Annotated in this window: 58 protein-coding genes, 4 tRNA genes and 1 riboswitch (2 of these 63 cut by a window edge); of the genes, 37 read left to right on the top strand and 25 right to left on the bottom strand. The window is 69.8% G+C overall.

What is annotated here, in order from left to right:
• The 3 genes from AC1DYG_RS03995 to AC1DYG_RS03985 all read right to left on the bottom strand — a co-directional run.
• Positions 1-3264: the 5' portion of a response regulator gene (locus tag AC1DYG_RS03995; protein WP_477638599.1), read on the bottom strand. It extends 141 nt beyond the left edge of the window; only the first 3264 of its 3405 coding nucleotides appear in the window; it begins with the start codon at positions 3262-3264; its stop codon lies off the left edge, out of view.
• 50 nt (positions 3265-3314) lie between these two features.
• Positions 3315-5186: a sensor histidine kinase gene (locus AC1DYG_RS03990; RefSeq protein WP_477638598.1), complete on the bottom strand. Its 1872-nt coding sequence runs from the start codon at positions 5184-5186 to the stop codon at positions 3315-3317.
• 135 nt (positions 5187-5321) lie between these two features.
• Positions 5322-5398 (bottom strand) — tRNA-Phe (locus tag AC1DYG_RS03985).
• Positions 5399-5568: 170 nt separating this feature from the next.
• Between AC1DYG_RS03985 and AC1DYG_RS03980 the strand changes: the two genes are divergently transcribed.
• The 7 genes from AC1DYG_RS03980 (at position 5569) to AC1DYG_RS03950 (ending at position 12683) form a co-directional block, all read left to right on the top strand.
• Entirely contained in the window at positions 5569-6495 is a 927-nt protein-coding gene (locus AC1DYG_RS03980; protein ID WP_477638597.1) for an NADP-dependent oxidoreductase, read from the top strand.
• 167 nt (positions 6496-6662) lie between these two features.
• Positions 6663-6777: riboswitch (SAM riboswitch) on the top strand.
• 220 nt (positions 6778-6997) lie between these two features.
• The gene (ssuE, locus tag AC1DYG_RS03975; RefSeq protein ID WP_477638596.1) at positions 6998-7573 is read left to right on the top strand and encodes an NADPH-dependent FMN reductase; all 576 of its coding nucleotides are present in this window, start codon (positions 6998-7000) and stop codon (positions 7571-7573) included.
• On the top strand, positions 7573-8628 hold the full coding sequence (locus AC1DYG_RS03970) for an ABC transporter substrate-binding protein (protein ID WP_477638595.1): 1056 nt from the start codon (positions 7573-7575) through the stop codon (positions 8626-8628). Before ssuE ends, AC1DYG_RS03970 begins: the two co-directional genes overlap by 1 nt.
• Positions 8625-9470, top strand: a complete 846-nt coding sequence (locus tag AC1DYG_RS03965; RefSeq protein WP_477638594.1) for an ABC transporter ATP-binding protein — start codon at positions 8625-8627, stop codon at positions 9468-9470. The genes AC1DYG_RS03970 and AC1DYG_RS03965 overlap by 4 nt, the downstream gene beginning before the upstream one ends.
• A complete protein-coding gene (locus tag AC1DYG_RS03960) occupies positions 9470-10363 on the top strand; it encodes an ABC transporter permease (RefSeq protein ID WP_477638593.1) in 894 nt (297 codons plus the stop codon). Before AC1DYG_RS03965 ends, AC1DYG_RS03960 begins: the two co-directional genes overlap by 1 nt.
• A gap of 47 nt (positions 10364-10410) precedes the next feature.
• Entirely contained in the window at positions 10411-11784 is a 1374-nt protein-coding gene (locus tag AC1DYG_RS03955; RefSeq protein WP_477638592.1) for an LLM class flavin-dependent oxidoreductase, read from the top strand.
• Positions 11781-12683: a TauD/TfdA dioxygenase family protein gene (locus AC1DYG_RS03950; protein WP_477638591.1), complete on the top strand. Its 903-nt coding sequence runs from the start codon at positions 11781-11783 to the stop codon at positions 12681-12683. Before AC1DYG_RS03955 ends, AC1DYG_RS03950 begins: the two co-directional genes overlap by 4 nt.
• Before the next feature lie 106 nt (positions 12684-12789).
• Here the strand turns inward: AC1DYG_RS03950 and AC1DYG_RS03945 are convergent.
• The 7 genes from AC1DYG_RS03945 to AC1DYG_RS03915 all read right to left on the bottom strand — a co-directional run bounded on the left by AC1DYG_RS03945 (position 12790) and on the right by AC1DYG_RS03915 (position 16640).
• A tRNA-Asp gene (locus tag AC1DYG_RS03945) sits at positions 12790-12863 on the bottom strand.
• Between the two features lie 20 nt (positions 12864-12883).
• A tRNA-Glu gene (locus AC1DYG_RS03940) sits at positions 12884-12956 on the bottom strand.
• 131 nt (positions 12957-13087) lie between these two features.
• Entirely contained in the window at positions 13088-13462 is a 375-nt protein-coding gene (locus tag AC1DYG_RS03935) for a GntR family transcriptional regulator (RefSeq protein WP_477638590.1), read from the bottom strand.
• Complete coding sequence (locus tag AC1DYG_RS03930) at positions 13459-14526, bottom strand: PHP domain-containing protein (protein WP_477638589.1); 1068 nt, start codon at positions 14524-14526, stop codon at positions 13459-13461. Before AC1DYG_RS03930 ends, AC1DYG_RS03935 begins: the two co-directional genes overlap by 4 nt.
• A gap of 4 nt (positions 14527-14530) precedes the next feature.
• A complete protein-coding gene (locus AC1DYG_RS03925; protein WP_477638588.1) occupies positions 14531-15370 on the bottom strand; it encodes an oxidoreductase in 840 nt (279 codons plus the stop codon).
• Positions 15367-15615, bottom strand: coding sequence for a hypothetical protein (locus AC1DYG_RS03920; protein WP_477638587.1), 249 nt, complete (start codon positions 15613-15615; stop codon positions 15367-15369). The genes AC1DYG_RS03925 and AC1DYG_RS03920 overlap by 4 nt, the downstream gene beginning before the upstream one ends.
• 35 nt (positions 15616-15650) lie before the next feature.
• Positions 15651-16640, bottom strand: a complete 990-nt coding sequence (locus AC1DYG_RS03915; protein ID WP_477638586.1) for a pirin family protein — start codon at positions 16638-16640, stop codon at positions 15651-15653.
• Positions 16641-16724: 84 nt separating this feature from the next.
• Here AC1DYG_RS03915 and AC1DYG_RS03910 point away from each other — a divergent pair, with 84 nt between their 5' ends.
• The 4 genes from AC1DYG_RS03910 to AC1DYG_RS03895 all read left to right on the top strand — a co-directional run bounded on the left by AC1DYG_RS03910 (position 16725) and on the right by AC1DYG_RS03895 (position 18494).
• Entirely contained in the window at positions 16725-17630 is a 906-nt protein-coding gene (locus AC1DYG_RS03910; protein WP_477638585.1) for an aminoglycoside phosphotransferase family protein, read from the top strand.
• A 117-nt stretch (positions 17631-17747) separates the two neighbouring features.
• A complete protein-coding gene (locus AC1DYG_RS03905; protein WP_477638584.1) occupies positions 17748-18071 on the top strand; it encodes a helix-turn-helix transcriptional regulator in 324 nt (107 codons plus the stop codon).
• Positions 18068-18232, top strand: coding sequence for a hypothetical protein (locus AC1DYG_RS03900; protein WP_477638583.1), 165 nt, complete (start codon positions 18068-18070; stop codon positions 18230-18232). Before AC1DYG_RS03905 ends, AC1DYG_RS03900 begins: the two co-directional genes overlap by 4 nt.
• Before the next feature lie 46 nt (positions 18233-18278).
• Positions 18279-18494 carry a hypothetical protein gene (locus AC1DYG_RS03895; RefSeq protein ID WP_477638582.1) on the top strand — a complete coding sequence of 72 codons (216 nt, stop codon included), beginning with the start codon at positions 18279-18281 and terminating at the stop codon, positions 18492-18494.
• Between the two features lie 172 nt (positions 18495-18666).
• Here AC1DYG_RS03895 and AC1DYG_RS03890 read toward each other — a convergent pair.
• Together AC1DYG_RS03890 and AC1DYG_RS03885 are read right to left on the bottom strand one after the other, a co-directional pair.
• Positions 18667-18739 (bottom strand) — tRNA-Lys (locus AC1DYG_RS03890).
• Positions 18740-18840: 101 nt separating this feature from the next.
• Complete coding sequence (locus AC1DYG_RS03885; protein ID WP_477638874.1) at positions 18841-19227, bottom strand: hypothetical protein; 387 nt, start codon at positions 19225-19227, stop codon at positions 18841-18843.
• Here AC1DYG_RS03885 and AC1DYG_RS03880 point away from each other — a divergent pair.
• From AC1DYG_RS03880 to AC1DYG_RS03855, 6 genes are all read left to right on the top strand, one after another.
• On the top strand, positions 19121-19678 hold the full coding sequence (locus AC1DYG_RS03880; RefSeq protein ID WP_477638581.1) for a TFIIB-type zinc ribbon-containing protein: 558 nt from the start codon (positions 19121-19123) through the stop codon (positions 19676-19678). The two genes, AC1DYG_RS03885 and AC1DYG_RS03880, sit on opposite strands and share 107 nt — an antisense overlap.
• Before the next feature lie 46 nt (positions 19679-19724).
• Positions 19725-20372, top strand: coding sequence for a hypothetical protein (locus AC1DYG_RS03875; protein WP_477638580.1), 648 nt, complete (start codon positions 19725-19727; stop codon positions 20370-20372).
• Between the two features lie 565 nt (positions 20373-20937).
• Complete coding sequence (locus tag AC1DYG_RS03870) at positions 20938-21156, top strand: hypothetical protein (protein WP_477638579.1); 219 nt, start codon at positions 20938-20940, stop codon at positions 21154-21156.
• A 128-nt stretch (positions 21157-21284) separates the two neighbouring features.
• Complete coding sequence (locus tag AC1DYG_RS03865) at positions 21285-21911, top strand: DUF47 domain-containing protein (protein ID WP_477638578.1); 627 nt, start codon at positions 21285-21287, stop codon at positions 21909-21911.
• A gap of 8 nt (positions 21912-21919) precedes the next feature.
• Positions 21920-22921 carry an inorganic phosphate transporter gene (locus AC1DYG_RS03860; protein ID WP_477638577.1) on the top strand — a complete coding sequence of 334 codons (1002 nt, stop codon included), beginning with the start codon at positions 21920-21922 and terminating at the stop codon, positions 22919-22921.
• A gap of 431 nt (positions 22922-23352) precedes the next feature.
• A complete protein-coding gene (locus tag AC1DYG_RS03855) occupies positions 23353-24417 on the top strand; it encodes a type IV toxin-antitoxin system AbiEi family antitoxin domain-containing protein (protein ID WP_477638576.1) in 1065 nt (354 codons plus the stop codon).
• Between the two features lie 440 nt (positions 24418-24857).
• On the opposite strand, the gene pstB is transcribed toward AC1DYG_RS03855, so the two are convergent.
• The 7 genes from pstB to mshD all read right to left on the bottom strand — a co-directional run bounded on the left by pstB (position 24858) and on the right by mshD (position 33254).
• Positions 24858-25634 (bottom strand): phosphate ABC transporter ATP-binding protein PstB, encoded by a 777-nt coding sequence (pstB, locus tag AC1DYG_RS03850; RefSeq protein WP_477638575.1) that lies wholly within the window; start codon positions 25632-25634, stop codon positions 24858-24860.
• A gap of 74 nt (positions 25635-25708) precedes the next feature.
• On the bottom strand, positions 25709-26629 hold the full coding sequence (pstA, locus tag AC1DYG_RS03845) for a phosphate ABC transporter permease PstA (RefSeq protein WP_477638574.1): 921 nt from the start codon (positions 26627-26629) through the stop codon (positions 25709-25711).
• Entirely contained in the window at positions 26626-27639 is a 1014-nt protein-coding gene (pstC, locus tag AC1DYG_RS03840; RefSeq protein WP_477638573.1) for a phosphate ABC transporter permease subunit PstC, read from the bottom strand. Before pstC ends, pstA begins: the two co-directional genes overlap by 4 nt.
• 147 nt (positions 27640-27786) lie before the next feature.
• Positions 27787-28908, bottom strand: a complete 1122-nt coding sequence (pstS, locus tag AC1DYG_RS03835) for a phosphate ABC transporter substrate-binding protein PstS (protein WP_477638572.1) — start codon at positions 28906-28908, stop codon at positions 27787-27789.
• A 187-nt stretch (positions 28909-29095) separates the two neighbouring features.
• Entirely contained in the window at positions 29096-30064 is a 969-nt protein-coding gene (locus AC1DYG_RS03830; protein ID WP_477638571.1) for an NUDIX hydrolase, read from the bottom strand.
• The gene (locus AC1DYG_RS03825; protein ID WP_477638570.1) at positions 30061-32322 is read right to left on the bottom strand and encodes an RNA degradosome polyphosphate kinase; all 2262 of its coding nucleotides are present in this window, start codon (positions 32320-32322) and stop codon (positions 30061-30063) included. Before AC1DYG_RS03825 ends, AC1DYG_RS03830 begins: the two co-directional genes overlap by 4 nt.
• Entirely contained in the window at positions 32319-33254 is a 936-nt protein-coding gene (mshD, locus tag AC1DYG_RS03820) for a mycothiol synthase (protein WP_477638569.1), read from the bottom strand. Before mshD ends, AC1DYG_RS03825 begins: the two co-directional genes overlap by 4 nt.
• 133 nt (positions 33255-33387) lie before the next feature.
• Here mshD and AC1DYG_RS03815 point away from each other — a divergent pair, with 133 nt between their 5' ends.
• A complete protein-coding gene (locus AC1DYG_RS03815; RefSeq protein WP_477638568.1) occupies positions 33388-35298 on the top strand; it encodes a bifunctional metallophosphatase/5'-nucleotidase in 1911 nt (636 codons plus the stop codon).
• A 141-nt stretch (positions 35299-35439) separates the two neighbouring features.
• Here the strand turns inward: AC1DYG_RS03815 and AC1DYG_RS03810 are convergent, their stop codons facing one another.
• Positions 35440-36144 (bottom strand): winged helix-turn-helix transcriptional regulator, encoded by a 705-nt coding sequence (locus AC1DYG_RS03810; protein ID WP_477618400.1) that lies wholly within the window; start codon positions 36142-36144, stop codon positions 35440-35442.
• Positions 36145-36251: 107 nt separating this feature from the next.
• Here AC1DYG_RS03810 and AC1DYG_RS03805 point away from each other — a divergent pair, with 107 nt between their 5' ends.
• Both AC1DYG_RS03805 and AC1DYG_RS03800 read left to right on the top strand, forming a co-directional pair.
• Complete coding sequence (locus AC1DYG_RS03805; protein ID WP_477638567.1) at positions 36252-36527, top strand: MoaD/ThiS family protein; 276 nt, start codon at positions 36252-36254, stop codon at positions 36525-36527.
• A gap of 16 nt (positions 36528-36543) precedes the next feature.
• Positions 36544-37398 (top strand): hypothetical protein, encoded by an 855-nt coding sequence (locus AC1DYG_RS03800; protein ID WP_477638566.1) that lies wholly within the window; start codon positions 36544-36546, stop codon positions 37396-37398.
• A 183-nt stretch (positions 37399-37581) separates the two neighbouring features.
• On the opposite strand, the gene AC1DYG_RS03795 is transcribed toward AC1DYG_RS03800, so the two are convergent.
• Entirely contained in the window at positions 37582-37950 is a 369-nt protein-coding gene (locus AC1DYG_RS03795; protein ID WP_477638565.1) for a DsrE family protein, read from the bottom strand.
• Positions 37951-38072: 122 nt separating this feature from the next.
• Between AC1DYG_RS03795 and AC1DYG_RS03790 the strand changes: the two genes are divergently transcribed.
• Genes AC1DYG_RS03790 through AC1DYG_RS03780 form a run of 3 tightly spaced genes read left to right on the top strand, consistent with a single transcriptional unit; the run spans position 38073 to position 40111 of the window.
• Positions 38073-38570 carry a heme-binding beta-barrel domain-containing protein gene (locus tag AC1DYG_RS03790; protein WP_477638564.1) on the top strand — a complete coding sequence of 166 codons (498 nt, stop codon included), beginning with the start codon at positions 38073-38075 and terminating at the stop codon, positions 38568-38570.
• 9 nt (positions 38571-38579) lie between these two features.
• On the top strand, positions 38580-39167 hold the full coding sequence (locus tag AC1DYG_RS03785) for an arsenate reductase/protein-tyrosine-phosphatase family protein (RefSeq protein WP_477638563.1): 588 nt from the start codon (positions 38580-38582) through the stop codon (positions 39165-39167).
• Positions 39167-40111, top strand: coding sequence for a hypothetical protein (locus AC1DYG_RS03780; protein WP_477638562.1), 945 nt, complete (start codon positions 39167-39169; stop codon positions 40109-40111). The genes AC1DYG_RS03785 and AC1DYG_RS03780 overlap by 1 nt, the downstream gene beginning before the upstream one ends.
• An 84-nt stretch (positions 40112-40195) precedes the next feature.
• Here AC1DYG_RS03780 and AC1DYG_RS03775 read toward each other — a convergent pair whose 3' ends face one another.
• Positions 40196-41218, bottom strand: a complete 1023-nt coding sequence (locus tag AC1DYG_RS03775) for an LCP family protein (RefSeq protein WP_477638561.1) — start codon at positions 41216-41218, stop codon at positions 40196-40198.
• 98 nt (positions 41219-41316) lie between these two features.
• Here AC1DYG_RS03775 and AC1DYG_RS03770 point away from each other — a divergent pair, with 98 nt between their 5' ends.
• Positions 41317-41691: a Fur family transcriptional regulator gene (locus AC1DYG_RS03770; protein ID WP_477638560.1), complete on the top strand. Its 375-nt coding sequence runs from the start codon at positions 41317-41319 to the stop codon at positions 41689-41691.
• On the top strand, positions 41676-42734 hold the full coding sequence (gene ygfZ, locus AC1DYG_RS03765; protein ID WP_477638559.1) for a CAF17-like 4Fe-4S cluster assembly/insertion protein YgfZ: 1059 nt from the start codon (positions 41676-41678) through the stop codon (positions 42732-42734). The genes AC1DYG_RS03770 and ygfZ overlap by 16 nt, the downstream gene beginning before the upstream one ends.
• A gap of 99 nt (positions 42735-42833) precedes the next feature.
• Here the strand turns inward: ygfZ and AC1DYG_RS03760 are convergent, their stop codons facing one another.
• Positions 42834-44249: a tyrosine-protein kinase domain-containing protein gene (locus tag AC1DYG_RS03760; protein ID WP_477638558.1), complete on the bottom strand. Its 1416-nt coding sequence runs from the start codon at positions 44247-44249 to the stop codon at positions 42834-42836.
• Positions 44250-44406: 157 nt separating this feature from the next.
• Here AC1DYG_RS03760 and AC1DYG_RS03755 point away from each other — a divergent pair, with 157 nt between their 5' ends.
• The 7 genes from AC1DYG_RS03755 (at position 44407) to AC1DYG_RS03725 (ending at position 48803) form a co-directional block, all read left to right on the top strand.
• Positions 44407-45249, top strand: a complete 843-nt coding sequence (locus AC1DYG_RS03755) for a beta-keto acid cleavage family enzyme (protein ID WP_477638557.1) — start codon at positions 44407-44409, stop codon at positions 45247-45249.
• 190 nt (positions 45250-45439) lie between these two features.
• Positions 45440-45883, top strand: a complete 444-nt coding sequence (locus AC1DYG_RS03750; RefSeq protein ID WP_477638556.1) for a helix-turn-helix domain-containing protein — start codon at positions 45440-45442, stop codon at positions 45881-45883.
• A 1-nt stretch (position 45884) separates the two neighbouring features.
• Positions 45885-46589, top strand: a complete 705-nt coding sequence (locus AC1DYG_RS03745; RefSeq protein WP_477638555.1) for a hypothetical protein — start codon at positions 45885-45887, stop codon at positions 46587-46589.
• 66 nt (positions 46590-46655) lie between these two features.
• Entirely contained in the window at positions 46656-47636 is a 981-nt protein-coding gene (locus AC1DYG_RS03740; protein ID WP_477638554.1) for an asparaginase, read from the top strand.
• 6 nt (positions 47637-47642) lie between these two features.
• A complete protein-coding gene (dtd, locus tag AC1DYG_RS03735; protein ID WP_477638553.1) occupies positions 47643-48068 on the top strand; it encodes a D-aminoacyl-tRNA deacylase in 426 nt (141 codons plus the stop codon).
• A gap of 16 nt (positions 48069-48084) precedes the next feature.
• Entirely contained in the window at positions 48085-48423 is a 339-nt protein-coding gene (locus tag AC1DYG_RS03730; protein WP_477638552.1) for a DUF2516 family protein, read from the top strand.
• A complete protein-coding gene (locus tag AC1DYG_RS03725; protein WP_477638551.1) occupies positions 48420-48803 on the top strand; it encodes a phosphomannose isomerase type II C-terminal cupin domain in 384 nt (127 codons plus the stop codon). Before AC1DYG_RS03730 ends, AC1DYG_RS03725 begins: the two co-directional genes overlap by 4 nt.
• Positions 48804-48840: 37 nt before the next feature.
• Here AC1DYG_RS03725 and AC1DYG_RS03720 read toward each other — a convergent pair whose 3' ends face one another.
• Positions 48841-49629 (bottom strand): class I SAM-dependent methyltransferase, encoded by a 789-nt coding sequence (locus tag AC1DYG_RS03720; protein ID WP_477638866.1) that lies wholly within the window; start codon positions 49627-49629, stop codon positions 48841-48843.
• 45 nt (positions 49630-49674) lie between these two features.
• Here AC1DYG_RS03720 and AC1DYG_RS03715 point away from each other — a divergent pair, with 45 nt between their 5' ends.
• From AC1DYG_RS03715 to AC1DYG_RS03700, 4 genes are all read left to right on the top strand, one after another.
• Positions 49675-50445, top strand: a complete 771-nt coding sequence (locus tag AC1DYG_RS03715; protein WP_477638550.1) for a hypothetical protein — start codon at positions 49675-49677, stop codon at positions 50443-50445.
• 69 nt (positions 50446-50514) lie between these two features.
• Complete coding sequence (gene mshA / locus AC1DYG_RS03710) at positions 50515-51828, top strand: D-inositol-3-phosphate glycosyltransferase (protein WP_477638549.1); 1314 nt, start codon at positions 50515-50517, stop codon at positions 51826-51828.
• Positions 51825-52313 (top strand): YbjN domain-containing protein, encoded by a 489-nt coding sequence (locus AC1DYG_RS03705; protein WP_477638548.1) that lies wholly within the window; start codon positions 51825-51827, stop codon positions 52311-52313. Before mshA ends, AC1DYG_RS03705 begins: the two co-directional genes overlap by 4 nt.
• Positions 52314-52346: 33 nt before the next feature.
• Positions 52347-53081 (top strand): phosphoglyceromutase, encoded by a 735-nt coding sequence (locus AC1DYG_RS03700; RefSeq protein WP_477638547.1) that lies wholly within the window; start codon positions 52347-52349, stop codon positions 53079-53081.
• A gap of 150 nt (positions 53082-53231) precedes the next feature.
• Here the strand turns inward: AC1DYG_RS03700 and phoU are convergent, their stop codons facing one another.
• Positions 53232-53921 (bottom strand): phosphate signaling complex protein PhoU, encoded by a 690-nt coding sequence (phoU, locus tag AC1DYG_RS03695; protein WP_477618378.1) that lies wholly within the window; start codon positions 53919-53921, stop codon positions 53232-53234.
• A gap of 169 nt (positions 53922-54090) precedes the next feature.
• Between phoU and AC1DYG_RS03690 the strand changes: the two genes are divergently transcribed.
• Positions 54091-54728 carry the 5' portion of a sensor histidine kinase gene (locus AC1DYG_RS03690; RefSeq protein ID WP_477638546.1) on the top strand. 565 nt of this gene lie beyond the right edge of the window, so the window shows 638 of its 1203 coding nt (coding positions 1-638); it begins with the start codon at positions 54091-54093; the stop codon falls past the right edge of the window.

Genomic DNA, 54728 nt, shown 5'->3' with positions numbered 1-54728 from the left:
GGCGAGACGTTCGGCCCCGAGGTTGGCCGCGCTGCCCTTGAGGCCGTGCGCCGCGCGGCTCAGCTCGTGGGCCGCCCCCGCCTCCCGGTGCTCGCGCATGGTCGCCAGCGCGGCTCGGGCATTGGGCCCGAACCTGTCGATGAAGCGCAGCAGCATCGTCGGATCGCCCGGGTCGAGCTCGAGCAGCTCCTCGAGGCGCGAGGGGTCCAGCAGGGTGGTGTCCGCGCGGGCCGCGAGCCTGCGGCTGGCCGTGGCGTCGGTGTCGGGGCTCTGGTCGCCGTTGGCGGGAACCCACCGCTCCAGCGTCTCGCGCAGCAGCGCCACGTCGACCGGTTTGGTCAGGAAGTCGTCCATGCCCGACTCGAGGCAGCGTTCGCGCTCGCCCGCGATGGCCGCGGCCGTCATCGCGATGATGGGCGTGCGGTACTGGTCGTCCTCGAACGAGCGGATCATCCGCGTCGCGTCGTAACCGTCCATCTGGGGCATCTGGCAGTCCATCAGCACCGCGTCGTATGCGCCGTCGGCCGACTGGAACGAGTAGTAGCCGGCCAGTCCGTTCTCGGCGATGTCCACGGCATACCCGAGGCTCTCGAGGATGCCGACGGCCACCATCTGGTTCACCTCGTTGTCCTCCACGACCAGGACGCGGCCGCGTGAACCCATCGGGGCACGCAGGTCGGGACGGCCGGCCGTCGCGGGGACAGCCCCGGGCCCGCCCGCCGGGACAGCCCCGGGCCCGCCCGCCGGGACAGTCTCGGCGCGGGCGCCGGCCACGTTGGCGAGGGTGTCCAGCAGGCTGGAGGGCAACACCGGTTTGGTGAGGGAGACGTCGATGCCAGCCGCCGCCAGGACCTCCGGATCGAGGTCCATCGCCGAGGTGAGCAGGACGATCCTGGTGTCACCGAAGCGGCCGTCCCCGCGCGTCATCCGGGCGAACTGCTCACCGTTGACGCCAGGCATCAGGTAGTCGAGCAGCACCACGTCGAAGGGCAGGCCCCGCCGATGGGCGTCGTCGAGGAGCCCGAGGCCCTCGACCCCGGACGAGGCGATCGCCGCCTCGATCGACCAGCCGGCCAGCTGCTCCTCGAGGATGAACCGGTTGGTCTCGTTGTCGTCGACGACCAGGATGCGGAGCCCGGCCACCGAGGGCAGGGGCTCGGCCTTGGCGGCGCTGACGCTGGCCGGCGCGAACCGGACGGTGAACCAGAAAGTGCTCCCGAACCCGCTCTCGCTGTTGACGCCGATCTCACCACCCATCGCCTCGACGATCTGGCGACTGATGGCCAGGCCGAGGCCGGTGCCGCCGTACTCGCGAGTGGTGGAGCTGTCGCCCTGGGAGAACGCGGTGAACAACCGCTCCTTGACCTCCGGCGTCATGCCGGACCCGGTGTCACTGACCTCGATCCGCAGCACGATGCCCGCGTCGGTGGTCTCCGTGCTCGTCCCGTCACCGTTCCCGTGACCGGTCTCGAGGCCGGTCCCGTCAGCGTTCCCGTCACCGGGCTCGAGGCCGGTCTCGACGGTCGCCCGGACCACGACCTCACCGCTCGTGGTGAACTTCACGGCGTTGGCGGTCAGGTTGGAGATGACCTGCCCGAACCGCACGGGGTCACCGCACACGGCGGCCGGGACGTCCGGGTGGCAGGTCACGGCGAGCTCGAGGTCCTTGGCGCGGGCGCGCTCCGCCATCATGGTGGTGCTCTGCTCGACGATGGCACGCGGGTCGAAGTCCACCTCCTCGAGGTCGAGCCGCCCCGCCTCGATCTTGGACAGGTCGAGGATGTCGTTGACGAGGGACAGCAGGCTCCGCCCCGCGCCGTCGATGCCGTCGGTGAGCCGGCGCTGGTGGGACGTCAGCTCGGTGCGTCCCAGCAGCTCCGAAAGGCCGATCACGCCGTTGAGTGGAGTGCGGATCTCGTGGCTCATCGTCGCGAGGAACTCGGACTTGGCCATCGACGCGCTCATCGCCTTGTCGCGCGCCTGTTCGAGGCGTTCGGCGGCCAGCTCCCGCTCGGCGACCCGGGCGAAGATCGACGACGCCCTGGCCACCGTCAGCCCGTCACTGTCGGTGGGCGCGGTGGTGGCGCGAGTGTCCATGACGACGACGCAGGCGGCGTGGTCCTCGGCCACCACGGGCGCTGCGACGAGGGCGGTGCCCTCCGTCGTCACCGACGCCTGCGGGCTGAGCGACTCGGCGGCCGCCCGGGCGATCCGGGCCGCCTCGGCGAGGTCTTGCTCCGGCATGGCTCTCGTCTCCGCGGGCACGGGTTCGAGCTCGCCGTCCCGGGTCACCACCCAGGCAGCCACCGGCTGCCATCCGGTATGCCGTGCCACGTCCTGGAGGATCGTGGGGATCACCTCGGCCAGGGTGGTCGCCTCGTTGGCCGCGGTCGCCATGGAGGTGAGCAGGGCGAGTGCCTGTTCTGCGTCCTTGTTCTCGGTGATGTCCTGGGACGTGCCGCCCATGCGCAGCGGGGCACCGGTGGCCTCGTCGCGGGTCAACCGGCCCCGGCCCCGGATCCAGCGGAGCGACCCGTCGCTGTGGAAGATGCGCGCGTCGAACTCGAACTCGCCCGTCTCCTCGAGCGCGCGCCTGACGACTGCCGCCACCTCGTCGCGGTCGTCGGGGTGCATCCGGTCGAGGAACGCCTGGTAGTTCGGGACGAAGTCGGAGTCGGGCTCCACGCCGTAGATGCGGTAGAGCTCGTCCGACCAGGCCACGACGTCGCTGCCGACGTCCCATTCCCAGCTGCCGATCTTGGCGATGTGCTGTGCCTCGGCGAGCTGTGCCTCGCGCCGTTGCAGGGTGTCGATCAGCCGTCGCTGCTGGCTGTACTCGGTCACTCGATGCAACCAGCCGACGTGGCTGCCGTCGTCGTCCTTGATCGAGGTGTGGCTGACCAGTGCCCAGAACTGCTCGCCGTTCTTGCGCAGCAGACTGCACTCGAGGTTGCTGCCGGGGGCGCTGCTGCTCTGTAGTCCGCTGAGGTGTTCGGCGAACTGGACCTGGCCGGTCTCGTCCAGGGTCTCGAAGACGGACAGCCCGTCCATCTCGTCGGCGGTTCTGCCCAGCATCTGCGCGAGTCGGGCGTTGGCGAGCACCGTCCTGCCCTCGGCGTCGAAGACCCACAGGCCGTCGGGCGACGCCTCGACCAGCCAGCGGCTCAGTCGGTCGAGGTCCGCACGGGCGCCGAGCGGTCCGAGGCCGCGGATGCCTGCGGCACCTCCACGGGCGCCGGGGTCGAGGGGCTGCGGATGCTGCACTCAGTGATCTTCCTTCATCGGCCCGGAAGAAGCCCACTCAAACACACGATTCAGCCCAGATCCTGCGGGCTGGGACCCTCGATCCCGAGGGCCGGAAAGGCAACTTCGAAGGTCGTGCCGCGGCCCAGCTCGGACTCCACGCTGATCGAGCCGCCGTGGCGCGCGATGATCCGGGCGACGATGCTCAGGCCCAGGCCGGTACCGGGCACCTGGAGGGCAGCCGGATTGGTGCTGCGGAAGAACTCGGTGAACAGGGACTCCTGATCCTTGGGGGAGATGCCCAGCCCCTCGTCGGCGCACAGCAGGACGATGCTTTCGCGGTCTCGTCGGGTGCTCAGCCGCACGACGCCGTGGTCGGGGCTGAACTTCACCGCGTTGCTCACCAGGTTGTCGACGACGCGGGCAAGCTCCTCGGCGTTGCCGGCGACGACCGTGCCGCCCTCGACGAGGTCGCTGTCCAGCTGTATGCCGCGCTGTTCCGCGGCGGGCCGGAACATGTCCATCGCGTCCTGGGTCAAGCACGCGAGATCCACCTCGCTGCTGACCAGGGGGCGGTCCGGGTCGCTGACCTTCGACAGCGTGAGCAGGTCGTCGACCAGGGCCCGCAGCCGGTGGGTATTGCGTTCCATGACCCCGAGTGACCAGTCGGCGTCCGACTTCGGGTCGTTGCCCGTCGGCTCGTCGTCCGCCCTGGGGTCGTCGCGCAAGAGCTCGAGATGGCCGACGATGGACGTGAGCGGATTCTTGAGCTCGTGCGCCACTGTCGAGAACAGGGAGGTCTTCGCGCGGTCGGACTGGCGCAGCTGGTCGACCAGGCGGCGCTCGAGTTCCAGCAGGCGCGCATTGACGATGGCCCGTCCGATGTCACGTCCCATCTCCAGTGCCGACGCCGCCTCCGCATCGCTCCAGGTCGGCTCCTGGGCTGAGCGCGTGATGACGACATGGCCGAGGCATTCGCGGCCCGCTCCGATGGGGGCGAGCATCCAGGCTCCCCCGCCGAAGGCGGCTGTGAACGCGAGCATGGTGCCGACCTCCTCGTCGGTCAGCAGTCCCTGTGGGTGGGTGGACCCCGCCCGCACCAGGGCTGCGGTCCGCCGACGCCAGCATTGCTGCGCCACGCGCCGCACCAGGTTCACGACGTCCGCGGGGGCACTGTCCGCGCCGTGTCCGAAGTGGGCGACGACACCTCCATCGGCGGGATCGTTCTCGTGGCCGAACGTGCGCACCCAGATCGCCGACCCCTTCAAACCCTCCAGCACGGGTTCGACGACGGCTTCCACGGCGCGAGCGGGATCAAGGATCTCCTGCGAGATCCGGGCAACGGTGTGCACGGCGGCGGCGAGGCGTACCTGCTCGGCCAGCGCCAGCCGCTGTCGGGCACCGTTGATCGCGATGCCTGCTTGGTTGGCGAAGACCTCGAGCAGGCCCTGCTGCACCTCGTCGGGGCGCCTGCCACTGAGTGGAAGGTCGACGGTGATCATGCCCAGCCACGTGCCGGCGACGTCGTAGAAGGGCGCCAGCAACGTGTCGAGGGGGTCCCAGGAGTCGGGTTCTCCAATCGCGGAGACCTCCCACCCCTCTGCCACCCAGCCGGGCTGCGAGGTCGGCGGCAACCGGTCCGCCGGGACGAAACGCAGCGTGCCCCACTGCTCCGCGATCTCGAACTCGGCCTCGACCAGGCCGCGCGGGGTGCGTCGCCCCATCAGCTCGCGACGGGCTCCGGCGTCGCCGGCGACGGCAACGACCTCGAGGTCCCCGTCCGGCTGGACGAGGCTGATCGCGGCCACCCGAAAGCCGACCACGTCCGCTGCGCCCTCGACGATCAGGTCGAGCACGTCCTGCAGGCTCTCCTGACCACTGGCGCGGTTCATCAGCTCAGACAGGCGCCGCAACGCCTGCACTCCGGTCGAGGTCAAGACCATCGACTGCTCACCTCCGACCGATTGTTGCGGCTCCCCAGCACCGGTGCAGGCTAATCGCAACGTGCCCTCCGCCACCCCCTTTTCTCCCCACACATAAACCCCCCCGGTCAGCGTGGTGCTGACCTGCGGCTCTCGTGGTGGCCAGGGGCGGGGTCGAACCGCCGACCTTCCGATTTTCAGTCGGACGCTCGTACCAACTGAGCTACCTGGCCGTGGGTGCAGGTGTGTGGTGCCACTGCGATCCCGAACATGCGATCGCGGCGGTCTCGTGCCGAAGCCCGGGGGACCGTCGCGACTGCAGGATCATAGCCGATCCGTGCTGCCCGCTCACAACCGGCTGCAATCGCGGAATAGCCGCGTGTGCAACCAAGTTGCGTCCCCCATGAAGGCAATCACCTTCGCCGAGTACGGCGACCCCGACATCCTCCAGCTCTCCGACCTCCCCGACCCCAAGGTCGGCCCGGGTGAGGTGCTGATCCGCGTCCGCAGCGCGGCCGTGAACCCCGTCGACTGGAAGGTCCTCAAGGGCTACCTCGACGGCCTCATGGTCGTGGAGTTCCCCGCGATCCCCGGCTGGGACGTCTCCGGAGTCGTCGAGGCGGTCGGCCCAGACACCCCCGAGTGGGCCGTCGGCGACCACGTGATCGCCTACGCCCGCAAGGACTGGGTGCAGGGCGGCACCTTCGCCGAGCTCGTCACCGCGCCGGTTCGCACCGTCGCGCGCAAGCCGAAGTCGCTCGACTGGCACCAGGCGGCGGGCCTCCCGCTCGCCGGCCTCACGGCATACCAGCTGCTGGCTCGGCTGGGGATCAAGGACGGCGAGACCGTCCTCGTGCACGCCGCCGCCGGTGGCGTCGGCCTCTTCGCCGTCCAGATCGCCCGCGCCCTCGGCGCGCGCGTGATCGGCACCGCCTCCGAGGGCAACCACGAGTTCCTGCGCGGGCTGGGTGCCGAGCCCGTGACGTATGGCGCTGGGCTGGCCGAGCGCGTGCGTGATCTCTCGCCCGACGGCGTGGACGTCGTGGCCGACTTCGTGGGCGGCGTCCTGGACGTGACGCAGGCGGTCCTCGCCGACGGTGGCCGGCACGGGTCGATTGCCGACGGCACCGTCGCCGCGGCGGGTGGGCTGGCGGCCTGGGTGCGACCCGACGCGGAGGACCTGACGGCGCTGGGTGACCTGGCCGACGCCGGGAGGCTGACCGTCCCGGTGGCCGAGGTGTTCGCGCTCGCGGATGCGGCGAAGGCGTTCGAGCTCAGCCAGACCGGGCACGTCCGCGGCAAGATCGCCATCGAGGTCAGCACCGATTGAGGTTGTGTGCCTGAGGTTGAGCTCTGACTCCGCCTCAGGCACACAACTGCTCGAAAAGAGCGCCCGCGCAACGGATTCCGTGCGTGGGCGCCCTTCGTCGTCCCAGCATGCGAGAGGCATATCCTACTTATTTGATAGGTAATGAAGGAACCGCTACCTTCGACGCAGGTCATGAGTTCCAGTGACAAGCCCCGGCTCACTGGACGGCAACCCTCCCACTCGCGGTGGGGTGCTCCGGGTGAAGACCTGGCGGCAGTCGAGCGACTGTCGCAAGCGCGAGGCTCTCGAGCCTCATCCGAGGACGGAAACCCATGAAGGACAACGGATCCAGGCAGGCAGCCGCTCGCTCCTGCCGACCCGTCCTGCGCAGGCACATCGACCTGCTCAGGGTTTCCAGCGCGCTCTGTCAACACTGACGCTCCTCCTCGAAACCCATTCTCCTGCAACGGTTCTGCGCCTCGGCGCGGGACCGGCGATGCCTCTTGCCCGAAAGGATCCACCCATGGCTGTCATTGCCACGATCTCCAGCAGTCCCTCCCTCTCCTCCAAGACCGACGCCGTCCTCTCCGACATCGCCAGACAGCTCCAACGCGCCGGCCACGTCGTCGTCCCGATCGTGCTGCGGGACCTACCCGCCGGCCCACTCCTGCGTGGCGACGCCCACGACCCCGAGGTGGCCCGCGCCGTGGCTGCCCTCGAGGCGGCGGACGCGGTCGTCGTCTCCACCCCGGTCTACAAGGCGGCCTACGGCGGCCTGCTCAAGACGTTCCTCGACCTGCTGCCGCAGTTCGCGCTGCGCGGCAAGGTCGTCCTGCCCGTGGCCACCGGCGGCACGTCCGCGCACGTGCTGGTCGTCGACTACGCCCTCCGGCCCGTCCTGGCGAGCCTGTCCCCGAGCAGCATCACCCCGGGCTGGTTCGTCCTGGCCGACCACGTGAGGCTCGTCGACGGGGGTGAGGCACTCCTCGACGAGGCTGCCCGGCGGCCGCTGCAGGAGGTCACGACCGTCTTCCTCGACACGGTGGCGGGCCGCTCCCTGGTCACCGCGGGCGCCGGGCTCCGTGAGGCGGTGGCCTGATGCGCACGATTCGTCGCTCCTTCACCGCGAGCCGGGCCCTGGTCGCCTCGCTGGCCGCAGCGCTCCCACTCGTCCTGGCGTCCGGCTGCTCGCTCCCGTCGAGCGAGGCCAGCAGCTCAGCCAAGGACAAGGGGCCGGTGACCATTCGCTACCAGGGGTGGGCCAACTCGGTGTCGCTGCCTGAACTCGCCTCCGACCTGGGCTACTTCCCCACCCTCAAGCTCAACTGGGTCGGCAACACCACCAGCGGTCCCCAGGACATCCAGTCCGCGGCCACGGGGCAGACCGACTTCGGCGGCGCGTTCTCCGGCGCCGTGGTCAAGCTGATCACCGCAGGGGCTCCCGTCAAGGCCGTGGTCAACTACTACGGCGAGGACGCCAAGTCGTTCAACGGGTTCTACGTCAAGAACGACAGCCCGATCCGGACCCCGCACGACCTCATCGGGAAGAAGATCGCCGTCAACACCCTGGGGGCGCACGCCGAGGCGGTGATCGACACCTACCTGAAGAAGAACGGGCTCACGCCGGCCCAGATCAAGCAGGTGCAGCTCGTCCCGCTTCCCCCCAACGACACCGAGCTGGCCGTGCGCCGTGGGCAGGTCGACGTGGGCACCCTGTCCGGGGTCCTGCAGGACCACGCCATCGCCACGGGAGGCCTGCGGTCGCTGTTCAGCGACTACGAGCTGTTCGGGGCCTTCAACGGTGGGCAGTACGTCCTGCGCGAGGACTTCATCGCCCAGCACCCCGCGGCGGCGAAGGAGTTCGTCACCGGGGTCGCCAAGGCGATCGAGTGGGAGCGCACGAGCCCTCGCGAGACGGTCATCGCGCGGTTCACCACGATCATCGAGAAGCGAGGTCGCAACGAGAAGACCGACAACCTCAAGTTCTGGAAGAGCGTGGGCGTCGCCAGCAAGGGCGGCGTGATCAGCGACGAGGACTTCACCCGCTGGGAGCCGTGGCTCGTCGACAGCGGAGTCATCGAGCAGGGCGCGCTCAAGCCCGGTGACCTCTACACCAACGAGTACAACGGGATCGCGTCGAAGGCGTCCTCATGAGCACCCACATCGAGCTGCGTGGCGTGACCAAGGAGTTCGCGCTCCGCCCGACGAGGGACCAACCGCAGGCCCGCACGCTCGTTGCCCTGGACGACGTGTCGCTCGAGGTGCCACGCGGTGAGTTCCTCACGCTGGTCGGGCCGAGCGGGTCGGGCAAGACCACCTTGCTCGACCTGCTCGGCGGGCTGAGCCGACCCACGAGCGGCAGCGTCCTCGTGGACGGTGCCGAGGTGACCGGTCCCGGTCTCGACCGGGGCATCGTCTTCCAGCAGTACGCGCTGTTCCCGTGGCGCACCACCCTCGCCAACGTGACCTTCGGCCTCGAGCAGCAGGGACTGAGTCGTCGGGAGCGCACCGAGCGTGCCCGCGACAACCTGGCCCTCGTCGGGCTCGAGGGATTCGAGGACCGCTATCCGCACGGGCTCTCCGGTGGGATGAAGCAGCGGGTCGCGATCGCCCGGAGCCTGGCCTACCAACCGGGGATCTTGCTCATGGACGAGCCGTTCGCTGCGCTGGACGCGCAGACCCGCGAGCAGCTCCAGGACGAGCTGTTGCGGATCTGGCGGGCCACCGCCACGACCGTCGTGTTCATCACCCACGGCATCGAGGAGGCGGTCTACCTCGGCCAGCGCGTGGCCGTCCTGAGCTCGCGCCCCGGGCGCCTCAAGGCCCTCGTCGACGTCGACCTCGGTGACCGCCAGTCCACAACTGACCTGCGCTCCGACCCCAGCTTCGTGCACTACCGGCACGAGGTCTGGACCCTCCTGCACGACGAGGTGCGCCGTGCCCAGGACGCCGGTCACCTCAAGATCCAGCCCGACGGCACAGAGAAGGCAGCCTGATGAGCACCGCAACCCTCGACCCGGCTCGCGACCTGACCGCGCCGACGAACCTCGACCCCGCACCCCGGGCGAGCGTCGCCCAGCAGGTGGCCACGCGGCATACGCGAGGTCACGGCCTGGCCCGCGGCGTGGGCCGGCTGGTCCGTCGCTCGGCCGCCGTGGTGCTGTTCCTGCTGCTTTGGGAGTACGGCACGCAGTACCTGCTCGACCCGGCGCGCAAGGTGTTCCTCCCACCCCTGCACGAGGTGCTCCAGGCATGGTGGGGACTGGTCCAGAGCGGCCAGCTCCAGCAGCACGTGGCAGCGAGCCTGACCCGGTCGGTGATCGGGTTCAGCTTCGCGGTGGTCGCGGGCATCGGGCTGGGGCTCGTGGTCGCGTGGTACGACGGCCTGCGCGAGTTCCTCACCCCGCTGCTCGAGGCCTTCCGCAACACCGCTGCCCTCGCGCTGCTCCCGGTCTTCGTCCTGCTGCTGGGGATCGGGGAGACGAGCAAGATCTCGATCGTCGCCTACGCGAGCTTCTTCCCGGTGCTGCTCAACACGATTGCCGGGGTGCGAACTGTCGACCCCCTCCTCGTCAGGGCCGCCCGATCGCTCGGCCTGGGCAGCCTGAGGCTCTTCCAGAAGGTCGTCCTGCCCTCCGCGGTGCCCACCATCTTCACGGGCGTCCGGATGGCAGGCACGGCCTCGATCCTGGTCCTCATCGCCGCCGAGATGGTCGGCGCCAAGGCCGGGCTGGGCTATCTCATCGTCAACGCCCAGAGCAGCTTCCAGATCCCCGACATGTATGCCGGCATCCTCACCGTCTCGCTGTTCGGGCTCCTCGTGAACACCATCCTCGTGCGACTGGAGCGGCACTTCTCGCGCTGGCGGGTCGCCGCCGCGGCCCGCTGACCGGTCGCCAGCCACCCCACGACTTTCGCTGAAAGGAAACAACGTCCATGTCTGCCATTTCCCATTCGTCACCGCCCAGAGAACTCCATCTCAACGCCTTCATCATGTCCACGGGACACCATGAGGCAGCCTGGCGCCATCCCGAGGTCGAGCCGGCTCGGGCCCTGACCCTGCAGCACTACGTCGACATCGCCCGGACGGCCGAGCGCGGCCGGCTGGACTCGGTCTTCTTCGCCGACGGGGTGGCGCTGCACGGCAACGTGAAGCACAACACGCACAGCGCGTTCGAGCCGCTCACGCTGCTCTCGGCGCTGGCCGCGTCGACGACCCACGTCGGGCTCATCGCCACGGCCTCGACGACCTACAACCACCCCTACACGCTGGCTCGCGCGTTCGCCTCCCTCGACCACCTCAGCGGTGGGCGGGCAGGGTGGAACATCGTCACCAGCGCCGGCCAGGACGAGGCCCGGAACTTCGGGTTGGAGGGTCGTCCCGACCACGAGGCGAGGTATGCCCGGGCCACCGAGTTCGTGCAGCTGGCCAAGGCGCTCTGGGACTCCTTCGACGACGAAGCGGTCATTGCCGACAAGGCATCGGGCATCTACGCCGATACCGACCTCATCGCCCCGGTCGACCACAAGGGGGCGCACTTCGAGGTGCGCGGCCCGCTGAACATCCGCCGGCCGGTGCAGGGCTACCCGCTGCTGGTGCAGGCGGGGTCGAGCGAGTCCGGCAAGGAGTACGCCGCCCGCTTCGCCGAAGCGGTCTTCACCGCCCAGCAGACGCTGCAGGAGGCGCAGGACTTCTACGCCGACCTCAAGGGCCGCCTCGCCTCCCACGGTCGGCGCCCGGAAGACCTGCTCATCCTCCCCGGCATCAGCCCCGTCATCGGGCGCACCGAGGAGGAGGCCAAGGCGAAGGAAGCGGAGCTCAACGCCCTGATCAACCCGGCATACGGCTTGGCGCAGCTCTCGACCATGCTCGACCACGAGCTGACCGAGGCGGACCTCGACGGACCGCTGCCGCCGGTGGCAGTGGGCACGGAAGGCAACCAGAGCCGCAAGCAACTGGTCCTCGACCTCTCCGAGCGCGAAGGCTTGACGGTCCGCCAGCTCATCGAGCGGTTGGCCGGCGGTCGTGGCCACCGGGTGTTCGCCGGGACGGCCGTGCAGGTCGCCGACCAGATCCAGGAGTGGTTCGAGCACGGGGCGGCCGACGGGTTCAACGTCATGCCGCCGACCCTGCCCGGCGGTCTGGACGACTTCGTCGACCTCGTGGTCCCCGAGCTCCAGCGCCGGGGTCTGTTCCGCACCGAGTACACGGGCAGCACGCTGCGCGACCACTACGGCCTGCCTCGGCCCGGCAACCCCAACACCGAGCCCATCCAGCAGGACCTCACCACGAAGGAGCACGCAGCATGACCGCCATCGCCACCGACCGGGACGTCCGCAAGATCACCGGGCGCATCGGCGCCGAGATCATCGGCGTCGACCTCACCTCCGACCTCGACGCCGAGACAGTCGAGTTCCTCAACCAGGCACTCCTCGAGCACAAGGCGCTCGTCTTCCGGCGCGCCCCGCTCAGCGACGAGCAGCAGGAACGGTTCGCCGCTCACTTCGGCCCGCTCACGACTGCGCACCCCACGGTCGCCTCGGCGCCGGACGCCCCACGGATCCTCCCGGTGGACAGCGAGAAGGGCGTGGCCAACCACTGGCACACGGACGTCACCTTCGTGCAGGCACCGCCGAAGGCGACCACGCTGTCGAGCAAGGTGGTCCCACCCCACGGCGGCGAGACGCTGATCGCCAACACCGGTGCGGGCTACCGCGACCTGCCCGAGCCCCTGCGGCTGCTGGCCGACTCGCTCTGGGCCATCCACACGAACGACTACGACTACGCCGAGCCGGAGGAGTCCCTCGACGACCAGACCAAGGAGAACCGCACCGAGTTCACCTCCATCGCCTACCGGACGGCCCACCCCGTCGTGCGCGTGCACCCCGAGACGGGGGAGAAGGGCCTCTACCTCGGCGGCTTCGCCCAGCGGCTCGTGGGTCTGTCCGCTGCGGAGAGCCGCGACCTGATCCGGCTGTTCCAGTCCTACATCACCCGCCCCGAGAACGTCGTGCGCGTGGCGTGGGAGCCGGACCAGCTCGTCATCTTCGACAACCGGATCACCCAGCACTACGCGATCGACAACTACGACCACCTGCCCCGCCGCCTCCACCGGGTCACCGTCGCGGGCGACGTGCCGGTCGGCCTCAGTGGCGAGAAGAGCAGGGTGATCGAAGGGGACGCGTCGCACTACACGCAGGGGGACTGAGGGGTACACCGCGTGGCTGGGCTGGCGCACGAAAAGCCCAGCACCGCGGCATACCCCGGAAACGCCAAGAGGCCCGCACTCTCGTGCGGGCCTCTTGCTCTTCGAGCGACCCCGACCGGGCTCGAACCGGCGACCTCCGCCGTGACAGGGCGGCGCGCTAACCAACTGCGCTACGGGGCCTAGATGGTGCTTTTACTGCGTATCCCCAACGGGATTCGAACCCGTGCTACCGCCGTGAAAGGGCGGGGTCCTAGGCCGCTAGACGATGGGGACCAGTTCAACGGCCCCCCGCCGTTAGCGCCAGGCGCGGATCCGTCGAGGACTCGCGAAAGCATACGGGCAGACAGCCCGGATATCCAAAACGGGTCCGAAGACCCAGCCCCGAGGGTATGCCGCGTGCTTCGTCAGGCGCGGGCGTCGCGCAGCGCAGCGCGCACGAGGTCTATGGCCGCGGCCTCGCTGAGCCCGGCTCGGGCGGCGCGGACGGCGTACTCGGCGGCACTGCGGTGTAGCGCCACGTCCAGGGGCTGGGAGCCCGCCGCGACGACCGTGCCGGCGCGACTTCGGGTGGTCACCAGCCCCTCGGCCTCGAGCTCCTTGTAGGCCCGGGCCACGGTGTTGACCGCCAGGCCCAGGTCGGCGGCCAGCCCGCGCACGGTCGGGAGTCGGTCTCCCTCGGCCAGGGCGCCGCTGGCGATCAGCCCGGCCAGTTGTGCGCGCACCTGCTCGAACGGTGGCTCGTGGGACGACAGGTCGACCGAGAGGGGCAGGGTGCTCACGCGCCGCTCGCAGCCGCGCGCGGGGCCGCCCACTCCAGCAGGCGGGCGACGTCCCAGGTCGTGACGATCAGGTCGGGGTCGATGCCGAGGGCTTCGGCCCGCTCGCAGCCGTAGGCCTTCATCTCCAGCTGCCCCGGGGCGTGGGCATCGGAGTCGATGGCGAAGAGGCAGCCGATGTCCATCGCCAGCCTGATCAGCTCGTCCGGAGGGTCGCACCGCTCGGGACGGCTGTTGATCTCGACGGCGGTGCCGTGCTCGGCACACGCCTCGAACACGGCGCGCGCGTCGAACTCCGACTGCGCTCGTGTCCCCCGTGAACCCTCGACGAGCCGGCCGGTGCAGTGGCCCAGGACGTTGACGCGGGGGTTCGAGACCGCGGCCACCATCCGCTTGGTCATCGGCGCCTTGTTCATCTTGAGCTTGGAGTGGACGCTCGCGGTGACCAGGTCGAGCCTGGCCAGCATCGCCTCGGTCTGGTCCAGCGCACCGTCGTCGAGGATGTCGACCTCGATCCCCTTGAGGAGCCGGAACTGCCCACCCAGCGACGCATTGATCGCGTCGACGATGGCCAGCTGCTTCGTGAGTCGTTCGGCCGTCAGTCCGTTGGCGACGCGCAGCTGGGGGGAGTGGTCGGTGAGCACCAGCCACTCGTGGCCGAGCTCCACCGCGGTCAGCACCATCTCCTCGATGGGACTGCCGCCGTCGGACCAGTTGGAGTGCGAGTGGCAGTCGCCCCTGAGCTGGGCGAGCAGGGCCGTGCCGCCCTTGGCGAGCGGCTTTGCCTTGCCCTGCAACGACGCGAGGTATGCCGGGAGCTCGCCGTCCAGGGCTTCGCTCACCACGGCAGCGGTGGACTTCCCGATCCCGGCGAGGTCCTGCAGGGTGCCTGCCTCGTGGCGGCTGCGGAGCTCGTCCGCAGGCGTCTCGCGCACCGTCACGACTGCCTTGCGGAACGCCTCGACGCGGTAGGAGCCCGCTCGTTCCCGCTCCAGGAGGAAGGCGATGCGCCGCAGTGCCTCGTCGGGCTCGACGGGTGCGGTGAGGGGTTCGACGGACGCGACCACAGCGCTACCCCTTGAACTGCTGCCGGATCATGAAGTCCCAGACCCGGTCGCCGCCGAGGGTCCTCGTGGCGATGAGGGCGCGGGCTGCCGGCGTCACGACGTAGCGCGACCTGGGGTGGCGCGACTCGATCGCCCTGACGATGACCTTGGCGACGGCCTCCGGGCCGGTGGCGACCATGGGGTTGCTGTAGCCACCGGTGGTGTTGGTGGCGCTGGAAGCCAGCAACGCGGCATACGGTGAATGTCCTTGTGCCGCAGCGGCATCGGAGGTGAGAGCGGTCTCCTCGAAGCCGGTGCGGATGAGGCCGGGTTCGATGAGGCTGACGCCGATGCCGAAGCCGCGCACCTCGTTGCGCAGGGCGTCGGTGATGGCCTCCACGGCGTACTTGGTCGCGTGGTAGTAGCCGCCGACGGGGAAGGTGAAGCGACCGCCCATCGAGCCGATGTTGACGACGCGACCGCTGTGGGCCTCACGCATGGCGGGCAGGACGAGCTGGGTGAGCCGGGCGAGGCCGAAGACGTTGGTCTCGAACATGGTGCGCACCTTGTCGAGGTCGGTTTCCTCGACAGTGCCGTACTCGCCGTAGCCGGCGTTGTTGACCAGGGCGCCGACGCTGCCGTGCTCGGCCTCGATCGTCTTGACCGCGCTGGACATCGACTCCTCGGAGGTGACGTCGAGGGCGAGGATGCGCGCACCGGCGGCTTCGAGGTCGGTGAGGGTCTCGGTGCGACGGGCGGTGGCATAGACCGTGTGGCCGCGTGCCACGAGCGCCTCGGCTGCGGCCCGGCCGATGCCGGACGAGCAGCCGGTGACCAGGACGGGTCCGGTGGGTGCGGCGCTCACTGCTCCTCGCCGGGCCCGGCAGGTCCGCCGCCGTTGCGGCGTGCGTACCAGCGCTCGACGCCCGTGTACGCCAGCCAGCCCGCTGCAAGCGCGATGACGAAGACGACCCACGTGTTGAGGTCGGGGAAGACGGCCTCGAGGCCCTCGCGGACCAGGACGATCGCACAGACGGCGACGACGATGGGGGCGAAGGCGGCGACGCCGCCGGGTCGCTGCCCGGGGCGCTGTCCGGTGGTGGGACTCATGCGGCCAGTCTGCCCCATGGCTCAGTGAGAAAGGGTCACGCGTCCCGGGCGCTGCGAGATGCATTGCCACGCGGGCGGATCCGCACCGCAGGCATGGCGGGGGCCGGCAGGTGCCTGACCTCGCCGGCATACCCGTCCACCTCGCCGAACCGTGTCGAGTGGGCCATCCACTCCTCTCGGGCGGCGACGATCTCCTCGTGGCTGCGACCCACGAAGTTCCACCACATGAGGATCTCCTCCTCGAACGGTGGGCCGCCGAGGAGGAGCGCGCGGGCGGGGTCGTCCGTGGTGTTGGTGAGGGTGAGCGTCGCGGTCGCCGTGGGGAGGTAGGCCATGGCGCTGCGCGGGGTGTCGGTGCCGTTGACGGTGAGCCCAGCGCTGTCGGCCAGCACCCCGTGCTCGTATGCCGCGTCGAGACCGAGCTCGACCGTGGCCCCCGCGTCGAGGGTGACCTCGGCTCCGAGTAGGGGGGTGAACGTGTCGACCGGTGAGGTCTGGCCCTCGAGGGTGCCCAGGAAGACTCTCAGCGTGGCGTCGCCGACTCGGACGGGGCTTGGCTGGTGGTGCTGAAATGCCTTGGGGGCGTTGCGATGTGCGTCGGGCAGGGCGACCCACAGCTGGGCCCCGTGGAGGACGGTCGTGCCCGGGGTGGACACCTCCGAGTGGGCGATGCCGAGGCCGCCGGTCATCAGGTTGACTGCGCCGGGGCGGATGATCGCGTGCGAGCCGAGGCTGTCGCGGTGCTCGATCTCGCCGGTGAACAGCCAGCTCACGGTCTGCAGGCCGCAGTGCGGGTGGGGCGGGACGTCCATGCCCCCCGAGCCGGCGACGTCGTCGGGGCCGTAGTGGTCGGCGAAGCACCAGGCGCCGACGAGGGAGCGCTGGCGCTGGGGGAGGGTGCGCCGCACAGTCATCGCGCGAGGGCCGCCGAGGGGGACGTCGCGGGGTTCGAGGATCTCCACCTGGTCGCCGGTTGGTGTCCTGGAGCAGACGGTCTCCTGCGGCTGGGTCTCGACGTTGCTCACGAACCCAGTCTGCACCGAAGGCAGGGCAGGTCTACGTACGGATACTCGGTTGTCTCGGGGTCCGTTGTTGTAGAGGGTTGTGGCATGACTTCGGTTGGCGCGGACGGTCGCGCAGGGATCACGGCGGGACTCGTCCAGGGTCTGCTGAGGTCGCAGTACCCGCAATGGGCTGACCTGCCGGTGGTCCCGGTCGAGAAGGATGGTTGGGACAACCGGACCTACCGCTTGGGCGACGACCTGGCTGTGCGGCTGCCGACCGCGCAGGGCTATGTGGCAGCTGTGGCGAAGGAGAACCGGTGGCTGCGGCGCCTCGCGCCCAGGCTCCCCGTGCCAGTGCCGTCCGTCCTGGCGGTGGGAGCTCCCGGGGAGGGTTACCCGTTCCCGTGGTCGATCAGGGAGTGGCTCCCGGGCGAGCCGGCGCAGCACGGCCGGATCGGGGACATGTCACGGTGCGCAGTGTCCGTCGGGCAGTTTCTGGTGGCGCTCTGGGCCTGCGACCCGTCTGGTGGGCCTGAAGCCGGCGAGCACAGCTTCTACCGTGGTGCATCGCCCGGGCACTATGACCTCGACGCCCGGTCCTATCTGGCCAGGGTGGACGGTCGCGTCGATTCGGCGCGCGCCGCGGCCGTGTGGGATGCCGCGATGTCGGCCGAATGGACCGGTGAGCCTGTCTGGTTCCACGGCGACGTAGCGGCCGGGAACCTGCTGATCCGCGACGGAGCCCTGTCGGCGGTGATCGACTTCGGAACGTCGGGCGTGGGTGACCCAGCATGCGACCTGGTCATTGCCTGGACCCTGTTCAGTGGGAAGAGCCGGGAGGCGTTCCGCGAGGCAGTGGGTCAGGACGACGCCACGTGGGCACGCGCCAGGGGCTGGGCGCTGTGGAAGGCGCTGCTTGGCCTCAGCGCGTCGATGGGGGTGGACGAGGAGCGCGCTGCACGGGAATGGAGCGTGATCAGCGGTGTGATCGCTGATCACGATCAGTGCTAGCCCTGCAGCGGGACACCCATCAACCGCAACATCAAACCCGTCCACGACACTTGAACGTTTCAGATTTGATACTCTAAGCCGGTTAAAGGGTCAGATCTGATACTTCAAGGGCGCATGATGGCTGGCACCACGAGTGGGCGCACCCCTGTCGCGGTGGCGCGGGCGCTCGACGGGCTGGGGCGGGATGTGACCACATGGCGCAAGCTGCGTCACCTGACGGTCGAGCAAGTCGCCGACCGTGCCGGCGTCAGCCGCAGCACTGTCCTTCGCCTCGAGAGCGGGCAGGGCGCCTCCTTGGAGAACCTGCTGCGGGTGGCTCGCGCGCTGGGTGTGCTGGATCTGCTGACGAAGGCGCTCGACCCGTACGCCACCGACGTGGGTCGCCTCCGCGCCGACGAGGAGCTCCCGACCAGGGTGCGCGCTCGCGGAGCCAGCAGGTGAGCGCCGTCGAGGTCTGGGTGTCTATCGGGGGCGTCGACGCGCGCGCCGGCACCCTTTACCCGCATCGCCGCCGCGGCGGCAGCACCGAGAGCGCCAGCTTCACGTACCTGGACGAGTACATCGCGAGCATCGAGTCGCAAGCCGCATCGCACTTGACCTGACTCTCGGTATGCGGCATGAGAGTGCGTTGCGCCCTACCCTCGTGGCATGCCTGACGACCAGGACTACGCACACCTCGGCGACCTTCTCTCCCGGCCGGAACAGTGGACCGAAGCGGATGCTGCCCGAGCGCGCTCCCTCCGTGAGCACCAGGCGGCTGCGGCTGCGGCCTTCGACCAGCGGGACAAGAAGCGGGTGGCGTCTATGTGGGATGTCGTACGGCAACTTGATGACGCGCTGGCCGTGTGGGAGACCAGTCCGTAGCGCGCACTCTCATCGGCATGAGCGTGCGTTACTCAGACACGGGCGAGCCGGCTGTGTTGGATCGACATTCTGGGTCCTGTGCCCACTATCTGCCCACTGCATGCTGTGCATCTTGAACTCACTCGGAGGCTATGGATGCAAAACAGGGATCTGACCTGCGATAACGACGCAGTGGGCCCCGTGGGACTCGAACCCACAACCTACGGATTAAAAGTCCGCAGCTCTAACCATTGAGCTAGAGGCCCTGGCTGCTTGTTGGCAAGCCGCAGGTCAGCGTAGCCAACCCGGGCACGGGGTCCCCACTGTGTCGACGGCTCTCGTGGTCAACGATCCAGGGCTCTGGCGTTCAACGGCTCTCGGCCAGGCAGGTCTTGTAGGAGATGGACCGCGGACAGCCGCGCCAGTCTGAGCCGATCACCCCTCCAAGGGCAACCAGCGCCACGAGGCTGATCACCACGGCATACCCGGCGGTGCGCAGGCTCCGCAGGAGCGCGGCGCGGACGAGTAGCGCGACGAGCAGGCAGGCCGCGGCCAGCGACAGCAACCGACGGGTTCCCACCGGGTCCGTCGAGCGTCCGAAACCGCCGCCAGAGTATCCGGAGATCCCGCACATCCCGAGCCACGCCATGAACCCGAAGAACGCGAAACCTGCGACGCCTGCGGCGATCACGAGCGCTGTCACGACGGTGCGGACGACACGACCCTCTCGGGGGTTCGGGGACTCCGTTGGCACCCGCCCACTGTGTCCTATCCGGCGCAGGCATCGGGGGACCCGACCGCACAGGCCACGCTCTGGCAGCTCGGGCAGCCGGGGTCCCTCGGAACCCCGTCGTAGCGCGACCCGTTGGCCCGACATGAGCACCCTCACCTGTCCCAAGTGTGGCTCCGACATGCGCAGCTACGAACGCAACCGGGTCCACGTCGACCAGTGCACGGGTTGTGGCGGCCTGTTCCTCGACCGCGGGGAGCTCGAGGCCCTCGTCGCCGCGGAGAACGCGTGGCACCAAACCCCGACCCCGCAGCAGCCGCCCGTCCCGCAGCCGCCGCAGCAAGGTGCGTGGCAGCAGCAGCCGGCTCAGAGCTACCGGGCGCCCTACCGCTCGATGTCCAAGGCGCCGTATGGCGGGCAGCACGGCTACGGCCAGCGCCGCAAGAAGTCCTTCCTCAGCGAGCTCTTCGACTGAGCGTGGCCGCCGTCCCGATCGGCGTTCACCTGAGAGACTGGGCCCGATGAAAAACGAGCCCAGCGGCCGACCCGGTCCGCGCCGCCCGGCCTTCTTCAGCCCCACGGCGATGGAGGCGCAGGGCGGCACGGTCCCCGACCCCGCGCAGGTCACCGAGATCGCCCACGAGACGGCGGCGGTCCTGGTGGGCACCGGTCGCGCCAACGACGACCCGGCCCTCACCGCCCGCCTGGTCGCCCTCGTCGACGAGCTCGGGTTGGTCACCGTCGCCGAGCTCTGGGCAGACCGCCCAGCGCGGAGCCTGCCGGGTGCCCTCTGGCGGCTTTACGCGCTGCGCGAGTGGGTGCAGCGCAGCCCGGGTGAGGCCAGTGCCGACTACGCCGCTGGGATCCGTTTCACCGATGTCAACCATGCGGTCGCCGGCGTCGCCGAGCCGCCCGGTCCCGCCGAGCTCCGAGAGCTCAGCGACGCGATCCTGCGCGGAGTCTTCGCGGGCGACTTTGCCGTTGCCCTGCAACGGGCGGCGGCGTTCTGTCGCGTCGTGGCCGCGGGCCGCGCCGACCGCGCCGACACGACCGACGCCCAGGACCGCGAGGCCGCCGCGCAGCAGACCCGTCGGGCCGCGTCGATGCTCTCGACGGCCGACGATCTCGAGGCCGGCGCCCGCTTGTGGCGGGCCGGCGAACTCATCTGAACGGCCCCTTGCGTCGCGGTAAACACGCCGCAGATGGAACAACTCCCCAGTGTCCGGGGTTACAGTCGGACGTGCGTCGGGCCGCGGTAGCCCCGGGTCCCAACTGAAGCCGCTACGAGCGGCCACGCGCCGTGAGGCGCTCCCGGCCCGACGCACAAATGTTCACCTCCCGGCCACCTCTGCTGGCCGCTCCAAAAGCCTTGGTATGCCGCGTGCGCGCCCTTCGCTCAGCTGTCCCGGCGCCGCGGTTCAGCGCCCGGGCAGACCCCCTGGTGGAGCCGTGAGTCCTCGCGCGAGACCCGCCGCGAACGGCGACCCGGGCCGCTCCAGCCGCACACGCGGCATACGGCATGGCTGAACGAACCCCGGTCCTCGACATCGGGAGGTTCGACCGGAGGGGCACCGCCGAAATCGGGGGTCATGGCAACCATCATCAGGCATAGCCGGATGGGACTAGTCGTGATGGTGTCCGGTATGGCCCATCTGGGTGGTTCCGGGGCATCGCGGGTCAAGAGATAGCAAACTAGGTGCGCCGTTCGGCGTTGGCTCCGTTAGCGTTTCATCCATGACCAAGGAACCGCGCGCCGGTGCTGACCTGACCGACGACGCGCTTCAGGACGAGATCGAGCTGGTCGGCGACCTAGTCGTCGCCGCGACTGCCAGCGACGAGCCACTCACCGAGGACGAGATCGACCGGGCCCTCGGCATCGAGCGCGGGCACCCGACCTCGTCGGAGGACGCGCCGAGCTCCCCGCACCGGGTCTGGAAGCGGCAGAACGCCTGATCGGCCCGTCATGGGTGGGGCAGCGCGCTGCTGCCTGTCGGAGCTCGACTGCGCCCAGTTGCGCTTTCTCGTCTCCTTGCCCGTAGCATCGTCCACGGCCATCCCCCCTTGCGTGACCGGAGAGAACCGTGGGCTTTCGCCTCACCCCCCAGGAGAACAGTTTTTACGATCTGTTCGCCAAGTCCGCTTCCTACCTCGTCCTCGGCTCTCGTGAGCTGACGACGCTGCTGGGCGTTCCACACGCCGAGCGTGAGGCCGTCGCGACGAAGATGCGCGAGATCGAGCACGCCGCCGACGAGGCGACCCACGAGATCATCCGCAAGGTGAACAGCTCGTTCATCACGCCGTTCGACCGTGAGGACATCCACGGTCTCGCGTCGACGCTGGACGACTGCATGGACATGATGGACGCCGCGGTCGACCTGATCGTGCTCTACCGCATCGGCGACCTCCCGGCGGGCGTCTCCGACCAGGTCGAGGTGCTCTCCCGGATGTCGGAGCTCACGGCCGACGCGATGCCGCGGTTGCGCTCGATGAAGGACCTCTCCGGCTACTGGATCGAGATCAACCGCCTCGAGAACCAGGCCGACCAGATCTACCGCCGCCTGCTCGCGGGTCTGTTCAACGGTGACTTCGGCGCCGACACCCTCACGATCATGAAGCTCAAGGAGGTCGTCGAGGAGCTCGAGGCCGCCGCTGACGCGTTCGAGAAGGTGGCTCACAAGGTCGAGAGCATCGCGGTCAAGGAGTCCTGAGCCTCCCCATGGACTGGCTTCCGGTAGGAATCGTCATCGCCCTGGCGATGGGCTTCAACTACACCAACGGTTTTCACGACGCGGCCAACGCGATCGCGACCTCGGTCTCGACGCGTGCCCTGACGCCGCGGGTCGCCCTCGTGATGGCGGCCATCGCCAACCTCGTCGGCGGGCTCATCGTCTACAAGTTCGGCAAGGTCGCGGCGACCGTGGGCAAGGGCATCATCGAGGCGCCGCAAGGCAACGACGGCCTCGTCATCTGTGCCGCCGCGTTGATCGGAGCGACTGGCTGGAACCTGCTCACGTGGTGGTTCGGCCTCCCTTCATCGTCGTCGCACGCCCTCATCGGCGGTCTCGGCGGCGCGGCCCTGGCGGCTGACGCCCATGTGAAGTGGGCCGGCATCCTCGAGAAGGTCATCATCCCGATGATCCTCTCGCCGATCGTGGGTCTGGCCCTGGGCTTCCTCGTGATGACGGCGATCCTCTGGCTGTTCCGTCGAGCGCATCCGGGCAAGGTCTCCCGCGGCTTCCGCTACGCCCAGACCGCGTCGGCGGCGGCGATGGCGTTCGGCCACGGATTCCAGGACGCCGCCAAGACGGCCGGCGTCGTGGTTCTGGCACTGACCGTGGGTGGCCACTACAGCGGCGACCGCGTGCCGCTGTGGGTGCTCCTCATGAGCGCCATCGTGATCTCCCTCGGCACGTATGCCGGTGGGTGGCGGATCATGCGTACCCTCGGCCGACGGATCATCCACCTCGACCCGCCGCAGGGTTTCGCCGCGGAGACGACGGCCGCCTCGATCCTCTACGTCGCAGGCATGGCGTTCGGCGCCCCGATCTCGACCACCCACACGATCACCTCGGCGATCATGGGTGTCGGCGCCACCAAGCGGCTGTCCGCAGTGCGGTGGGGCGTGGCCGGCAACATCGTCGGCGCCTGGATCCTGACCTTCCCCGGTGCCGGCCTGGTCGCCGCCGCCAGCTGCCTCCTGATCAACCTCTTCAGATAACCCCCGGGCCTGCCCGTCCGGGCCTGCCGGCTCCGCCTGCCCGTCCGGGCCTGCCCCCAGGAGATCGCCCCTTCCGGCTCCTTCGGCCCCGCGCGACTTGTTGCCAAGTGCTCGTCACCAAGACCCCGTTCTGGGTGTCTGGTGACGATCTGGCGGCAACAAGTCTCCGGGTGCTTCGACTTGTTGCCAAGTGCTCGTCACCAAGACCCCGTTCTGGGTGTCTGGTGACGATCTGGCGGCAACAAGTCGGGGGCTAGGCGGGGCCATGGCGGACAGGGCGGGGCGAGTTCGAAGGGCGCCGGGCCGCGGTCGGCGGGACTCCGCGCCCGCATCGGCAGGGCTGATCCACAGGGCGCGGGTGGACTGGGCCCTCATCCACAGGGTCAGCGCAACCGATGGCCGGGACAATCACGAACGCCCAGGCTCGCCGGATGAGGACAACCCCTGAGTCAGCGTGGCAGTCCCTGCCCCAACCATTCCTGGCCAGCGAGGCGGTCGCGGCCGGCCTGAGCAGCACCAGCATCGCCGGGGCCGTCAGGCGCCGTCACATCATTCCCGTCGCGTCCAGCCTTTATGCCGTCCGGGAGCCGTGGCTTGGACTCACTCCCCAGGAGCTTCATCTGGGCATGTCCCGCGCCGCCAGCGCGTCCGTTGAGGGTGGGGTGCTGAGCCACCAGAGCGCCGCCCTGGTGCACGGCCTCCCACACCCATTGGGCCCCCTCGGTGCTGTCAGCCTGACCTTGCCCGAGTCCGACCGCACGGCCGCGCGTGATGACTGGCGGCGTCTGCTGGATGGCGACCTCCCGTCAGACCACGTCACGGAGGTCTCTGGCCTCGCGGTCACGACGGTGGACCGCACTGTCGTCGACTGCTTTCGCCAACTGCGGCTCCGCGATGCGCTAGCCATCGCGGACGGGGCGCTCCGCAGCGGCACGACCAGCCCTGACGCGCTGCGGGCGATGCGCGCCTTCCAGATGAGGTGGCCCGGCGTCACCAAGGCCGATGCCGGAATCGCCATGGCGGACGCCCGCCGCGAGAGCTGGCTCGAGTCAGCCTCCGTTGCCACAGCTCGTCAGCTGGGGTTCTCGGTGCCGATGAGCCAGGTATGGATCCACCACCTGGACGGACGGCTCATCGGCAGGGTCGATTTCCTGTGGGCGTCGGCTGGTGTGGTCGGCGAGGCGGACGGCCGCGGGAAGTACCTGGGCGCCTACACGTCCGACACCTGGGACGCGGACGAAGCGGCGACCCACATGCTCGCCGAGCGGGACCGCGAACGCGAGCTCGAGTCGGTGGGGTTCGCCGTCGCGAGGTGGGACACGAGCGACGTCCTGGGTGGTGGATCCGGACTGGGGGACGTCTTGCGCGTTGCGCGGCGTCGGGCAGACCCGAGCCGGATCCGCTGTCTCTGGAGGCAGGACCCCGGCGACGAACTGCGACCCTGGACTCCTGAGCTCATGGCCATGCGCGGCGATGACGACCCTCATGCCGCCTGACCCAGCCGGACTTGTTGCGCTCCGGTGGTCACGGACGGCCAGAATCGGGGTTCGGTGACGATCTGTGGGCAACAAGTCGGAGTGCGGCGGGACTTGTTGCGCTCCGGTGGTCACGGACGACCAGAAACGCGGCTCCGTGACGATCTGCGCGCAACAAGTCGGAGTGCGGCCGGACTTGTTGCCCTCCGGTGGTCACGGACGACCAGAAACGCGGCTCCGTGACGATCTGCGCGCAACAAGTCGGAGTGCGGCCGGACTTGTTGCCCTCCGGTGGTCACGGACGACCAGAATCGGGGTTCGGTGACGATCTGTGAGCAACAAGTCGGAGTGCGGCGGGACTTGTTGCCCTCCGGTGGTCACGGACGACCAGAAACGCGGCTCCGTGACGATCTGCGCGCAACAAGTCGCGAGGGGAGGGGACGGGGGCAGCGGGCGGAGGGTCAGCCGAAGCGGCCGCTGATGTAGTCCTCGGTGGCCTTGACGCCCGGGTTGTTGAAGATCTTCTGGGTGTCGGCAACCTCCACCAGCTTGCCGGGCTTGCCGGTCGCCGCGAGGTTGAAGAAGGCCGTCTGGTCGGAGACCCGCGCTGCCTGCTGCATGTTGTGGGTGACGATCACGATCGTGTACTGGCTCTTCAGCTCCGAGATCAGGTCCTCGATCGCCAGCGTCGAGATCGGGTCGAGCGCCGAGCAGGGCTCGTCCATCAGCAGCACCTGCGGCTCGACCGCGATCGCCCGGGCGATGCAGAGCCGCTGCTGCTGGCCGCCGGACAACCCCGCGCCGGGCTTGGCCAGCCGGTCCTTGACCTCGTTCCACAGGTTGGCCCCGTTGAGCGACTTCTCGACGACCTCGTCGAGCTTGGCCTTCCCGCGGACGCCGTTCAGCCGCAGCCCGGCCGCGACGTTGTCGTAGATCGACATCGTGGGGAACGGGTTGGGCCGCTGGAACACCATCCCGACCGTCCGGCGCACGGCCACCGGGTCGACCCCCGACGCGTACAGGTCCTGGTCGTCGAGCATGACCTTGCCCTCGACCCGACCGCCGGGGATCACCTCGTGCATCCGGTTGAGGGTGCGCAGGAACGTCGACTTCCCGCAGCCGGACGGCCCGATGAACGCGGTCACCGAGCGTGGCTCCACCGTCATCGTGACGCCTTCGACGGCCTTGAACGAGCCGTAGTAGACGTTCAGGTCACTGACGTCGATTCGCTTGGCCATGGTCTGTTCTTTCGTCCTTCGGATGGGGTATGCCGGGTGGCCGGCACGGTCGCGGAGCGGAGTTTCGGGGTGGCTTACTTCTTGACGGAGCCGAGGCGGGCGATGACACGGCCGGCCAGGTTGAGGATCAGGATCAGCAGGATCAGCGTCAGCGCCGCAGCCCAGACGCGATCGACCGCGGGCTGCAGGCTCTCGGTGCGGTCCTGGTTGATCATCGTGGGGAGCGTCGGCATCAGCCCGCCGAACAGGTCGGTGGCGATCGACTTCGAGTAGGGCCCGAGGATCAGCAGCGGTGCGGTCTCACCCATGACGCGGGCCAGCCCCAGGAGCACGCCGGTGATGATGCCCGAGAACGCGGTCGGCAGGACGACCCGCACGATGGTCTTCCACTTGGGCACTCCCAGGGCGTACGCCGCCTCACGGAGCTCGTTCGGCACCAGCTTGAGCATTTCCTCGGTGGAGCGCACCACAACCGGCACCATCAGCAGCACGAGCGCGAGACAGACCGCGAAGCCGACCCGCTGGAAGCCGAACGTCGTCACCCAGAGCGCGTAGACGAACAGGCCGGCGACGATCGAGGGCACACCGGTGAGGATGTCGACCATGAAGGACACGGCCTTCGCGAGCCGACCGCGACCGTACTCCACGAGGTAGATCGCGGTCATCACCCCGATCGGCACCGAGATGGCGGCGGTCGTCAGACCCTGGATGAGGGTGCCCTGGATGGCGTGCACCGCACCGCCACCCTCGCGGCGAGCAGTGATGCCCTTCTGCGAGTTCGTCCACCACTGCGCATCGAGGAGCAGGTGCGCGCCCTTGCTGACGACGGTCCAAAGGATCCACAGCAGGGGCACGAGGGCGAGCAGGAACGCGCCCCACATCACGACCCGCGCCAGCTGGTCCCTGATCTCGCGTCCCCTGGCCGGGTGGCCGAGGGCCGGGATCGTGGAACCGTTGGACGCCTGGTCGGGGCGCACGGTGTCGACGGTGCTCATTCGATGAACGCCTTCCTGCGCTCGATCACGATGCGGGCGATCGCGTTGACGATGAAGGTCAGCACGAACAGCACCAGCCCGGCGGCGATGAACGCGCCGGTCTTGGCAGGGGAGTCGAACTCCCCGGCGTTGTTGGCGATTCGCGATGCGAAGGTCTCGCCGCCGTTGAACAAGGACCAGGTCCAGCCAGTGCCGGCGGCCAGCGTCGACAGGATGATCGTGACGGCGATGGTCTCGCCGAGCGCGCGGCCGAGGGCCAGCATGGCGGCGGAGATGACTCCGGCCTTGCCGAACGGCAGCACCGCGACGCGGATCATCTCCCACTTGGTCGCGCCGAGGGCGAGCGCGCCCTCGGTGTGGGTCACGGGCGTCTGCGCGAATACCTCGCGCGACAGCGCCGTGACGATCGGGAGCACCATGATCGCCAGGACGATGCCGACGAACAGGATCGTGCTCCCGCCGCTGATGCCCGCGTCGGAGAAGAATGGGAACCAGCCCAGCGTGTCCTTGAGGAAGTTCTGGACCGGCTCGAACACCGGGCCGAAGGTCTTCAGACCCCAGATGCCGTAGACGATCGAGGGCACGGCGGCGAGCAGGTCCACGAGGTTGGCCGCAGGCCGCGACAGCCACGCCGGCGCGTACTGTGTGATGAACAGCGCCACCGCCACACCGACCGGCACCGCGATGACCATGCCGATGGTCGAGACGGCGATGGTGGTCCACAGCAGCTCGATGATCCCGAACCGCAGGTCCGACGCGTTGTCGACGGACCACTCGCGCGACGTGAGGAAGTTGACCTTGTCGTCGGCGATCGCCGGGATGGCCTGCCAGAGCAGGAAGGCGCCCACCAGCGACACGAGGCCGATGACGAAGATGCCGGCGCCCTTGGCCGCGCCCCCGAACAGTCGGTCGCCGAGTCGTCCGGTGCCGGCGCCGTCGCCGCTCAAGGTGTGTCGGCGGTCGGGTCCGGGCAGCTCGTCAGCGATCGAAACGCCGGTTACGGAGCTCACGTTGCGCCTCTCGGTGCCTGGTCGTGGTCGTGGTGCGTGCGGTCGTGGTGATGCGCGCTTGGGCGCATCCATCAGATCTTCGTGCATCCATCAGAACGGGTATGCCGGGGAGCTGGCAACCAGCCAGCCCCCCGGCATACCGGTGGATCAGGACAGCGCTGCGATGGCGGTGTCGACCTTGGTGCGGACCTCGTCGGGGAGCGGCGCGTAGCCGATCTCCTCGAGGGACTTCTGGGTGTCAGCGGAGGCGAAGTGCGTCAGGAAGGCCTTGGTGAGGGCCGTCTTGGCGGCATCCTTGCCCTTGGAGCAGACGATCTCGTAGGTCACCAGCAGGATCGGGTAGGCCCCGGCCTCCTTGGTGGCGTAGTCCAGCTTGAGGCGCAAGTCGTTGCCTTCGCCGTCGGCCTTCGCGGCGGAGACTGCCTTGCCCACGGACGCGCCGCTGAGCTCGACCGGGCCGGCGCCGTTGTCGATCTGGGCGATACCCAGCTTGTTGTCCTTGGCGTAGGACCACTCGGCGTAGGTGATGCCACCCTCGGTGGCCTTGACGGCACCGGCGACACCGGCGGACTTCTCCTTGCCCTCACCCTTGCCGAGCCACTTCTTGCCGGGCTCGGTGGCCCAGGCAGCCGGGGCGGCGGCCTTGAGGTACTTGGTGAAGTTCTCGGTCGTTCCCGACTCGTCGGAGCGGAAGAAGACCTTGATCGGCTCGCTCGGCAGGGTCACGCCGGAGTTGAGCTTGGCGATCGACGCGTCGTTCCACGTCGTCACCTTGCCGCTGAAGATGTTGGCGGTGACCTCGGGAGTCAGGACGAGCTTGTCGACGCCCTTGACGTTGTAGGAGACCGCGATCGGACCGGTCACCATCGGCAGGTTCCAGGCAGGGGAGCCACAGAACTTCGCCGCGGCGTCGGCCTCGATGACCCCGTCCTTCTCGACGGTCTTGAGCGCGGAGTCGGAGCCGGCGAAGTCGACCTGGCCCGCGATGAACTGCTTGATGCCCGCACCGGAACCGGTCGGGTTGTAGTTGACGGTGGTGCCGGCGCACTCGTCCTGGAAGGACGCGATGGCCTCTTCGATGGCGTTCTTCTGGGCCGAGGAGCCTTCGCCGTTCAGGGTGCCGCTCTTGGGGCAGGCTGACGTGGTGGTGGAGCTCGAGTCCGACGACCCGCCGGCGCCGCCGGCGTTGTTGTCGGAGCCGCACGCGGTCAGCGCGATCGAGCCGACCAGGGCGACGCTGGCCACCAGGCCAAGACGCTGAATCTTCACGGTGTTCAAACCTTTCCACAGGGGAAAATCAGGGGGCGGGCATTCGTGCCCGACGCCCCGAAGGTAGGCAGGCCGAGTGACGCAGCGGCCCGTGGAGGGTGAACGGACGGTGAACACCAGTCAGACATTCGAGGTCGCCCCACCGACCCCCCGGGATGCAGGGGGTGAACGAGAGGTCAGGAGCACGTCAGGAGCGCTGGTGGTGCGCCGGCAGGTGGCGTTCGACGGCGACCACGCGGGCGCTCGCTCCCGTGCCCACGAGGTGGGCCACGAGGACCTCCCCCTTGGCCATCTTGTCGCGCACCGCTGCCCGTAGCGCCCCCTCGACCTGGTCGGCCTCCGGCTCGTCGGGAGCCACCCGGGCGAGGAGCAGACCCAGAAGCGCCGGCAGCACCGGTCCGTGACTGCAGAGGGCGGCCGGTGCGCCCCGCTCGACCAGCCGCTCGAGGTGCCGGACGGCGCGAGCCGGCTCCGCGGCATACCCCTCCTCGCTGAGGCCCTGCTTGGTGCGCAGCGCCGCCCCGAGCTGCGCCGCGAAGGGGCGCAGCGTGTCGGCGCACCGCACCGACGGCGAGCTGACCAACCGCTTGACACCGTATGCCGCGAGCACCGGTGCGATGCCGGCCGCGCGTTCCTGCCCGGCGGCGTCGAGGGGGCGCAGCTGGTCGTCCTCCGCCCACGAGCCGCGGCCCACCGCGTGGGCGTGACGCACGAGGGCCAGCGGCCAGGTGGTCAGGGTGCCGACGTTGTCGGCCCGCACGACCGCGCGCAGCTGGTCACGGTCGCGCGCGTAGTCGAGGCGGTCCGAGGCGGTGACGACGTCCAGCCAGCGCACCTCGTCGATCTCGTTCTGCAACGGCCCGGCGGGACTGGTGGCCTCGGCGGCCCAGTAGCGGACCTCCTTGGTCGCGGGCTGGCCCGTCGCGTCGAGCACGGTGTACTCCGCGCCCGGCAGGGGTCGGCCCAGCCCGACGGCCAGGGACGTCTCCTCGAGCGTCTCGCGGACGGCGGCGACCGGCCACTCCTCGCCCGGGTCCAGCTTGCCCTTGGCCCACGACCAGTCGTCATACTTCGGTCGGTGCACCAGCGCGACCTCGAGCTGGCCGCGACGGCGGCGCCACGGAATGGTGCCCGCGGCCGGGATCGGGGCCGTCAACGCCGGCGGGCCTTGCGGCGGCGCTTGGCGTGCATCTCGATCATGGAACTCTGCAGGTCGGCCAGTGGCTCGCCGTCCTCGTCGAAGTTGACCCGCGTCCACCGGCCGTCGCCGGTCAGCTTCCAGTGGGCGTAGGTGTCGCTCATGCCGCGGGCCATCAGCGACTGGAGGTCGGCGATGTGCTTGGGGTCGGCCAGGCGCACGAGGGCCTCGACCCGGCGGTCGAGGTTGCGGTGCATCATGTCGGCGCTGCCGATGTAGACCTCGGGTTCACCGCCGCCGCCGAACAGGAACACCCGCGAGTGTTCGAGGAAGCGCCCGAGGACGGAGTGCACCGTGATGGTCTCGGAGAGCCCCGGCACGCCCGGGCGCAACGAGCAGATGCCGCGCACCCAGATGTCGACGTCCACCCCGGCCTGCGAGGCACGGTAGAGCGCGTCGATGAGCTGCTCGTCGACGATCGAGTTGAGCTTGAGCTGCACCAGGCCCCCACGCCCGGCCTCGGCGTGGTCGATCTCGGTGTCGATGCGTTCGAGCAGGCCGGACCGGACGGACCTCGGTGCCACCAGCAGCCGCTTGAACTTGCTGCGGGGTGCGAAGCCGGACAGCTGGTTGAACAGGCGGGCCAGGTCGTCGCCCACCTGCGGGTCGGAGGTCAGCAGGCCGAAGTCCTCGTAGAGGCGGGCGGTCTTGCCGTTGTAGTTGCCGGTGCCGATGTGGCAGTAGCGGCGCAGGCTGCCGTCCTGTTCCTGGCGCACCACCATGCAGAGCTTGGCGTGGGTCTTGAGCCCGACCATGCCGTAGACGACGTGGACGCCGGCGTGCTCCAGCTTGCGGGCCCAGGAGATGTTGTTCTTCTCGTCGAAGCGCGCCTTGATCTCCACGATGGCCAGCACCTGCTTGCCGGACTCGGCGGCGTCGATGAGGGCGTCGATGATCGGGGAGTCGCCGCTCGTGCGATAGAGGGTCTGCTTGATGGCGAGCACGTTCGGGTCGTTGGCCGCCTGCTCGATGAAGGCCTGGACCGACGTCGAGAACGAGTCATAGGGGTGCTGCAGCAGCACGTCCTTGTCGCGCACGATCGGGAGGATCTCCGACGGCTTGGAGCTCTCGGCGGGGGCGAGGTCGGGGTGCATCTGCCCGCGGAACGGCGGGTAGCGGAGGTCGGAGCGCTCGAGGTCCGCGACGAGGTTGAGCCCGCGCAGGTCGAGGGGAGCCGGGAGCCGGTAGACCTCGCTGTCGGTGACACCGAGCTCGCGGACCAGCATGTCGAGCACGTGGTCGTCGATGGTCTCGTCCACCTCGAGACGGACCGGCGGCCCGAACCGGCGACGGGTGAGCTCCTTCTCCAGGGCGGTGAGGAGGTTCTCGGCGTCGTCCTCCTCGACCTCGAGGTCCTCGTTGCGCGTCACCCGGAAGGTGAAGTGCTCCCGCACCTCCATGCCGGGGAAGAGCATGTCGAGGTGGGCGGCGATGACGTCCTCGAGCGGCACGAACCGGGTGCGGAACAGGTCCGACGTCGACGGCTCGCCGGCCTCGGGCTCGATGTGCAGCAGCCGCGGCAGCAGGGGCGGCACCTTGACGCGGGCGAAGTGCTCCTTGCCCGTCTTGGGGTTGATGAGCACCACCGCGAGGTTGAGCGACAGCCCCGAGATGTAGGGGAAGGGGTGAGCCGGATCGACCGCCAAGGGGGTGAGCACCGGGAAGACACGGTCCGTGAACAGGCTTGAGTGGAGCGTCTGCTCGGTCTCGCTCAGCTCGTCCCAGCGGACGATCGAGATGCCCTCCTCCTCGAGGGCGGGCTGCACCTTGTCCTTGTAGACGAGGGTCTGCATCGCCTGCAGCTCGTGGGCGACGAGCGAGATCTGCTCGAGGACCTCGCGCGGTTCGAGCCCGGAGGCGGAGCGCACGGCCAGGCCCGTGGCGATGCGCCGCTTGAGCCCGGCGACCCGGACCATGAAGAACTCGTCGAGGTTCGAGGTGAAGATCGCGAGGAAGCGCGCGCGCTCGAGCAACGGCACGGAGTCGTCGGCAGCCAGCTGCAGGACGCGTTCGTTGAACTGCAGCCACGAGATCTCGCGGTCGAGGAAGCGGTCGGCCGGCAGGCCGCTGTCGTCCTGGCCCCCGGCAGCGTGGACCACCCGCATGAAGCGTCCGTTGGACGCCCGCGGCTGCGCACTGGCGATCGACACCTCGTGGCCGGCCTCGTCGCCGTCGAAGATCTCGGGTTCGTCCGTGGGGCGGGTGGTCACACTCATGGCGTCATCCTGACAGTGCCGGGTGAACGCGCCGGCTGAACAGCACGCGAATACATCACGTCGACCATGATGCTGCGAAAACCCAGCCCCGTGTAGGTGCGTATCGCCGCGTGGTTGTCCCCGTCGACGTAGAGAACGACCTCGGGGAGTCCGAGCCCGGCGAGGTGGGCCAGCCCGAGCGCCGTGACCGGCCGCCCCAGACCCCGTCCCTGGTATGCCGGGTGCACCCCGACCACGTACACCTCGCCTGCCGGTCGGTCCGGGTCCACCGACGAGCGCTCGTCCGGATCGACCTTGGTCCAGTGAAAGGCGGCCACCTCGCCGGGGGACTCGTCGGCCTCGACGAGGATGAAGCCAGCCGGGTCGAACCAGGGCTGCGCCATCCGTTCCTCGAGGTCGGCGATCGTCAGCCGTCCCTGCTCCGGGTGGTGGGCAAAGGCCGCGGCGTTGGTCGCCAGCCACGCCTCCTCGTCACGCCCGGTGACGAAGGAGCGCGCCGTGAAACCGGCGGGCAGTGCGGAAGCCGCACGGTCGAGGTCGTCGCCGCCCAGCGGGCGGGCCATCTTGTGCAGCTCGCGCACCGCCTCCAGCCCGGCGATCAATGCCAGGGCTCGGGCAGCCGGCAGCCGACCGTGTGCCCACAGCCGGACCTGAGGAGCCGCCTCGAGGGCCGCGTCCACGAGGGCTCGGCCGATCCCCTGACGCCGGAAGTCGGGGTCGACGACCAGCTCGCCCGAGGCGGCGGCCCCTGCAGTGGAGTCGAGCTGGGCGTACCCCGCGAGCTGCTCCCCGGCATACCCGAGCAGGTGGCGGACCCGGCCGCCCGGGGAGGCGAGGGACAGCAGGGACTGTTCCGACAGCGGAGCGACGCCGTCGGCAGCAACGGCACGGCGCTGCAGGTCATGGACCTGGGCGGCTTCAAGAGGCGTCAAGGTGTCGGCACTGCGGACAGGAGATAACGGCACGAAAAGCATTGCACCATGCATCTTCCCTAACCGGAGATCCGCGGTTAGCGTGCACGAATCCGGCTACCGCCGGTTTTTCCTCCCGCACAAGGACGCACACATGACCTCATCCCGCACCCGACGCCTATCCAGCGTCGTGGCCGTGGCCGCCCTCGCGGCCACCGGTGCGGCCTTCACGGGAGGCAGCACGTCCGCTGCCCCCAACGGGCCGACCATCGACATCCAGCTGCTGTCGTTCAACGACTTCCACGGCAACCTCGAGCCCCCGTCAGGATCCGGTGGCCGGATCATCACCTCGGACACCTACAACGAGACGGCGTCGGCTCCCAACCCGGTCACGGGCGTCGTGACGTACTCAGTCACGCCGACGACGGTGAACGCCGGTGGTGTCGAGTACCTCGCGGGACACCTCAAGGAAATGCGTCAGGGACACCCGTACACCGCGACCGTCGCAGCGGGCGACATCGTGGGTGCCTCCCCCCTCCTGTCGGCCGCGTTCCACGACGAGCCGAGCATCGAGGCCATGAACAGCCTCGGCCTCGACGCCACGGCCGTGGGCAACCACGAGTTCGACGAGGGCTACAAGGAGCTGCAGCGCCTGGCCAACGGCGGCTGCCTCGATGACGGCGCCGGCGCGGCCAACCAGGACTCCTGCCCTGGCGGCAAGAGCTTCGCTGGTGCGGACTTCCCGATCCTGGCCGCCAACGTCCGCGTCAAGGCGACCGGTCAGACGATCCTGCCGGCCACCTGGGTCAAGAACTTCAAGGGAGCCAAGATCGGCTTCATCGGCATGACCCTCAAGGACACCCCCAACATCGTGACCGCCTCTGGCATCGAGGGCCTGGAGTTCACCGACGAGGTGCAGACAGCCAATGACCTCGTGCCCCAGCTCGAGGCCGAGGGGGTCAAGGCGATCGTCGTCCTCATCCACCAGGGTGGCGTCCCCCTGCGGACCGCGACCTACCCCGGCGGGCCCCACACCAACCCGGCCAGCGGTCTGGAGAACAAATTCGACACGGCCTGCCCGACGGGCACCAGCACGGGTCTGAACCCCAACACCAGCGCGAGCCCGATCATCCCGATCGCGCAGCAGCTGTCCCCGCAGATCGACATGATCGTGAGCGGCCACACCCACACGCCGTACGTCTGCAGCATCCCCGACCCGGCAGGGCAGCCGCGTCTGGTGACGTCGGCGTCCTCCTTCGGGCGCCTCGTGACCGAGACGACGCTGACCTTCGACCGTCGCACCCAGGACATCGTGCGCAGCTCGGTGGCCGGCAGCAACGTCATCGTCACCCGCGATCCCGCCCTCAAGGATGCGGCGGAGACCAAGATCATCGGCGACTACAAGACGCTCATCGCCCCCATCGCGAGCAAGGTCCTGGGATCGATCAGCACCGACATCACGACGGCGTCCAGCTCGGCCGGCGAGTCGAAGCTCGGCGACCTCATCGCCGATGCCCAGCTGGCCGACCCGTCGACCATCACCGGCGGGCAGACTCCGGTCGTCGCCTTCATGAACCCGGGCGGCATCCGCACCAACCTCACCTACGCCAACAAGTCGTGGAACGAGGCTCCGGGTGAGGTGACCTACGACGAGGCCTTCCAGGTGCAGCCGTTCAACAACTACCTCGTGTCCGTGTCGCTCACGGGCGCTCAGATCAAGGAGATCCTGCGCGAGCAGTGGGGTGGCGGTGCGACGACCTCGCCCAACACGATCGCCAGGCCGGTCATCCTGCAGGTGTCGGCGGGCTTCGCCTACAGCTACAGCGACACCCCCACCGGGCGAGTTCTCGGACCGGTGACCGTCGGCGGTGTCGCGCTCAGTGACACGGCCACCTACCGCGTCGTGACGAACAACTTCGTCGCAGACGGTGGCGACGGCCTCCCCGGCTTCCGGGTCGGCACCGGCAGGTTCTTCGGCGGCCTCGACATCGACGCCTTCGCGAACTACCTGCAGGCGCACTCGCCCTACAGCCCGGTCGCGGACGCCCGGATCACGAAGAACTGAGCACTGCGCACTGACGCGGCAACGCGGCATACGGCACGGACGAAGGCGCCCCTCCCGGGAACGGGAGGGGCGCCTTCGCGGGTGGCTGGCGTCTGGAGCCGGCTCATGCTGGTCGCGCGAAGCGTTGCAGCGCAACGGGTTTCAGGCGTCGGCGTGCGCGTCTTCGCGGGGGACGTCCTCGGCCGGGACGAAGCGGTAGCCGACGTTGCGCACCGTGCCGATGAGCACCTCGTGCTCGGAGCCCAGCTTGGCCCGCAGCCGGCGGATGTGGACGTCGACGGTGCGGGTGCCCCCGTAGTAGTCGTAGCCCCAGACCTCCTGGAGCAGCTGGGCCCGGCTGAACACGCGACCCGGGTGCTGGGCGAGGTACTTGAGGAGCTCGAACTCCTTGTAGGTCAGGTCGAGCAACCGTCCGCGGACCCGTGCGGAGTAGGTCGCCTCGTCGATCGTGACCTCGCCCGAGGTGATCTGGACGTCCTCGGGTTCCTGGGTGTCCACGAGGCGGCCGGCCGCGAGCCGTAGCCGCGCCTCGACCTCGGCCGGGCCGGCGGACTCCAGCAGGACCTCGTCGACGCCCCACTCTGCCGTGATGCCCGCGAGACCGCCCTCGGTGAGGATGGCGATGAGGGGCACGGACATCCCGGTGGCGCGCAGCACGCGGCACAGGGAGCGCGCCACGGCCAGGTCGCGGCGGGCGTCCAGCAGGACCGCATCACACGGCGGGGCATCGACCAGCGCGGTGGGCTCGGCGGGGATGATGCGCACGTGGTGGGTGAGCAGGCCCAGTGCCGGAAGCACCTCGGCGCTGGGGGCCAAGGCGTTCGTCAGCAGCAACAGACGGGCCATGCCTTGAAAGGATACGGGCGATGGCCCCCCGGTGGGCCTCTGCACACATGGTGAGACCCTTGTCTCACGAGAAGAGCTCACCAGAGTCGCACGAGAGGAGCGTGGGTATGCCGCGTGACGACGATGCCGCGACGGTCACCGTCGGCTCGGCCACCGTCCGCTATTGGGCGGGCGCCCGGGCTGCGGCCGGCGTCGAGACCGACCTCGTGCGGGACTGCGCAACCGTCGCCGAGGCCGTGGCAGCGGTCGATGCGCTCCATCCCGGACTGTCGCCCGTGACGGCAGTCAGCACGCTGCTCCTCGACGGCCGGGCGGCGCACCGCGACGACCCTCTCCCGGACGGCTCGGTGCTGGAGGTACTGCCTCCCTTCGCCGGGGGGTGATGCGAGGATGCCCCCTGTGTCCGACGTCCCCGAGCAGGCGCCCAACAACCCTGCCGTCCCGCTGACTCGGCGCGAGCGTCGAGCGCATGCCCAGACCGCCCCGCCCGCCCTGCCGCGACGAGCCCTGCTCCCACGACCGCTGTCGATCGCCGCGACCGTGGCCTTCGCCGCCCTGGTGGCCCTCACCGGCTACGCGAGCCCGTCGTTCGTCGCGCTCGCGGTGGCGCTGGCCGGGTTGGTGCTGGCCTGGGGCTGGCCGCTGCTGCTCAGCCTGCCGAGCCCGCGCGGCACCAGCACCGTGCTGGCCATCGGCACCCTGCTCATGACAGGGACCGCCCTGCTGACGCGCCACGACCCCTACCTCGAGTGGATGCCGGCAGCGCTCGCCGTCGCGGTCATCGTCGCCTTCCTGCACCAGCTGATGCGCCGTGACGGCCGCCCCCGCCTGACCGAGTCGGTGGCCGCCACGATCTCGGGACTGGCGATCATCTCGGCGGGCACCGCACTCGCCCCGATCCCGCACGTCCTGGCGGGTGAGCCGGCCCTCGCGGCCGCGATGGCCGGGCTGGGGATTGGCGCCCTCGCCGATCCCTGCGTCTCGATCGCCCGGCTGCGGCAATGGGCGCTGTTCATCGCCATGCTGCTCGGGGGCGGCGCCGCCCTGGTCGTCTCCCTGGTGGCGGGTGACCCGATGCCGGGTCCCGCGGCTCTGCTCGGCCTGCTCGCCGCTGCCATCTCGCACGCGGCGCGCCGGGTGCTGGCCCCGCTGCCGGCGACGGCCATGCCACGGGCCCAGCTCGCCGTGGCTGCCGCGTCCTCCCTGCTCGTCGGCGTGGTCGCCTACGTCGTGGTCCGCTACTTCGTCGCCTGACCTCCGCAGGCCCCCGACGCCTGCCGACTTGTTGCCGGCTGCTGGTCACCGAGCGCCCGGATCGCGGGTCCGGTGACCACCGGAGAGCAACAAGTCGCAGGGAGCGGCGGCGGGTCCGCGGGACGCGAAGGGGGCACGCGGCATACCCCCGGCCGTGGCTCTGGGGCCGAACGCCCGCTGCGGTCAGTAGACGAGGGCCTGGGCGCCGGGAGCGGTGACCTCCTCGACGAACGCCGCCGCGCCGCGGATCACCACACCGGGCACGAGGTCGGCCTCGCTGAGGTCACGTCGCGCTGCGCACTGCCCGCACACGGTGACCGTCCCGGCGGCCACCACGGCGTCGCGCAGGTCTGCCAGAGCCGCGGCGTGGGCCAGCTCGACCGTCTCCGCGCGCCCCGGCACGCCCATCCACGAGGCGTCCCCCGTGAGCCACAGGCTGACGCCCACGCCGCTGGCCACTGCGGTGGCGGCGACCGTGAAGGCCTGGTTGAGGCGTTCGAGCGACTCGGTGCCACAGGTGACCTTGATGACGAGCGTGCGCGGGTCTGTCATGGTCCACAGGCTACGATCTGGCGCGTGCACACGTTCTACATCTCCCTGCTCGCCCTCACGGCCGTGGTGATCACCTGGTTCGCGGGGTTCGTCGTCTACCGCCTGGTCAAGACGCCGCGCTGATGCAGTTCACCATCGACCCCGACCTCCCCCGAGGGCTCGCGCCCCTGGCCTGGCTGATCGGCCGCTGGGAGGGCGCTGGCGTCGTCGGCTACCCCACCATCGAGTCGGCCAACTTCGGTCAGGAGATCGAGGTGACCCACGACGGTCGCCCGTTCCTCGAGTGGCACAGCCGCACGTGGCTGCTCAACGACGCGGGCGAGAAGGTGCGGCCGCTGGCGACCGAGCTGGGCTTCTGGCGGCCCTTCGCCGACGGTGAGGTCGAGTTCCTCCTCACCCACCCGACGGGGATCGTCGAGCTCTACTACGGCAAGGCCGAGCCGGCCAAGATCGAGCTGCGCACCGACGGCGTCCTGCGAAGCCCTCAGGCCAAGGAGTACAACGCCGCCACCCGTCTCTACGGCCTGGTCAACTCCAACCTGATGTGGGCGATGGACATGGCCGCCGTCGGTCAGCCGCTGCAGAGCCATCTGTCCGCCGAGCTCAAGCGCGTCGGCTAGAACGCACCCATGGCATCGACACCAGCGCGGATCCTCACGGTCTGCACCGGCAACATCTGCCGGTCGCCGTTCCTCGAGCGCGCCCTCCAGGCCGAGCTGGACCGATCGTGGGGCCCCGGCGCCGTCGAGGTCTCCAGCGGTGGCACCGGTGCGCTGCCCGGCCACGCGATGGAGGACCAGGCGCGTGCGCACCTGGAGACCAAGGGGTATGCCGCGGACGGCTTCCTCGCCCGTGACCTCACGCAGTCGATGATCGCCGATGCCGACCTCGTGCTGACTGCCACCCGCGCGCACCGTGGCAAAGTGGCCATGCTGCACCCGAAGGCGCTGCGTTACGTCTTCGCGTTCCGGGAGTTCGCCGACCTGCTCTCCGGGCTGGACGAGTCGGCCGTGCACCTCCCGTCCGACTCGGCCGCGGAGCACATCGCGCGCGTCGTCGCGCTGGCTGCCGGTCAACGGGGGATGCGGGCGCCGCTCAATGACGCCGAGGCCGACATCGTCGACCCCTACCGCAGGCCTGCGCAGGTGTTCGAGGACATGACCGACCAGATCATGGGTTCGCTGCCCGCGGTGGCCCGAGCGCTGGGGAGGCCCTGATGCCCCGCCTGGGCGACCGAGCCGGCATGGTCGGTTTGGCGGCCTTCCTGGTCGTGGACGTGGTGCTCGTGGGCTTCGCGATCAGCAGCACGCGTCAGCCGGTGGACCAGGGTGGCTCCACCATCGGCACCGGCGTGGTCGCCTCGCCCTCGGGTCCCCGCACCACCACGGCCACGAGCGGCACGACCACGACGGGCCCGACCACGCCCAGCGTCAAGGTCGCCCCGTTGACCCAGGGTCTCGTGGCGTTCGACAAGAACAGCGCGTTCCGCTTCACGACCGGCAGCTGCAAGTCGGGCGGTTCCAAGCTCGAGCTCACCCGCAATGGCGGAGCGAGCTGGGGTCCCCGATCGGTCCCCTACGACACCATCGTTCGCGTCCGGGTGCGACCCGACGGTTCGGCGTTCGTCGTGGGCGCCGACTCCGAGACCGACTGCACGCCGGCCATCCGCCAGGCAGGCGCCCTCGACGCCGACTTCGGGGACTCGGTCGTCGTGAAGGATGCCTGGTTCCGCGACCCGAGGGCGGGCGCGTCGATCGGTCTCCCCACGGGTGGCACCGGCAAGCCGTGTGGCTCCAGCCCCGTGGTCGACCTCGCGGTGGTGGACAGCGGCGCTGCCGCCCTGTGCTCCGACGGGCGGGTCAGGGTGAGCACCTCGGGGGCGCGCTGGGACACCTCGGCCACCGTCGAGGGCGCCCTCGCCCTCGCGCTCAACGCCAAGGCGCGTGCGTTCGTCGTGGTTCCCGGTGCCGACTCCTGCAACGGCCTCGCGGTCGTGGAGGCGGCCAAGCCCACCCAGGCTCTCGGCTGCGCAGCCGTGGACCTCACCAAGGTCGAGCCCGGGACGGTCGCCCTGTCGGTGACGTCCGGGTCGGGCTGGCTCAGCGTGGGAGACGCCGTCTACCTCGCCGGTGGCAACCTCGCGACCTGGAAGCAGGACTGAACCTCCGCGTGCGCGCCGTAGGCCCCTGACCTGCCTGACGCGCCGCGCCCGTGACTTGCCACGCGCAGTACGCGCCTGACGCGGCTACGGCGTGTGCGTGACGTCCTGGTAGCTGCTCATCGCGTCGTTCTGCAGCGCCTCGCCGAGGGCCCGCATGCCGGGCTCGTCGACCAGGTCGATGGACGCACCGGCGGGTGAGGTGCCGAAACCGGTGAAGGGCGCCGTCACGAACGCGATGTCGCCCCCCCGCAGGTTGCGCAGCGACAGGGCCTCGCTGCGCATCTTGCCCACCGAGAACGCGTCGTCGACCGTCAGGTTTGCCGTGCCCGCGTCCACGAACTGCGCCAACCTGACCGGGTTGGTCAGGACGCTCTTGCTCAGGGACTTGAGCATCAGTGCCTTGATGAAGGCCTGCTGGCGACGGCCGCGCGAGATGTCGCCCTCGCTGAGGTCATGCCGCTCGCGGACGAAGGCCAGCGCCTCCGCGCCGCCCATCTCCTGGTAGCCCTTGGTGAACGTGTAGCCGTCCGAGCTGCTCGACTCCTCGACGTAGACGTTGACCCCGCCCACGGCGTCCGTCATGTTCTTGAAGCCCTCGAAGTCGACCAGGGCGACGTGGTCGATCGGCACCCCGACGAGGTTCTGGACCGTCTGGACCAGCAGCGGCGACGACCCGTAGGCGAAGGCCGCGTTGATCTTGTCCTTGCCGTGGCCGGGGACGCTGACGTAGAGGTCGCGCGGGAAGTGGACCAGCGTGACTGTCTTGCGGTCGCTCGCGAGGTGCATGAGCACGATGACGTCGGAGCGGGCGCCGGCCAGTCCGGCGCGGGCATCGGACCCGATGAACAGGATGTTCTGCGCCTGCTTGGCCTTGGGCTTCTTCGTCGGTGCGGGCGCGGCGCCGCTCACCCCCGGGGTCGGCAGCAGGGCGTCGCGCTGGACGTTCGAGCTCACCGTGTGGTTGAGGAAGAGCAGGTATGCCGCGATGCCTCCGACCACGACCAGGATGACGAGCGTCAGGAGGACGGCCAGGGTCCGCCGAAGGCGCGAACGCTTCTTGGGCGCCTTCGCAGGCGGGGACTGGGTCTCTTCGAATTGGTCGAGCACCCGGACAGTGTAGGTATCGCCCGAGGGCCCTTGTGGCCGAACCGTAGAGTGGGATCGTGCAAGACGTCGGCGAGCGATTGCGTGCCCAGGGGCGGCGGATGACGCCGCAGCGCCAGCGAGTGCTCGACGCAGTGGCCCGGCTGGGTCACGCCACGCCCGAGGACGTCGTGGCCCAGGTGGCGCGCGACGGCGATCCGGCCCTGGCGCCGTCGACCGTCTACCGGGCCCTGGACGCCCTGGAGTCACTTCAGGTCGTGGGACACACCCACCTCGACCACCGCGCGCCGAGCTATCACCTCGCCGACCACGCCGACCACATCCATCTCGTCTGCCGCACCTGCGGCCGCGTGCAGGAGTGCCCCAAGGAGTACGCCGAGGGCTTCGCGGGGAATGTTCTGGCCGGTTCGGGCTTTGTTGCTGACGTGACACACATGGCGATCCACGGAGAGTGCGGCACATGCGCGACGCGCTAGAGACGACCACCGAGACCGGTATGCCGGCGGTGGAGCGCTCAGTGCTGCTCGGCCACCCCGGCGCCGTGGAGGGGGACGGGCCCGATGCGGGTGTCGCCGCCCACTACGGCGACCCGCTGCGAGAGCAGCGCCTCCTCTCCGAGGGGCTGGCCGTCGTGGACCTGTCGCACCGCGGTGTCGTCACCGTCACCGGACCGGACCGACTGTCCTGGCTCCACTCGATCACCAGCCAACAGCTCACGGGTCTCGGCCCGCGGGAGTCCCGCGAGGCGTTGGTGCTGACCCCCAAGGGCCACGTCGAGCACAACCTCCACCTCGTCGACGACGGCGAGACGACCTGGATCACCACGGAGCCCGGACGGTCGGCGGCACTGGTCGGCTGGCTCGACTCCATGCGCTTCATGCTCAGGGTCGAGGTGGCGGACGTGACGCCCGAGTGGGCAGTCCTCGGCGAGCCGTCCGGGCTGGAGTCCCAGCCCGGGGAGCGCCTCTCCTGGCGCGATCCGTGGCCCGACCTCGTGGGTGACACCGCGGCATACGGACCGGTCGAGGGGCACCCGGGACTGGGGCGCACCTGGCGTGAGGTCCTGGTCGAGCGGCCGGCGCTGGCGGAGGCGGTCGCAGACCGCGACCTCGCGGGCACCTGGGCGAGCGAGGCGCTGCGCGTCACGGCCTGGCGTCCGCGGTTGGGCTTCGAGACCGACCACCGCACCATCGCCCACGAGGTGGACTGGCTGCGCACGGCGGTGCACCTGCACAAGGGCTGCTATCGCGGACAGGAGACGGTGGCCCGCGTCCACAACCTCGGTCGTCCGCCACGCCGCCTGGTCTTCCTGCACCTCGACGGGTCGGGACACACGCTGCCCGAGCGCGGCGCACCGGTGATGGCCGGTGACCGACAGGTGGGCCAGCTGACCTCGGTGGCCAGGCACTTCGAGGACGGCCCGGTCGGGCTGGCAGTGGTCAAGCGCAACACCCCCGTCGACGACGTCCTCGACATCGCCGACGTCAGCGCCAGCCAGGTCGTGGTCGTCGCCCCGTAGGGCCGACGCAGGAGCGGCGGGCCGCGCCGGACCGTCGCTGGGCGACGCAGGAGCGGCCCGGCTTCAGACCAGGAGGCGTCGCCACAGGAGGCGAGCGGCTCAGACCCCGGCGACCTGGGCGCTGCGGTCGCGGGCGCGCTCCTTGCGGCTGCGGGTCGCCGTGATCGGTGCGTACCCCTCGGCGTAGTAGTAGTTCTCGGCGTTCGCGCCACGGGTCGGGATCCGGTTGACCACCAGGCCGAGGACGTTCCCGTTGACCGCGTTGACGGACATGAGCGCGCGGCTCAGCTGCTCCTTGTTGACGACTCCGCAGCCGACCACGAGCACGACTCCACCGGTGATCGTGCTCAGGACGGTGGCGTCGGTCACGGGCAGCACGGGCGGAGCGTCGATGATGACGTAGTCGAACATCTCCTCGAGCTGACGGATGGTGCGCGACATCGTCTCCGAACCGAGCAGCTCGCTGGGGTTCGGCGGGATCTGACCGGCGCCGAGCACCTGGATGCCGGTGTCACCGAAAGGCTGGAGCACGTCCGCGAGCTCGGCCTGACCGATGAGGACGTTGGTCAGGCCCACCGAGCCCTCCATCCCCATGTAGCGCAGGAGCCGGGGCCGACGCAGGTCGCCCTCGATGACACAGACCCGGGCGCCGGCGGCAGCCATGCTGATCGCGAGGTTTGCCGTCGTCGTCGTCTTGCCCTCGCCGGGAAGGGAGGACGTGAACACGATCGAGCGCGGGTGGTTGGCGGCATCGACGAACTGCAGGTTCGTGCGCAGTGCCCGGAACGCCTCAGCACGCGGGCCGTGCGGGTCGGACTGGACGATCAGGGGGTTCTTCGGACCCTCGGGATCGAAGGTGATCCCACCGATGATCGTCGCGTCGACCGCCTCCTTGACGTCGCGCTCGCTCTTGATCGAGGTGTCGAACGTGTCGCGCAGCAGGGCGACACCGAGACCCACGAGGAGGCCGAGGACCACGCCGAGGCCGATGTTGCGCACGGGGTTCGGGCTGATCGGGCCCTGGGGCACCGATGGCGGACGCACGACCGACACCTTGACCGGGCTGACCGAGTCGCCCACCCGCTCGAGGTCCAGGATGCTGGTCGAGAACTGCTTGCCCACGGCACTGGCGATGCGGGCGGCCTGCTCGGGGTCGCTGTCCGTGACCAGGACGTCGATGAGGACGGTGTCGAGCGGCACGTTGGCAGAGATGCGGGCGCCCAGCTCGTCGGCGGTGCCCGGGAGGCCGAGGTCCTTGATGACCGGGTCGAGGACGGTCGGCGTGGTGATCAGGTCGGAGTACGACTTGACGCGCTGCTGGGTGAAGGTGTTGCCCTGCAGCAGCTGGGTGGAGTCCTGACCGCCCGAGGTCGACACGAACAGCTGGGTCCGCGCCTGGTAGGTCTTGGGGCTCCACAGGGTGAAGAGTGCCGCCAGGGCCACCATCAGGAGGGTCACGGCAGCGATGGCGCGCCAGCGCTTGCGCACGACCCGGTAGTAGTCGTGAAGGTCCACGGTCCTGCTTTCACTGTCTGGGCGCGGTCGATGAGCCCCGGTTGGTTTCGATTGCTGTGAGCGCCGACAGTCTCCCACACAACGACTCGGGAACCCGGTTCCCCGTGCTGGAGCGGCCCTGATGATGGCGGTGGGAGCGGCTGTCATGATGGCGCCCATGGCTCCCACGACCGGCACCCTGATCACCGTCGCGCCCACCGGTGCGGAACTGGCCAAGGCGGACTTCCCGCAGCTGCCCACGACGCTCGAGGAGCTCGTCGAGACGGCCGTGGCCTGCGAGTCGGCGGGTGCCTCGATGATCCACCTGCACATCCGCGACGGTGAGCACCGGCCGACCTTGGACGGCGGCTACCTCAAGGCTGCCGTGGACGCGCTCCGTGAGCGCACCTCCCTGGTCATCCAGCTGTCGACCGGGGGCAGCGTGCACGACCCGCTCGACCAGCGGCTCACGGTCCTCGACGCCGAACCCGACTCGTGCTCGCTCACCTGCGGCACCACGAACTTCGGCGACGACGTCTTCCTCAACCCCTACGGCTTCATGTCCGACCTCTACGTGCAGGCCCAGGAGCGCGAGGTGGTCCCCGAGTTCGAGCTGTTCGACCTGGGCCACGTCGCGTCGCTCGCCCGCCTCATCGACAGCCACGGCCTCCCGTTCGGGGGCAAGGTGCACGTCGACTTCGTGACCGGGGTGCCGGGCGGTATGCCGGGCACGCCCGCTGCGCTGCTGGCCGGTGTGGCGATGCTCCCGCCCGAGGTCACCTCGTGGTCCGCGACGGGCATCGGTCGCAGCCACCTGCCGGTCGCGGCAGCGGCCCTGGCCGCCGGTGGCCACCTGCGGGTGGGGATGGAGGACAACGTGGTCTTCGCCCGCGGCATACCCGTCGAGCGCAACTCCCAGCTCGTGGAGCGGGTCGCCCACCTCGCAGAGGTGATGCAACGCCCGGCGCTCTCGACCGAGGATGCGCGCCTGATGCTCGGCGTCAAAGACCGCCGCCGCTGACCTGAGCGGTGGTCCCACCTTTATCGGGTTGAGGGACATGGTTGCGCTTCACCCGACTTCCGTTCCGGGGTGAAGCGCACCTTTATCGGGTAACCCGATAAAGGTGCGGCACCCCGGATGTATGCCGTGTGATGGGGAACACGCTGCCTCCAGTTTGCATTCTGCTAACTGGAGCAAGCAGACTGGGGGCATGAGCCGAATTCCGTTGGGGCCGCTGGGCGGCAACAACCTGGGTGACTACCTGCGCGAGCAGCGTCAGTCCGCCCGGCTCTCGCTGCGCCAGCTCTCCGAGCTCGCCGGTGTGTCCAACCCCTACCTGTCGCAGATCGAGCGGGGCCTGAAGAAGCCCAGCGCCGAGATCCTCCAGCAGCTCGCCAAGGGCCTCGAGGTCTCAGCGGAGTCGCTCTACGTACGGGCCGGGATCCTCGACGAGCGGCACGGCGACGCCCCGGCGACGCACGGCGGACCGCTCGACACCAGGGCCGTCATCGGCGCCGACCCGCAGCTCACAGACCGGCAGAAGGCCGCACTGCTCGACATCTACGACTCGTTCGTGGGCGTCGGCAGCAAGCCTGGAACCACCAAGCCCGGCACCACCTCCCGTCCCAAGACCGCCCGCAACAAAGGAGCATGACATGGCATTCGTTGCCGACATCCGCAAGACCGTCACCGACACCACCCCGGTGTTCGCCGCCGTCGGCCTGGCCGACCTCGCCGTCGAGAAGGTGCGCGACGCCCGCGTCAAGGCCACCGGCGTCCGGATCGACCTCGACCCCGCCGCGCTGCAGACCAAGGCCCAGGTCCGCGTGACCGAGGTCGCCGAGCAGGCGCAGGAGCTCCCGGCCCTCGCCCTCAACCGCAGCCTCGAGCTGGCGGGCAAGGCGCAGGAGACCTACGAGACCGCCGCTGCCCGTGGCGAGAAGCTGGTCAAGCGCGTCCGCACCCAGAAGTCGACCAAGGACCTGCTCGCGCAGGCCGAGGCCACCTTCGCCCTGGGCAAGGGTGCGGTCACGACCGTGCGCAAGTCCGCCACCGACATCCAGCGCTCGGCCAAGGCCACGCTGACCACCGGTCGCAAGGAGGCCGCTGTCGCCGCCGACGCCATCGCCGACTCGATCGTCGTCGAGGCCACGGAGGCCGGCGCCGCGGTCAAGGACTCCGCCACCCGCACGCGCACCGCCGCCAAGCGCACCGCGACCACCACGAAGAAGGCCGCTGCCAAGAGCACGTCCGCCACCAAGGGCGCGACGACCAGCGCGAAGAAGACGGCCACCGCCACCAAGAAGGCTGCCAGCTTCACCCGACAACGGTTTCCGGGTGAAGCGCACGTTTGTCCCTAAACCCGATAAAGGTGGGGTTGCAGGTCTGGGGGCTAGCCGCGAAGTACTGGTGGTTAGGCTCGCCGGGTGAGCACGCCGCAGACAGCCACCCCGCCCGCCCTCGCCGACGCACCGGTCCTTGCGCACTACGTGCGGGGGGGCTTCGTCGAGTCCGCGCATCGAGCCTCCGTGGTCGCCACCGCGCCCGACGGCAGCCACCTGCTGGCGCTCGGCGCCGTCGACGACCCGATCTTCCCGAGGTCGTCGAACAAGCCGATCCAGACCCTGGCGATGGTGCGGGCAGGGCTGCGTATGCCGCCCGCGCACCTCGCGCTCGCGTCGGCCAGCCACTCCGGTGAGGACTTCCACGTCGCGGCAGTGCGCGACATGCTCGCGTCGGCGGGGCTGACCGAAGCCGCCCTCCAGAACACGCCGGACTACCCGGTCAACGAGGAGGCTCGCGAGGCGGTGATCCGTGCGGGCGGGGCCAAGACGCCCATCATGCAGAACTGCTCGGGCAAGCATGCGGCGATGCTGGCCACGTGTGTCGTCAACGGCTGGGACACCAAGACCTACCGCGAACCGAACCACCCTCTGCAGCAAGCGATTTCGCAGACCATCGCCGACCTGACCGGTGACGAGATCACCGCTGTCGCCGTCGACGGCTGTGGCGCGCCGGTGATGGCCGTGACGCTTGCGGGGCTGGCCCGCGCCTTCGGCCGGATGGCCGCTGCCGACCCCGCCACGCACGAGGGCGAGGTGGCGGACGCCATCCGTGCCAACCCGGCATACCTGGGGGGCAGTGATCGCGACGTGACCGCCCTCATCGAGGCCACCCCGGGCCTCATCGCCAAGGACGGCGCGGAGTCCGTGTATGCCGTGGGGCTGGCCGACGGGCGCGGTGTCGCGGTCAAGGTCGCCGACGGGTACCCACGGGCCAAGCCGGTCATCCTGGCGGCCGCGTTGCGGCGCCTCGGCGTCGAGTCCTCCGCGCTGGCCCAGCTCGAGAACTCTCCCGTGCTCGGGCACGGCGAGGTCGTCGGCGGCATCGTCGCCGTCAACCTCTGAGGCGACGTGCGTGCCGTCCTGCAGCGGGTGACCAGAGCCTCCGTCTCGGTCGAGGGCGAGGTCGTCGGGGCGATCGACCGGCCCGGATTGGCGGCCCTGGTCGGTGTCACCCACGACGACGGCCCTGAACAGGTTGAGGCCATGGCCCGCAAGATCAGCGAGCTGAGGATCCTGCGCGACGAGCGTTCGGTGCTCGACGACGCCGCGCCGGTGCTGGTGGTCAGCCAGTTCACGCTGTACGCCGACACGCGCAAGGGTCGGCGTCCGTCGTGGAACAACGCGGCGCCGGGCCCGGTCGCGGAGCCGCTCGTGGACGCGGTCGTCGCGGCACTGCGTGCCCGCGGCGTGGAGGTTGCCACGGGCCGGTTTGGCGCGATGATGGAGGTCACGCTCGTCAATGACGGTCCGGTCACCCTGATCGTGGACGTCTGACCCTTAGGCTGTGCCCATGTTCTCCGCGCTCGGTTCCGCACAGGGCATCGTGATCCTGCTGCTCAGTCTCGCCGCCTTCGCGGCTGAGGTGTTTGCCCTCGTCGACGCGCTGCGCCACCGGCCGGACGCGTTCATCGCGGCGGGCAAGCGCACCAAGAAGTTCTGGACCATCGTGACGGGCGTCGCCGCACTGCTCGGCTTCATCTCGGTCGCGAACTCGTTCACCCTGTTCTCGGTCGGGATCATCGCCATCGTCGGTGCCGGCATCTACCTCGCCGATGTGCGTCCTGCCCTCCAGCAGGTCAGTGGCAGCGGTCGCGGCGGGCAGCACATGGGCCCCTACGGACCGTGGTGAGCCGGGACGTGGCCGAGCTGCCCGATCCGCGTGAGGAGATCTTCACGGTCCAGCGCCCGTGGGGGAACTTCCAGCAGTTCGTCTCCAACGAGCGCGTGACCGTCAAGATCATCACGGTCGACCCCGGCCACCGGCTGTCGCTGCAGACCCACGACCACCGGGGCGAGTTCTGGCAGGTGCTGGACGTGCCGATCGAGGTCACCGTCGGGGACCGCACGTGGACGGCAGCACCGGGCGAGCCGGTCTGGGTGCCCTGCAACGCGGTGCACCGGATGGCCAACAAGGGCGACCGGCCGGGCCGACTGCTCGAGATCGCCTTCGGCGACTTCGACGAGGCCGACATCGTCCGTCTCGAGGACGACTACGCCCGCGACTCCTGACGCAGGCGACTCCTGACGCCCGCGGCAGTGGGGGCGCTCACGGGCGGGGGGCGACGGCTGACCAGTCGACGGTGACCTCGCCCAGGCGCCACCTCGCCGGCCCGTCCTGGACCGGCCAGCCGTCCTCACGCACAGCGTCGACCGCTGCCAGGAAGCGCTGCCGCACGCCGAAGCTCGCGTGGTGGGCCGCGTGCACCCAGGCCCTGTCCAACGCCTGGAGCCAGGCGTGGACCGGCTCGCCGTCGACGTTGCGGTGGATGAGCGACTTGGGGAGGCGCTCGGCGATGTCGGAGGGGCGGTCGAGCCCCCGCAGCCGCCACGACAGGCTCAACGAGACGGGGCCGGTCCGTCCGACCGCGATCCACGCGCTGCGCCGGCCGAGCTCGTCGCAGGTGCCGTCGACGAGCAGGCCGTCGGGTGACAGCCGGTGCTGGACGGTCGCCCACGCGTCGGCCACGTCTGACTCGTCGTACTGCCTCAGCACGTTGAACGCGCGCACGATGGTCGCCTGACGCCCGTCGATCGGCACCTCGAACCCACCGAGCCGGAACGAGAGCCCCTCACGCTCGAGGGGTCTGCCCAGCGACACTCGCTCCGGCTCGATCTCGATCCCCACGACCTGGACGTCCGGACGCACCCGCCGCAGGCGGTCGTGCAGCTCGACGGCCGTCACCGGGGAGGCGCCGTACCCGAGGTCCACCACGACCGGCATACCGACGGCCCGCCGCAGGCGCCAGGCCTGGGGACCGGCCAACCAGCGGTCGACCCGGCGCAACCGGTTGGGGTTGGTGGTGCCGCGAGTGATGGTGCCCACCGGTCGCTGCACAGCCACGCGGGCAGCCTACGCGGCGAGGCGCCCTAGGCTGGGCGGGTGCGAGGCCGGGACCGTGACATCAGCCGCAGCATGGTCGCGCTGGTGGCCTCGCTGGGCGCCCTCGCGCTGCTCGGCCTCGTCACGAACCTGCCCGCGTGGCTCGGGCACGACGAAGGCTTCGTCGACGTCGCACCGGGTCTGCTGAAGGTGAACGCCGAGGCCAAGGGAGTGGCGACCCTGGGTGGCGGCGTGACCGTGTCGCTCTACTCGGACGGCCTGCGGATCAACCGGGAGAACGACCTGCTGCTGCAGACGGTGATCGGTGGGTCGATGCTGTCGGCCGTCGACGGCAGCGCCACGACCAGCGGCGACGGGCGGACCGAGGAGCGCGTCACCCGCAGCTACGACAACCTGACCATCACCGAGCTGGTCTTCCTGCCGGGGCGGGCGACGTACTTCGGCACGCTCGGCGACGGGTCGCGCTCCCTGCCGGTGACCTTGCGGATCGAGTCGGCCGGCGGGCTGATCAAGATCGGGGCCTCGGTCAACGGCGCCGACGGAGTCGTGTGGCACCTCAATCGCGAACCCCTGACGGTCGGCATTCGTCCGGGCCTCCCGGCAGTCAACCTTCGTGACTCGGCGGCCTGGATCGATCCGGGAGCGGTCGAGGGCCGAGCCGTCTTCTCCACCTTCCTGCGCACCGACATCGGGGTGGGCCCGCAGCGGGTCGCTCGGGGCGTCGACATCCGGGCGGCGGGACGCACCGACATCCATGTCTGGTCCGACTCCTGCTCGTTCACCGTGTCCTCCCAGGCGCGTCCGGCGTAGGAGCCGCCTCGTGCGCCGGGTGGTGCACCGGCGTCGTGGGTCCTGGCGGCTGCGTGGCAGACTCGCAGCATGGGCTGCTGCGAACGCATCGACCGCGTCGCGATGCTGAGCGTCCACACCTCTCCGCTGGAACAGCCGGGCACGGGTGATGCGGGCGGGATGAACGTCTACGTCGTCGAGGTGGCGCACCAGCTCGCCAAGCTGGGCGTCGAGGTCGAGATCTTCACCCGGACCACGACGGCCGATCTGCCCCCCACGGTCGAGACGGAACCGGGCGTCACCGTCCGCCACGTCACCGCGGGTCCCTACGAGGGGCTCGGCAAGGACGACCTCCCCGGGCAGCTGTGTGCCTTCGCCGCCGGCGTGATGCGCACCGGAGCCCACGAGGCCGAGGGCCACTACAGCCTGGTCCACTCGCACTACTGGCTGTCCGGCCAGGTGGGGTGGCTGGCCGCCGACCGCTGGCAGGTGCCGCTCGTGCACACCATGCACACCATGGCGCGGGTCAAGAACCTCCACCTCGCCGAGGGAGACACCCCCGAACCGCCCGGTCGCGAGATCGGTGAGGTCCAGGTCGTGGAGGCGGCGGATCGCCTCATCGCCAACACCTTGGGCGAGCGCCACGAGCTGATCGACCTGTATGCCGCGGAGCCGGACAAGGTGGTCGTCGTGCCTCCCGGGGTGGACCTGTCCCTGTTCTCGCCGGGTGACCCCCGCGCGGCGCGTGCCGCCGTGGGCCTGCCGCAGGACGCCAAGGTGCTGCTGTTCGTCGGACGGATCCAGCCGCTCAAGGCGCCCGAGGTGCTCATCAAGGCGGCGGCCGAGCTCTTGGGACGGCATCCCCACTGGTCGGGCGAGCTGGTCGTCGCGGTGCTCGGTGGTCCGTCCGGCTCCGGCCTGGCGCACCCGCGAGGGCTGCAGGAGCTGGCCGAGGGACTCGGCATCAGTGCGCAGGTGCGGTTCGTGCCACCGGTGCCCAGGACTGAATTGGCCGACTGGTACCGCGCCGCCGACCTCGTGGCGGTGCCTTCGCACTCGGAGTCGTTCGGACTGGTCGCAGTCGAGGCGCAGGCGTGCGGGACCCCGGTTGTCGCTGCTGACGTCGGCGGACTCCCCACGGCAGTCGGGGACGCCGGCGTGCTGGTCGACGGTCACGACCCCCACACCTGGTCCCTGGCACTCGAGTCCCTGCTCGAGGACCCGCAGCGGCGCGAAGCCCTGAGCCGCAAGGCGGTCCAGCACGCCGCGCTGTTCGGCTGGGACCGCACGACCGAGCGGCTCTACGAGGTCTACGTCGAAGCCTGTCGGGCCAAGAGCTACTCCAACGACGCTCCCTCTCCCAACGGCTCACTGGCCGGTGTCCCTGCGGCGGTGGTCCCGTGAGCGAGCTGGTCTCGACGATCGAGGGGTTCCTGGCGGGGGCCGAGATCGAGTGGGAGCAGGGTGCCCGCGAGGGTGAGTTCGTCCTGACCCTGCCGGGCGAGAAGAAGCTCAAGACCGTCGTCTCACTGGTGGCCGGCGGGGACGCCCTCTCGGTGTCGGCCTTCGTCATCCGCAACCCGGACGAGAACCACGAGACCTTCTACCGCTACCTGCTGCGCAAGAACCTGCGACTGCCAGGTCTGGCCTACTCGGTCGACAAGGCGGGCGATGTCTACGTGACCGGACGCGTACCCGCGGGCGGCGTCGACGCGGCATACCTCGACCAGGTGCTGGGAGTGGTCCTCGAAGCCGCTGACGCGCACTTCAACGAACTGCTCGCGATCGGGTTCCGTACGAGCATGCAGAAGGAGTGGGACTGGCGCGTGTCGCGAGGGGAGTCGTTGCGCAACCTCGAGGCGTTCCGCCACCTGCTGGAGCACGACTGAGCCTCGGCGCTTTGCCTCGCTAGGCTGGCCCGCATGGCATACACCCTCATCCTGCTGCGCCACGGGCACTCCGACTGGAACGCCAAGAACCTCTTCACGGGCTGGGTCGACGTCGACCTGAACGACCAGGGCCGCGAGGAAGCCGTCAACGGTGGAAACCTGTTGAAGGACAAGGGAGTTCTGCCCACTGTCGTGCACACGTCGGTGCTTCGGCGCGCGATCAACACGGCCAACCTCGCGCTCGACGCGGCGGACCGCCACTGGATCCCGGTGCGGCGTGACTGGCGACTCAACGAGCGGCACTACGGAGCGCTCCAGGGGCTCGACAAGGCGGCGACCCGCGACAAGTACGGCGACGAGCAGTTCATGCTCTGGCGCCGATCGTTCGACACCCCGCCGCCGCCGATCGAGGCCGGGTCCGAGTTCGACCAGGGCGGCGACCCGCGATATGCGGGCATCGAGGTGCCGCGCACCGAGTGCCTCAAGGACGTCATCGAGCGGTTCATGCCCTACTGGGAGGGGCCGATCCAGGACGACCTGCGGGCCGGCGAGACGGTGCTCGTGACAGCCCACGGCAACAGCCTGCGCGGGCTCGTCAAGCACCTCGACGGCATCAGCGACGAGGACATCGCCGCCCTGAACATCCCGACCGGTCAGCCGCTCGTCTACACCCTCGGTGAGGACTTCATGCCGACCAAGCCGGGCGAGTACCTCGACCCCGAGGCCGCCGCCGAGGCAGCGGCAGCCGTCGCCAACCAGGGCCGCTAGGGCGCCCGACGGGTCAAAGCCACCCCAAGCAAAACGGCCGTTGCGTCGGGAAACGGGCGTTGTAGACCCCGTTTCGCGACGCAACGGCCGTTTTGCCGCGTGAGGTGAGTGCCGTTTTGCGGGGGAGGGGTTGCCGCTGCGGCGGAGGGGCTACTGCGGGCCGGTGGCGCGGTCTTCCTGCTCCTCGTGGTCCTCGGCGACATCCCATTCGCCGGTGACCAGGTAAACGACGCGGTGGGCGACCGACACGGCGTGGTCGGCGAAGCGCTCGTAGTAGCGACCCACGAGGGTCATGTCGACGGCTGCCTCGGTGCCGTGCTTCCAGGTGCCGTCGATCAGGTGGCTGAACAGCGTGCGGTGCAGCTCGTCCATCGCGTCGTCGTCGCGCTCGAGCGTCTTGGCGTCCTCGACGTCCTTGGCAGCGATGACCTGGCCGCACTTGGCGACGATGCGTTCGGCCACCTGCCCCATCTGCAGGATCGTGGCGCGGATGTCGGCCGGCACGGCGGAGTCGGGGTAGCGCAGCCGGGCGACCTTGGCCACGTGCCGGGCGAGGTCGCCCATGCGCTCGAGGTCGGCGCTCATGCGCATGCTGGTGACGACCATGCGCAGGTCGGTGGCGACCGGTTGCTGTCGGGCCAGCAGGTCGATGGACAGCGCGTCGAGGTCCTCGCGCATGCGGTCCAGCTCCTTGTCGGCCTTGATGACCGACTCAGCCAGCTGGATGTCGGCGTCGAGCAGGGCCGTGGTGGCCCGGGCCATGGCGGACCCGGCCAGACGTGTCATCTCGACGAGCTGGTCGGAGATGGTGTCCAGGTCCTCGTGAAAGGCGTTGCGCATTGCTTCCCTAGGGGTGTGGGGCACGGGTGGGCGTGGTGAGGTGTGCGAGCCGAGGCTCCCACGGGGCAGTGAACGATCGGGTGACCTCAGGTGAACATCTGGGTACAGCCGTGCGTTGGGGTGTCGTTTCGTGCTCGGAAGGGGATGTGCCGCACCGTACATTGATGGTGTGGATGCGACCAGCGCTGCTGTCTTGGCCGGGTTCGCCGGGTTGCTCACCGGCGCCCTGGCCGTCATCGCTGTGCGCTACTCGGAACGCCAGCAGACCAGTGTGCCTCCCACCCTGCCGGTCACGCCGCTCCCATCAGGGGTGGCCGACGTCCTCGCGGTGCTGCGCTCCAGCGCGATCGTCGTCGACTCGGCCGACGAGGTCATCAACAACTCACCGTCCGCGGCGGCCTACGGCCTGGTCAGGGGCAAGGAGCTGGTCCACAGCGAGCTGCGCCACCTGGCCAGACAGGTCCGCCGCGACGGCGTGATCCGCGAGTCCCAGCTCGAGCTGGCCCGCGGCCCGCTCGGCCAGGCCCGCTCGATCATGCACGCCAGGGTGGCCCCGCTGGGCAGCAGCCACGTGCTGCTCCTGGTGGAGGACCACACCCAGGCCCGGCGCGTCGAGGAGGTCAGGCGTGACTTCGTGGCCAACGTCAGCCACGAGCTCAAGACCCCCGTGGGTGGACTGGGCCTGCTGGCCGAGGCGATCCAGGACGCCAAGGACGACCCTGAGGCGGTCGAGCGGTTCGCCTCGCGGATGCAGGTCGAGAGCCATCGGCTGGCCCAGCTCGTCAAGGAGATCGTCGACCTGTCGCG

It is taken from the genome of Pedococcus sp. P1_H8, from assembly GCF_056405175.1.
The sequence above is the reverse complement of the archived record's forward strand: the minus strand, read 5'-3'. Positions and strand labels throughout refer to the sequence as shown.

Bases quoted from the DNA above. Each gene is read 5' to 3' on its own strand.
- AC1DYG_RS03990 (WP_477638598.1), bottom strand. From the start codon at position 5,186: ATGGTCTTGACCTCGACCGGAGTGCAGGCGTTGCGGCGCCTGTCTGAG.
- AC1DYG_RS03980 (WP_477638597.1), top strand. From the start codon at position 5,569: ATGAAGGCAATCACCTTCGCCGAGTACGGCGACCCCGACATCCTCCAG.
- ssuE (WP_477638596.1), top strand. From the start codon at position 6,998: ATGGCTGTCATTGCCACGATCTCCAGCAGTCCCTCCCTCTCCTCCAAG.
- AC1DYG_RS03970 (WP_477638595.1), top strand. From the start codon at position 7,573: ATGCGCACGATTCGTCGCTCCTTCACCGCGAGCCGGGCCCTGGTCGCC.
- AC1DYG_RS03965 (WP_477638594.1), top strand. From the start codon at position 8,625: ATGAGCACCCACATCGAGCTGCGTGGCGTGACCAAGGAGTTCGCGCTC.
- AC1DYG_RS03960 (WP_477638593.1), top strand. From the start codon at position 9,470: ATGAGCACCGCAACCCTCGACCCGGCTCGCGACCTGACCGCGCCGACG.
- AC1DYG_RS03955 (WP_477638592.1), top strand. From the start codon at position 10,411: ATGTCTGCCATTTCCCATTCGTCACCGCCCAGAGAACTCCATCTCAAC.
- AC1DYG_RS03950 (WP_477638591.1), top strand. From the start codon at position 11,781: ATGACCGCCATCGCCACCGACCGGGACGTCCGCAAGATCACCGGGCGC.
- AC1DYG_RS03920 (WP_477638587.1), bottom strand. From the start codon at position 15,615: ATGAGTCCCACCACCGGACAGCGCCCCGGGCAGCGACCCGGCGGCGTC.
- AC1DYG_RS03910 (WP_477638585.1), top strand. From the start codon at position 16,725: ATGACTTCGGTTGGCGCGGACGGTCGCGCAGGGATCACGGCGGGACTC.
- AC1DYG_RS03905 (WP_477638584.1), top strand. From the start codon at position 17,748: ATGGCTGGCACCACGAGTGGGCGCACCCCTGTCGCGGTGGCGCGGGCG.
- AC1DYG_RS03895 (WP_477638582.1), top strand. From the start codon at position 18,279: ATGCCTGACGACCAGGACTACGCACACCTCGGCGACCTTCTCTCCCGG.
- AC1DYG_RS03880 (WP_477638581.1), top strand. From the start codon at position 19,121: ATGAACCCGAAGAACGCGAAACCTGCGACGCCTGCGGCGATCACGAGC.
- AC1DYG_RS03875 (WP_477638580.1), top strand. From the start codon at position 19,725: ATGAAAAACGAGCCCAGCGGCCGACCCGGTCCGCGCCGCCCGGCCTTC.
- AC1DYG_RS03870 (WP_477638579.1), top strand. From the start codon at position 20,938: ATGACCAAGGAACCGCGCGCCGGTGCTGACCTGACCGACGACGCGCTT.
- AC1DYG_RS03860 (WP_477638577.1), top strand. From the start codon at position 21,920: ATGGACTGGCTTCCGGTAGGAATCGTCATCGCCCTGGCGATGGGCTTC.
- AC1DYG_RS03855 (WP_477638576.1), top strand. From the start codon at position 23,353: ATGAGGACAACCCCTGAGTCAGCGTGGCAGTCCCTGCCCCAACCATTC.
- pstB (WP_477638575.1), bottom strand. From the start codon at position 25,634: ATGGCCAAGCGAATCGACGTCAGTGACCTGAACGTCTACTACGGCTCG.
- pstA (WP_477638574.1), bottom strand. From the start codon at position 26,629: ATGAGCACCGTCGACACCGTGCGCCCCGACCAGGCGTCCAACGGTTCC.
- AC1DYG_RS03825 (WP_477638570.1), bottom strand. From the start codon at position 32,322: ATGAGTGTGACCACCCGCCCCACGGACGAACCCGAGATCTTCGACGGC.
- AC1DYG_RS03815 (WP_477638568.1), top strand. From the start codon at position 33,388: ATGACCTCATCCCGCACCCGACGCCTATCCAGCGTCGTGGCCGTGGCC.
- AC1DYG_RS03810 (WP_477618400.1), bottom strand. From the start codon at position 36,144: ATGGCCCGTCTGTTGCTGCTGACGAACGCCTTGGCCCCCAGCGCCGAG.
- AC1DYG_RS03805 (WP_477638567.1), top strand. From the start codon at position 36,252: ATGCCGCGTGACGACGATGCCGCGACGGTCACCGTCGGCTCGGCCACC.
- AC1DYG_RS03795 (WP_477638565.1), bottom strand. From the start codon at position 37,950: ATGACAGACCCGCGCACGCTCGTCATCAAGGTCACCTGTGGCACCGAG.
- AC1DYG_RS03790 (WP_477638564.1), top strand. From the start codon at position 38,073: ATGCAGTTCACCATCGACCCCGACCTCCCCCGAGGGCTCGCGCCCCTG.
- AC1DYG_RS03785 (WP_477638563.1), top strand. From the start codon at position 38,580: ATGGCATCGACACCAGCGCGGATCCTCACGGTCTGCACCGGCAACATC.
- AC1DYG_RS03780 (WP_477638562.1), top strand. From the start codon at position 39,167: ATGCCCCGCCTGGGCGACCGAGCCGGCATGGTCGGTTTGGCGGCCTTC.
- AC1DYG_RS03770 (WP_477638560.1), top strand. From the start codon at position 41,317: ATGACGCCGCAGCGCCAGCGAGTGCTCGACGCAGTGGCCCGGCTGGGT.
- ygfZ (WP_477638559.1), top strand. From the start codon at position 41,676: ATGCGCGACGCGCTAGAGACGACCACCGAGACCGGTATGCCGGCGGTG.
- AC1DYG_RS03755 (WP_477638557.1), top strand. From the start codon at position 44,407: ATGGCTCCCACGACCGGCACCCTGATCACCGTCGCGCCCACCGGTGCG.
- AC1DYG_RS03750 (WP_477638556.1), top strand. From the start codon at position 45,440: ATGAGCCGAATTCCGTTGGGGCCGCTGGGCGGCAACAACCTGGGTGAC.
- AC1DYG_RS03745 (WP_477638555.1), top strand. From the start codon at position 45,885: ATGGCATTCGTTGCCGACATCCGCAAGACCGTCACCGACACCACCCCG.
- AC1DYG_RS03730 (WP_477638552.1), top strand. From the start codon at position 48,085: ATGTTCTCCGCGCTCGGTTCCGCACAGGGCATCGTGATCCTGCTGCTC.
- mshA (WP_477638549.1), top strand. From the start codon at position 50,515: ATGGGCTGCTGCGAACGCATCGACCGCGTCGCGATGCTGAGCGTCCAC.
- AC1DYG_RS03700 (WP_477638547.1), top strand. From the start codon at position 52,347: ATGGCATACACCCTCATCCTGCTGCGCCACGGGCACTCCGACTGGAAC.
- phoU (WP_477618378.1), bottom strand. From the start codon at position 53,921: ATGCGCAACGCCTTTCACGAGGACCTGGACACCATCTCCGACCAGCTC.